This window comes from Paenibacillus cookii, from assembly GCF_018333375.1.
Lineage (GTDB): Bacteria > Bacillota > Bacilli > Paenibacillales > Paenibacillaceae > Paenibacillus_AQ > Paenibacillus_AQ cookii.
Genome location: NZ_BORW01000001.1, coordinates 516,304 through 573,974, shown reverse-complemented (window position 1 = coordinate 573,974; position 57,671 = coordinate 516,304). Strand labels below are relative to the sequence as shown.

The following is a 57,671-nucleotide window of genomic DNA, read 5'->3' as shown; positions in this document are numbered from 1 at the left end:
TCGTCAAAAGCGTCCCTAACGGACAGACGAGTTTTTATGTGCAGCTGGGGTAGGAGGGTAACGTAGACCATCGAAACAAAAGGGATTCCAAAGGGGTTCCCGCCGACAACCGTTTCGCCAAGATTTTATCAGAGAGGAAATATTTGAAACAATTCGAGCCTTATTACGTATATCCTTATATAGGCAGTTTGAACATATCTGGGGGATTTTGCAAAAATCCAATGTGAAAGCGAATTTTCCAAGCGGCAATATATGGATTGAAGGGGTATTCTTCCACGTATTGCGATCCGGAAGCGGACGGATTGACGAAATTTTGCAAAATCCCGGCATGGGAGGATGCGACCATGGAAACGCTTTTCTGGAGCTGTCTGGCTGGCGGAATCCTGTTTGCGGTGGTCAGCGTCGTTTTGGGGGATCTGGTCAGCCATGCCCTTGACGGGCTGCTCGACTTTTTGTCGGTCGATTTCCTGAAACCGATGGTCATCGCAAGCGCTGTGACCGTGTTTGGAGGTGCGGGCGTTTTGCTTGAGCGCTACACGGGATGGGGAGGTTTGGCGGTCGTGTTGTTGTCGATTGCCGCAGCGGTGATCATTTCGGCGCTGGTCTATTGGTTTTACGTCAGGCCGATGGACAACAGCGAAAACTCCACCGCTTATTCCATCCGCGAGTTGTCGGGCCGCATCGGCGAGGTCACCATACCGATCCCCGAATCGGGCTTCGGCGAGGTCATGATCAAGCTTGGCGCCGGGAACACGCTCCACATCGCTTCGAGTTTCGATCGCTGCCTGTTGGCCGCAGGCACCAGGGTGGTCGTCGTTGACGTGCTTGACGGGGTACTGCGCGTCGCCAAATTAGACGAGAGAAAAGGAGATGTTGTTTAATGGATTTGCCGGATTACCTGCTCATTCCCATCATTGTCGTCGGGGTTATTATCGTGCTGGGGCTGGCTTTCTGGGCCCGCTACAAGACGGTTGGGCCGGACGAAGCCATGATCGTGACGGGTTCCTTTTTGGGAAGCAAAAACATCGCTGAAGACGAATCGGGACGCAAGATCAAAATCGTCCGCGGGGGCGGCGCGTTTATTTTGCCCGTATTCCAGCAGTCGGAATTTATTTCGCTGCTTTCCCACAAGCTGGACGTATCAACGCCCGAGGTTTACACCGAGCAAGGGGTGCCGGTCATCGCCGACGGCGTCGCGATCATCAAGGTCGGCAGTTCGATCGAAGACGTCGCGACCGCGGCCGAGCAATTTATCGGCAAGCCGATCGACGCGCTGAAGGGCGAAGCCCAAGAGGTGCTGGAAGGTCATCTGCGGGCGATTTTGGGCTCCATGACCGTGGAGGAAGTATACCGGAACCGCGACAAATTCGCGCAGGAGGTCCAAGGCGTGGCGGCCCGCGATTTGAAGAAGATGGGGCTGCAGATCGTTTCCTTCACGATCAAGGACGTCCGCGACAAGCAGGGTTACCTCGACGCGCTGGGCAAGCCGCGGATTGCGGCGGTAAAGCGGGACGCCGAAATCGCGGAAGCCGAAGCGATGCGGGATGCGCGGATTCAGAAGGCGAACGCGGAAGAGCAGGGCCAGAAGGCCGAGCTGCTGCGCGACACCAACATCGCCGAAGCGACCAAGGAAAAAGAGCTGAAGGTTGCCTCCTTTAAGAAGGAGCAGGACACCGCCAAGGCGGAAGCCGATCAGGCGTACCACATTCAGGAAGCTCGCGCCAAGCAGACGATGGTCGAAGAACAGATGAAGGTCGAGCTGGTCCGCAAGGAACGCGAAATCGACCTGCAGGAAAAAGAAATCATGGTTCGGCAAAAGCAATACGACGCCGAAGTGAAGAAAAAGGCGGATGCCGACCGTTACGCCGTCGAGCAGGCGGCCGAAGCGGACAAAGCTCGCAAAATGCGCGAAGCGGACGCTTTGCAGTATTCCATTGAAACGCAGGCCAAAGCTTCCGCGGAGCAAAAACGGCTGGAAGGCCAGGCGATCGCCGATGCGGAGCGGGCCAAAGGTACCGCCGAAGCGGAAGTCATCCGCCTGCGCGGTTTGGCCGAAGCCGAAGCGAAGGAAAAGCTGGCGGAAGCGTTCCAGAAGTTCGGCGAAGCGGCGGTGCTCGACATCATCGTCAAAATGCTGCCTGAGCTGGCCGGCAAAATTGCGCAGCCGATCTCTTCGATCGACAAGCTTACCGTGGTGGATACGGGCAAAGGCGAAGGCGCGGCCCGCGTAAGCAACTACGTGACGGAGCTGATGTCCACCGCGCCGGAAATGCTGAAAAACGTGTCCGGCATCGACGTGGAGGGACTGATCAAAAACCTGACGGGCAAATCGAAACCCGCTCCGGTGGCGGCCCAGCATGCGCAGCAGGAACGCGAGCTGGTGAACCTGGAGGCGGGCGCGGCCAAGGAGGAGTAAATTCCCGCTGCTGTTGCCTCTTGCCGGTTGACTGAGCAAACGAGGGTTAAGAGGAGCGGCGGGCCTTCAATGACCCATTTGCCGAAGGCATGTTTCGGAGCTGGCGCAATGCCAGTCATATATCCATGAAAAAGGCGGTCCAAGCGAATAGGCTTGGGCCGCCTTTTTGATTTGTTTTCCCCGCTTCTAAGGCGTGTTTAACTGCAGGCGCAGTTCAGCACGGGCTTGCGCGCGGCCGTCGTTTCGTCCAAACGGGTGACCGGCGTGCCGTAAGGGGCGTTAAGCAGCAGTTCCGGCTGCTCTTCGGCTTCCTTGGCGATTTGGATCATCGTGTCGATAAAGGCGTCGAGCGTGTCTTTGCTTTCGGTTTCCGTCGGTTCGATCATCATGCATTCGTCCACGTTCAGCGGGAAGTAGATGGTCGGCGGATGATACCCGAAATCGAGCAGCCGCTTCGCCACGTCCAGGGTGCGGACGCCGTATTGCTTGAGCGGCGTGCCGGACATGACGAATTCATGCTTGCAGACGCCCGGATACGGAATGTCGTAATAGGGTTCGAGGCGTTTCATCATGTAATTGGCGTTCAGCACAGCGCATTCGGATACGCGGCGCAGACCTTCGGGACCGTAGCTGCGCATGTACGCATAGGCGCGTACGAGAATGCCGAAGTTGCCGTAATAAGCTTTCACGCGGCCGATCGACGATTCGCTGCCGCCTTCCAGCGTATACATCCCGTCTTCCTTTTTCGAGACGAGCGGCAGGGGCAGGAACGGCACGAGCAGGTTTTTGACGCCGACCGGACCGGCGCCGGGACCGCCGCCGCCATGCGGCGTGCTCATCGTTTTATGCAAATTCAGGTGCACCACGTCAAAGCCCATGTCGCCGGGGCGCGTAATGCCCATGATCGCGTTGGAATTGGCGCCGTCGTAATACAGAAGCCCGCCGGCTTCGTGAACGATCGCCGCAATTTCCTGGATCTGCTCCTCGAACAGGCCGAGCGTGTTCGGGTTGGTCAGCATCAGCGCCGCCGTGTCGCTGCCGACCGCCGCGCGCAGCGCCTCCAGGTCGACGAGTCCCTTGTCCGTGGACGGAATCGTAATCGTTTTGAGTCCGGCCACGGATGCGCTGGCCGGGTTGGTGCCGTGGGACGAATCCGGCACGATCACCTTGTCGCGGAATTCGCCGCGGCTTTCATGATACGCGCGGATCATCATGAGCCCGGTCCATTCGCCGTGCGCGCCTGCGGCAGGCTGCAGCGTGACGGCATCCATGCCGGTAAGCCCCGCCAAGTCCTGCTGCAGCTGATACATCAGCTCGAGCGCGCCTTGGATGCTTTCTTCGGGCTGGTAAGGATGGATTTTGGCGAAGCCCGGGTAACGCGCCACGTCTTCGTTAACCTTCGGATTGTATTTCATCGTGCAGGAGCCGAGCGGATAAAACCCGTTATCCACGCCGAAATTGCGGCGGGACAGCTCCGTGTAGTGGCGGATGACGTCGACCTCGTACACCTCCGGCAACGCCGCGGTTTCGCTGCGCAGCATGGCGGCCGGTATGAGGGATTCGGCCTCCAGTTCGGGCACGTCGAGCTCCGGAAGGGAGTAGGCGATGCGGCCGGGGTGGCTCAGCTCAAATATCAACGCTTTTTCCTGTATCATAAACAGCCCTCCAGCAATGAAACGAATTGGTCGATCTGTTCTTTCGTACGGCGTTCGGTGACGGCAACCAGCATATGTCCTTCAAGCTCCGGATAAGCGCGGCCGAGATCGTACCCGCCCAGGAAGCCTTGCTTCAGCAGTTTCGCGTTGACGTCCGCGACGGATGTGCCGGCAGGCAGCTTGATCACGAATTCGTTGAAAAAAGGAGAGGCGTGCGGCAGCGTCACGCCGGGCAATTTCGCAAGTTGTCCTGCGGCATAATGGCTTTTTTGCAGGTTCAGCCGGCCGACCTCGATCAATCCCTGCTTGCCCATGACGGACAAGTATACGGATGCGCAAAGCGCAAGCAGCGCCTGGTTCGAGCAGATGTTGGAGGTCGCCTTTTCCCGGCGGATATGCTGTTCGCGGGCCTGAAGCGTCAGGACGAAGCCGCGTTTCCCGTTCCGGTCGACCGTCTGGCCGACGATGCGGCCCGGGATTCGGCGCATATGCTCTTGGGACACGGCGAAAAATCCGCAGGTCGGACCTCCGAACGAAGCCGCGATGCCAAGCGGCTGGGCGTCTCCGACGACGATGTCGGCGCCGAGTCTGCCCGGCGCTTCCAGCAGCCCGAGCGACAGCGGGTTGGCGCTGACCACCATAAGCCCTTTGTGGTTATGGATCAAGCCGCCGATGGCCGCGAGATCTTCGACCGATCCGAAAAAGTTCGGGTTTTGCACGAGTACGGCCGCGGTATCGTCCGAAACGGCTTGGGCCAGCTCGGCCATGTCCGTCACGCCGTTGTGCGTGCCGACCTCGACGATGTCCAGACCCAATCCCCGGGCATACGTATGAAGCACTTGCCTCGATTCCGGGTGAACCGCCGCGGAGACGACAAGTTTGGTCCGCTTGGTGGCGGCGCTCGCCAGGGAACCGGCTTCCGCGAGGGCCGTCGCGCCGTCGTACATGCTGGCGTTGGCGACCGCCATGCCCGTCAGCTCGCAAATATAGGACTGGAACTCGAAGATCGCCTGCAGCTCGCCTTGGCTGATTTCAGGCTGGTACGGCGTGTAAGCCGTATAAAATTCGGATCTGGATACGACATGGTTGATGACGGAAGGAATATGATGATCATAAAGTCCGGCGCCAAGGAAGCTGGGGTATTGGTCGGTGTTCGCGTTTTTGGCGGCAAGCGCGGACAGATAGGTCGTGAGGGCGTACTCGTCCAGCCGCTTGGAGACCGGAAGCTCGCCTTTGAAACGGATTTCTTCGGGAATGTCCTTAAAAAGATCTTCAATCGAATTCGCTCCGACGGTTTTCAGCATTTCCTGCTGATCCTGCTCGGTCATCGGCAGATAACGGTGCTTCACTTGGAGTCAGCTCCTTTTCGGGCTCGTTTATAGAATGGAACGGGAACAACTTCGGCTTGCAGGCGTTTGCCCCGCACATCGACCTCGACCTGCGTGCCGACGGCGGCAAAACGGCTATCGAGGAGCGCCAGCCCCAAATTCCGTTTCAGCGTGGGGGATTGGGTGCCGGTCGTAATTTCTCCGATGCGCTCGCCGCCGGCATAAACCGCGTAATGCGAGCGGGGGATGCCGCGGTCGATCATTTCCACGCCGACCAATTTGCGCGGCACGCCGCTTTCCTTCTGCCGCTGCAGAGCGTCTTTGCCGATGAAATCGCCTTTGCCCAGCTTCACGAAAAAGCCGATGCCGCCTTCCAGCGGCGAGATGTCCTGGGACAGCTCCTGCCCGTAAAGCGGCAGCTTGGCTTCGAAGCGGAGCGTGTCGCGGGCGCCGAGGCCGGCCGGAATCAGGCCGAAGGCAACGCCGCGCTCAAGCAATCCGGTCCAGACGGCCGGCGCATCTTGGGCAGGCAGGTAAATTTCGAATCCGTCTTCGCCGGTATAGCCGGTGCGGGAGATGAGGACGGACGCGCCAAACAGCGATACGTTTTGCAGAAAGTGAAACGCGCCGAGCTGCGTCAAATCGCAATCGACAAGGGGGGCGAGAATGTCTTCCGCTTTGGGCCCCTGCAGCGCGAGCAGAGCCGTATCATCGGATTTGTCGGTCATTCGGACCCCGTCCGCAAGATGCCGGCTCAGCCATTCCCAGTCTTTGCGGACATTCGAAGCGTTGACGACAAGCATATAGGATGCCTCGGCCAGCTTGTAGACCAGCAGATCGTCGACGACGCCTCCGTCCGGATAACACATGGCGCTGTATTGCGCCTGCCCGGGGACGAGAACGGTTACATCATTGACGGTCATGCGCTGAAGGAAGCTTTCGGCCTGCGGGCCGCTGACGAAAAATTCGCCCATGTGGGACACGTCGAATAAACCTGCGGCTTCGCGGACGGCTTCATGCTCCTTATGGATGCCGCTGAACTGGACGGGAAGCTCCCAGCCGCCAAAATCGATGCAGCGCACGCCCGGAATGTCGGCATACAGCGGGTAAAGCGGGGTTCGTTTAAGCTCGGACACGTTTCCATCACCTTCTCTTTCCATTTTTCGAAAGCACAAAAAGGACAGGCAAAAGAACAAGCATGCCGATCATCGGCATACGGATCCTCTTGCTCTGTCCTTGGTACCTGAGAGTTACTTTGCTTGACGGCTCATCACGGGTGCAAGGCTGCGCGCCGCTGTCGTGCCGGTCAACAAATTTCCCCTTGGGTGATTCTTTTCGCTCAAGAATTCTCTCCAGAGATGCGTCCGATAATGGTCCTTTTGCCTGAGAGATTCACCCGTTTTCACGCGGGCTTACTCCTTCGGCGTCACCGGTAAACAGTAATCTCTCCCATTACCTTCATCCGCTATTGAATTGTCTACTACCATTAATACTCAAAGCCTTGCGGAATGTCAACAACATTATCCGGAGGAAAGGCCGAAGCTTGGCAGGGCGGACGCCCGGCGGCAAAAGCATCGGAAAACGTTGAATTTTAACATACTGTTTCCGCGTTCGCCGCGATACAATGATATTGGCATGACCCATTACGAGCTGTAATCCGGGGAGGATGAACACGTGGAAAAAATCGTCGGCGTGGATATCGGCTGCACGAAAATGTACATGTACGCGGAGCATGAAGGAAAAACGTTCGAAAATAAAGTGCCGACCGGGCTGGATTGCCCGCGGGAGCGGCTGAAGCAGGAGCTCGACGCGTTTATCGAGCGCCTTCCGTTCGAGCCGGAAGGGGTCGGCATGGCGGTGCCGGGCCTCGTGGAGGGGGATCACCGCGTTCAGTTGTCGGACGTCCGCTCCTTAAGCGGGATTATCGCTGATTATTTCGGCGCGGGAAGGTTTCCCGTCCGGTTTAACGTCAAATCGGCTGCGGTCGCCGAAACGGTCCACTACAAGGACAAAGACACGATCGCTGTCATTATGGCCGGTTCCGGCACGGCGCTCGGCGTCTATTCGAAGGGGCGGATGTTTACAGGGGCACACGGTTTTGCCGGGGAACTGGGATACTGCATCATCCAGACGGCAGAAGGTCCCCAAAGGCTGGACAGCGTCGCGGGGGGCATCGGCATTTTGCAGCAGGCCGGCTGCGGCATTGATGAATTCCTGGAGCGGATCAACCGAAACGAACCGGCCGCCATGCAGCTGATTGCCCGTGCGGGCGAATATTTCGGAATGGCGTTGACGAACGTGATCCATCTGTTTAATCCGGATGTGATCGTGGTCGGCGGCAGCACCGCCACCTATCCCGGGTATATGGAGCATGCGCTTGAAACGGCGCAAAAACATACCCTTCCGGACATGTTCGGCGCTTGCCTGATCGCCCCGGCCAAAGACAATAAACGCATCGTCGCCCTAGGCGCCATGGAATACATGCGCAGCGGCATGCGGATTTAGGCGGCCGGAAGGCGGAAGAACGACGGGAAAACCGCGGGAAACAAGAGGGTGTTCGCTGTTCGGGAAAATCAGGTTCCTGTTATATTGACAGCGCCGTTTGCTCTGCTTTATTCTTAAGGTGATTAGGATTGTAAATGGTTTCAATCATGAATGGACATTTATATACAAGCGGATGATGGCGAACGGGAGAGACTGCCTTTTTCATAAGGCGGCACCGAAGGAGCAAGCTGCGGGAGGGCACAAACCGGCGGCTAATCTCTCAGGTACAAGGAACCGTCGCCGGACGCGGCTCTGGAGAGAGCGTCAGCCACCCAAGGGGAACGCGGAAACGGCAGGTTTCCGTCCAAACTCTCAGGTACAAGGGACAGAGAAAAGGTGCTGCATACCTTTTTTGCTGTCCTCTTTTTTGTTGCCCTTGTTCGTGCGATGTTGAACACCGTGAAACTTCCTGACTTGAATGACCTAAAACAGGAGCGTGGAGTTAGTGAGATTCAAACATGTATTTTCCATCATCGGCCCGTCCATGGTGGGTCCTTCCAGTTCGCATACCGCGGGCGCCGTGCGCATCGGCAGGGTGGCGCGCCAACTGCTCGGATGTCAGCCGGAGAAGGTCGAAGCCACTTTGTACGGTTCTTTTGCGGAGACGTATTGGGGACATGGAACGGACCTTGCATTGACCGCGGGGCTGCTGAACTTCGACACGGACGATGAACGGATCCCGGAGGCGGACATCGAAGCCGAAAAAGCCGGGATGAGCATCGAATGGGTTCAGGGGAAAGGCAACGGTCCGCACCCGAATTCCGTCAAACTCAAGCTTTGGGCCGGGGAACGGAAGGCGGAGATGGTCGCGGCTTCCATCGGGGGAGGAACGATTGCCGTTTATGCCTTGAACGGATTCGACGTGCAGATGACCGGCGAATACCCGACGATCGCGGTGACGCATACCGACAGCCGCGGCGTGATTGCCGACCTGACGGGCCTGCTCAGCCGGGAAGGCGTCAACATCGGTTACATGGACGTGGACCGCAAGGGGCGCAGCGAAGCGGCCATGACGGTGTTCGAGCTGGATTCGGCGCCCGCCCCCTCCGTACTGGAGGAGATGGCCCGCCTTCCGCATATTTTGGAAGTGACGATGATCGATTTGACCCAAAGGAGCTAAATGCGATGAGATTCGAGACGCTGGAACAGCTGGCAGACATATGCCTGAAAGAAAACAAAACGATCGCCGAGGTGATGCTGGAGGATCAGGCCAAGGAAACGGGCGTTCCCGCCGAAGACGTATTCCGGCAGATGGCCGAATACTACCAGGTGATGAAGGAAGCCGTCCGCAAAGGGCTGACCGGCAACACGAAATCCCGCAGCGGCCTGACGGGGGGCGACGCCAAGAAGGTTGCGGATTACATGCGGCAGGGCGATACGTCGCTCGGCGAGCCCTCCGCCATGGCGATGGCTTACGCCCTCGCCGTCTCCGAAGTGAACGCCTCGATGGGGAGAATCATCGCCACGCCGACGGCGGGCTCCTGCGGCATCATTCCCGGCGTGTTCGTCAGCTCGCAGGAACGCTTCGGCTGGGAGGACGACAAGCTGGTGCGCGGCTTATTTACGGCCGGGGCGATCGGGTACGTCATTGCCAACAACGCGTCGATTTCCGGCGCGGAAGGCGGCTGCCAGGCCGAGGTCGGATCGGCGATCGGCATGGCGGCCGGGGCCATGGTCGAACTAAGGGGCGGCTCGCCGCGTCAGGCCGTCCATGCGGTCGGCTTGGCCATGAAAAACTGCCTCGGCCTCATTTGCGATCCCGTCGCCGGATTGGTGGAAATTCCGTGCATCGTCCGCAACGGCCTCGGCGCCGTCACCGCGCTGGCAGCCGCCGATATGGCCCTTGCCGGCGTCGGCAGCGTCATTCCCGCCGACGAGGTTATCGGCGTCATGCTGGAGGTCGGCAGCGCCATGCCGAGCAAACACCGGGAAACGGGCAAAGGCGGCCTTGCCGCCACGCCTACCGGCCGCAGGCTGACCCGAGAGCTGGTCGAGCAGCGCCGCCGCAAAGCCAAGGAAGCCAAAGAAACCAAGCAGCCGCCGTCAGACACCCCATAATGGCTCATTAGCAACCCTATTTCGAAGGATGACGACAAGAATCGAAGGAGAGTCGAAAAACGATGAGCAATGTGAAAGAAAACCGTTGGTACAGCAAGGATCACGAATGGGTCGAAAAGGTAAGCGGAAACGTCGTGCGCATCGGCATCAGCGATTTCGCCCAGCATCAGCTTGGCGACATCGTATTCGTGGAGCTTCCCGAAGAAGGCGCAAGCGTACAGGCTGAAGAAAGCATCGGCACGATCGAATCCGTCAAAACCGTGTCGGACCTGTTCAGCCCCGTCAGCGGCCAAATCGCCAAAATCAATCCGCGGCTCGGCGACGAGCCGGAGCTCGTCAACAACGAACCGTACGACGGCGGGTGGATGGCCGAAATCGAAGTCGAAGGCGATCTGGAGGAGCAGCTCTCGGCTTTGCTCAGTCCGCAGCAATACGCAGAGTTTCTCGAAGAGTAGCAATCCGAAAAAATGGATGGAAAAGGCGTCGGATCCGGCATGATCCGGCGCCTTTTTGCGCCTGAATCAACGCTGAAGCGCCTGAATAAGCGGGAGGGCCGAAGTCCGCCTTAAAGGGCCTTAAGCCGCGACGCCCCGCCTTAATGGCGGCGCAGCTGCGCCGTTGCCGCCTTCGGCAAGCCCGCAACCGCGATCCGCCTATTTTGACGGCGGCACGCTTCAAATTGGGCTCTTTTCGATGCATACGAACCTGTACATTTGGCAACAAAAGCACATAGGATAGGTTAGGCTTTTTGACGTCGGGATGATGCAAAATCCGATTCCGGCCGCTCCCGGAAACGGGATGCGGCCGAACCAAACTTTGTCGCTGTCTATTTCGGACTGAAAGTCGTTTTTGGGGATTATGCAGCATCCTTGCGTGCATCGAATGTCATAGCTTACGGTGGTGTAATCATGAGGGAAATCACGGAGTATTACGGCGGACGGGATTTGGGCTGCACGTATAGCAAAGCGGAAAGCGTTTTTAAGCTGTGGGCGCCCGGGGCCGCAAAAGTGACGCTCGCGCTTTATGAGGATGCGGGTTGTTATAACGCGGACGGCCAGGTCATCGATCATGCGGGCGGACTGGAAATCGGGATGAAAAAGTGGAAGGACGGCGTATGGTTTTTGCGATTTTCCGGCGATCTTGCCGGCCGGTATTATATGTACAAGATCGAGCACCCGGATGGAACCGTCCGCTATGCCGCCGATCCGTATTCGAAAGCCGTCAGCGCCAACGGCGCCAGGTCGGCGATCGTGGACATGGAAGCCTGGAACCCGCCCGGCTGGGAAGCGGACCGCAGGCCGCCCCTGGCAGGGTGCGAAGACGCCGTTTTGTACGAACTGCATGTGCGCGATTTTTCGGCCGACCCTGGCGCCGGTTTTCAACATAAAGGAAAATTTAAAGCGTTTACGGAAACGGGACTGCGCGATAAGGACGGCAATGCGATCGGCATCGACCATTTGGAGGAGCTTGGAGTCACGCATGTCCACCTGCTGCCGGTATTCGATTTCCAAACGGTGAACGAGCTGCAGGCGGACGATCCCGGCGCTTCCGGGCCGAAGTACAATTGGGGGTATGATCCGCAGCATTTTAACGTGCCGGAAGGCTCCTACGCGACCGATCCGACCGTGCCGGGTCTCCGGATCCGCGAATTCAAGGAAATGGTCATGGCGCTGCACGGCAAAGGGATCCGCGTCGTGATGGACGTCGTGTACAATCATACCTACAGCGTCGAGGACGGACCGTTCGAGGCGGTCGTGCCCGGGTACTTCTACCGCAGGGACGCCGAAGGCAGGCTGGCAAACGGTTCCGGCGTCGGCAACGAGCTGGCGACGGAGCGCCCGATGGTCCGGAAATTCATCCTCGATTCGGTTCGTTATTGGGCGGACGAATATCACATCGACGGATTCCGTTTGGACTTGATGGGACTGATCGATACCGATACCGTCAGGCTGATGGTCGAAGAGCTGCGCCGCGAGGCGGACCCGGCCATCATCGTCTACGGGGAGCCCTGGACGGGCGGGGAGTCTCCGCTTGGGCGGCAAACGTTGAAAGGCAGCCAAAGGAATCTCGGCTTTGCCGTATTCAACGACCATTTCCGCGGCGCGATCAAAGGGGATAGCGACGGCGAAGGGAAAGGTTTTGCCACGGGCGGAACGGGCACGGAAGCGGCGGTCCTTGAAGGGGTCAGGGGATCGATTGGCGATTTCGCGGATGTTCCGCTCGAATCGGTTAATTACGTGACCGTTCACGACAATTTGAATTTATGGGATAAAGTGCTGACGACGCAGGGGCTGCGGGACGAGGCCAAGTTTCCGGACATCCGAAACGGGGAACTCGTTCACGGAGGGAGCCTGCATGAGGCCGTGGAAAATTCCGAGCCGTACCGGAGCATAGACGGCGAGAACATCATGAAAAGCGAGACGGTAAAACGCGCCCTCCTGGCCAACGGCATCGTGCTGACCTCCCAAGGGATTCCGCTCATTCATGCCGGCGACGAGCTGCTCCGCACGAAATACGGGGATCATAACAGCTACCGCAGCGGCGATGCCGTCAATGCCATAAGGTGGGAAAACAAGCGGAGATTTAGGCCGGTTTTTGATTATTACCGGGGCCTGATCGATCTTCGGAGAAGCCACCCCGCCTTTCGCTTGACCTCCCGGGACCAGATTGACACCCATTTGGAAACGCTCCGCTGCGGGGAGCATGTCGTCGCTTTTATGCTGAAGGACTTTGCGGGCGGCGACGCTTGGAAAAACATCATCGTCGTCTATAACGCGAACAACCATGAGATTAAGCTGGACATTCCTTTCTCCAAAACCGGCTGGAAGGTCGCGGTAAACGAAGAGCGTGCCGGGAACGAGGCGCTTGATTGGATCCGGGACGAACAGGCGGTTGTTCCGGCTCTGTCCATGATGGTGTTGTTCGAGGATGCGGGCGGCATCAGCCAAGCCCATCGATTTCTGCTTACGCGTTGACTGCCGCCCCGCGTTTTCCGGTTTTCGGGTCCGGGGGCGCTTTTCGCCGGATGCTTCGGATGCGCGGGCTGAAAAAACAGGATGGAAGAGATTGCCACATACCGGATTTCATGTTATAGTAAATTTCAATTTCATAGCAAATCACTAGGGGTGCCTGACGGCTGAGACGGAAGTGCGATTTCCGGACCCTTTGAACCTGATCTGGAGCGATGCCAGCGGAGGGAAGTGGTAAGAACAACGTTTTATGCTTGCGCCTTATGCGTTTTTTTGGGGGCGCAAGGCTGTCGACGTGCGGAAAAGGCCACTTTCTTTCGGGAAAGCGGCCTTTAATTTTTTTTTTGCGGGAGTTGAGGTCCTTTGACAGGGAGGGAACTGCATGTCGTTTCGACGGGAAGGCAGCCGCTGGATGAGCTGGCGAGAATTGCCGGCCTCATCCATCCATACGTGGATGCGTTTCATCTAAGGGAACGGGCCAAAACGGCGCGCGAGCTGCTGGAGGGAATCGGAATGCTGCTGGCTGCGGGGGTTCCCGCAAACCGCATCGTGGTGAACGATCGGGCCGACGTCGCGGCGGCCGCCGGGGTGCGGGGCGCGCAGCTCGGGCATCACAGCCTGGATGCATCCGATGTGAAGAAGTGGTTTCCGCAGCTGCGGATCGGCCGGTCGGTCCATTCGCTGCACGAGGCCGTGGCGGCCGAGGAGGAAGGGGCCGACTATGTCATTTTCGGGCATGTCTATGCGACGGCATCCAAGCCCGGTTCTCCGGCCCGCGGACCCGGGGAACTGAGGCTGCTCGCGAGCCGCGTCCGCATTCCCGTTATCGCCATCGGCGGGGTGAAGCCGGCGAACGTGGCGGATACGCTTGAAGCCGGCGCGGCGGGCGTGGCCGTCATGAGCGGAATTTTGGAAGCGGCAGACCCGGTCAGCGCTGCTGCCGCTTACTATCAATGTTTACATAACGGGAGGGAAAACCATGGTTCATCAAGCTGACGTTGCTGACGTCGTCGTGGTCGGAGGCGGCGTCATCGGCGGTTCCATCGCGTACCATCTGGCAAAGAAGGGCAGGCGCGTATTGATTCTGGAGCGGGAGAAAATCGGCTCCGGCGCGTCGGGCGCGGCGGCCGGCATGCTCGGCGCCCAGTCGGAGACCCACCGGGCGGACGTGCTGTTCGACCTCGCGCGGCAGAGCCGGGCGATGTTTCCCCAGCTGGCGGAGGAGCTGAGGGAGCTTACCGGCATCGACATCGGGCTGGTGCAGAAAGGGCTTTTGAAGGTGGCATTGACGCCGGACCAGGCCGCCGATTGCCGGCGGATGATCGCCTTTCAACGCCAAGCCGGGGAAACGGCCGCGTGGCTTACGCCTGCCGAAGCTAATGAGTTGGAGCCTAACCTGACGGGCCGCATCGAAGGCGCGATGCGGATTCCCGGGGACGGGCAGGTGTCGGCGCCCGAATTGACGGCCGCCTATGTCCGGGCAGCCGTCATGCTCGGCGCCGAAGCCAAGGAAAATTGCGGCGTTCGTTCGCTGCGGCTGGAACGGGGGCGGGTTACCGGCATCGTTACGGATGAAGGGACGATAAGCTGCGGACAGGCGGTCATCGCTGCAGGCGTCCACGGCCAGCGGCTGCTGGCGCAAGCGGGAATCGAAACCGACGTGTACCCGGTGAAAGGCGAATGCTTTTCGGTCGTAACGGAGGTCCCTTTGGTAAGCCATACCTTATTCACCGACGGCTGTTATTTGGTGCCGAAGCGGGGAGGGAGACTCCTCGTCGGAGCTTCCATGGTCGAGCGCAACGATGAGCTGACGGTGTCCGTCGAAGGTTTGATGGGGCTGATGGCCAAAGCAGCCGCCCTCGTGCCGCGGATAACGGCTGCCCGATGGGAGAAGGCGTGGGCAGGGCTGCGGCCGCAAACCCGCGACGGCCTCCCTTATCTCGGAGCGGCTCCAGGCTGCGACGGTTTGTTCGTGGCCGCAGGGCACTATCGCAACGGCGTGCTGCTGAGCCCCATTACCGGGGCGCTGATCGCCGAACAGATGAACGGCGGGCAGCCCGCATTCGCAGGCTGGGAATTTTTTGCGCCCGAGCGGCATGGGACCGCCAGGCAGCCGGAAGGGAGGGGCGTTCATGCTGGATCTGATCGTTAACGGGGAAGCCGTGCAGGTGCCGGAATCGGTCGCGACGGTATCGCGGCTGTTGGAACATTTTGGCCTGGATCGGCAAGTCGTCGTCGTGGAAATCAACCGGGCCGTACTCGGTAAAAACGAACATGCGGACACGGCCGTCCGAAACGGAGACCGGATCGAGCTGGTGCATTTTGTGGGAGGAGGATAAGGAACATGTTAACAATCGGACCGCATCAATTTCAATCGAGATTGCTGCTGGGAACGGGGAAGTTCCCGGACTTTGAGGTGCAGAAGGCAGCCGTAAACGTATCCGGCGCCCAAATCTTGACGTTTGCCGTTCGGCGGATGAACATTTACGAACCGGACCAGCCGAATTTTTTGGAGATGATCGACATCGAACGGTTTACGCTGCTGCCCAATACGGCAGGCGCGCGGACGGCGGAGGAAGCGGTGCGCATCGCAAGGCTCGCCAAAGCCTCCGGATTATGCGACATGATCAAGGTCGAGGTGATCGGCGACATGAAGACGCTGCTCCCCGATCCGATCGAAACGCTGCGGGCTTCGGAAATGCTGCTGGAGGAAGGGTTCATCGTGCTGCCCTACACGTCGGACGACGTGCTGCTGGCGAAGCGGCTGCAGGAACTCGGCGTGCACGCGGTGATGCCGGGAGCCTCGCCGATCGGCTCCGGCCAAGGGATCGTGAACCCCTTGAACTTGAGCCTCATCATCGAGCAATCGACCGTGCCCGTCATCGTCGACGCCGGCATCGGCACGCCGTCGGATGCGGCCATTGCGATGGAGCTGGGCGCCGACGGCGTGCTGCTCAATTCGGCCGTTTCGGGAGCCAAAGACCCGGTAAAAATGGCCCTTGCCATGAAGCTCGCCATCGAAGCCGGGCGCCTCGGCTACGAAGCCGGCCGTATTCCGAAAAGGCGCTGCGGGGCCGCCAGCAGCCCGCTCGAAGGAATGAGCCTAACATGAGCGGGAACGGGACCCGGAACGGGCGGTATTCGCGGCAAGAACTGTTTCCCAAAATCGGACCGGACGGACAGCGGAAGCTGGGGGAGAGGCATGTCCTGATCGTCGGCGCGGGAGCGCTGGGGTCGGGAAGCGCCGAAACGCTCGTGCGTGCGGGCGTAGGCACCGTCACCATCGTGGATCGCGACTATGTGGAACCGAGCAATCTGCAGCGGCAGCAGCTGTACAGCGAGGAGGACGCCCTGCTGCGCCTGCCGAAAGCGGCGGCGGCCAAAGCCCGCCTGGAACGCATCAACCCGGACATCGACATCCGGGCCGTCGTAGCCGACGTCGCCATTCCGGAAATCGACGAGCTGGCGCAGGGCGTGAACGTGATCCTTGACGGGACGGACAATTTCGAGACGCGCCTGCTGATTAACGATATGTCGCAAAAGAAGGGCATTCCATGGATTTACGGGGCTTGCGTCGGCAGCTACGGACTGACCTTCACGGTCGTGCCCGGCCGCACGCCATGCCTGCATTGTTTGCTTGAAACGATGCCGCCCGGCGGCGCAACTTGCGATACGGCCGGCATCATCGGACCGGCGGCGCAGATGGTTGCGGCCTACCAAACCTCCGAGGCGCTGAAGCTGCTGGTGGACGATGGGGAGGCTTTGCACGGCAAACTCATTTCATTCGATTTATGGACGGGCGCCTATGCCGCAATCCGGGTCGAGCGCATGAAGAAGCCGAATTGTCCGTCGTGCGGACTACACCGCACCTATCCGTTTCTACAGCCGGCCAATCAGCCCCGGGCAGCCGTGCTGTGCGGCCGGGATACGGTGCAAATTCGTCCGCCCGCACCGGTTCAGCGCGATTTAAAGGGGCTGGCGCGAAGGTTGTCCCGGCAGGGCGGCGAGGTAAGGGAGAACCCGTATCTCGTGTCTTTTGCGGCCGAGGGATGCCGGTTGACGGTTTTTCAGGACGGGCGGGTGCTCGTGCATGGGACAAAAGACATCACGGAAGCAAAAAGCTTGTATCACCGCTATTTAGGGTAAGCCCGAAAGGCGGTGGGGAACTTCCGCGGCGATGATTTTCGGTTTGACAAGCCGCAAAATGGAAGATAAAGTATAGGGTGAAAATCTTCATACGAAATCCACTGGGGGAGCCGCAAGCGAGCGGCTGAGACAAGGATGCTTGGACCCTTTGAACCTGATCCGGATCATACCGGCGTAGGGAAGTGGAGACGGACTTCGCATGTTTTACGCCGGCCTTTCGTTAGGTCAGCGTTCGAAAGCGTTGGAAGCCGCTCCATTTCGGGGCGGCTTTTTAAGTTTTATCGGCCGCTTCCGGCTTCTTCCTGTTTGGATTTCATCCAAATCGATGCGGAGGTGCTGGCATGACCCGTTTTAGCGAAGAGCTCAGAAGAGAAGCAGACCCGATTTACCGGGCGATTTTTGATCATCCGTTCGTACGCGGCATTGCGGACGGAACTTTGCGGAAGGAACAGCTGATTCATTACGTGAAGCAGGATTTCGAATATTTGAACGCTTATATCCGGTTATATGGAATCGCGATTTCGAAGTGCGACAGCCGCGACACGATGGCCCTTTTTAACGAACAAATTTCGTTCATTCTGCACAGCGAAACGCATCCGCATAACAATTTTTGCAGCGTAGCCGGCGTTTCGTACGAGCAGCTGCAAGGTTATCCGCTTGCCCCGTCGGCGAACCACTATGTCCGCCACATGCTGAGCGTGGCCCACGCGGGAACGCTTGAGGACATTTTGGCGGCGATGTTGCCTTGCCCTTGGACGTATACGGAGATCGGCGCCAAATTGCTGGCGGAAGTGAAGCCGGACCGCTCCCATCCGTTTTACGACTGGATGCATTTTTACGGCAGCTTTGAAGGCGGCATTACGGAAAAAATGCGATTGCTGCTTGATGAGCGGGCAGAAAGTTTATCTCCGGACCGGAAAAAGCGGCTGACGGAACATTTTGTGGCCAGCTGCCGTCTGGAGTACATGTTTTGGGATATGGCATACACGCTGGAAGAATGGCCGGTTTCGGCGGCTCAAACGGAAGGGGCGGGACGATGATCGCGGATCTGCAGCATTTGCCCCGGCTGGTCAAGCGGCGCAGGCCGCTGGTGCACAATATAACCAACATGGTGGTCACGAATTTTACGGCCAACGGTTTGCTGGCCATCGGCGCTTCCCCCGTCATGGCCTATGCCCGTGAAGAGGTGGCTGATATGGCGAAAATAGCGGACGCCCTGGTGCTGAATTTGGGCACGCTCAGCGCGGAGCTGGTCGAAGCGGCGATCCTGGCAGGCAAATCGGCGAATTTGCACGGCGTGCCGGTGATCCTCGATCCCGTCGGCGCGGGCGCCACGCCGTTTCGGACGACCGCGGCACTGAATATTTTGAAGGAAGTCCGGGTCGCTTTGGTCCGCGGCAATGCGGCGGAAGTGGCGAACCTGATCGGCGAAACGGCCGTCATCAAAGGCGTGGATGCCGGAGAGGCCGAAGCCGAACCTTCGGTCGACCTGGCGGTCCGGGCCGCTTGCCGGATCGGAAGCGTCGTTACGATCACAGGCCGTGAGGACGTTATAACGGACGGCCTGAAAGGATACGTGGTCCGAGGAGGACATCCCATGCTGACCCGGGTGACGGGAACGGGCTGCCTGCTGACGTCGGTCATCGGGGCTTTTGCCGCCGTGGAACCGGATTTGCTGACGGCGGGCGCGGCCGCGCTTGCTTTTTACGGGGAAGCGGCTACGAGGGCATACGTGGCTGCCGGTAACCGCGGTCCGGGGAGCTTTCAAACCGCCTTTCTCGACGCCCTGTCAGAGATGGACCAATATCCGCTTCCGGAAGAGGTGCTCAGCGGGCACCGGGTTTCGGCCGGAAGGGGGTTCGTGCAGTGAGCGTCCCCAAAGCATTGACGATTGCCGGCTCCGACAGCGGCGGCGGCGCCGGAATACAAGCGGATATCAAAACGTTTCAGGAGCTGGGCGCCTTCGGGATGTCGGCTATCACGGCGGTGACGGTGCAAAACACGTTTGGCGTTTCAGGCGTCTACCCGCTGCCGGCCGCGGCCGTCGCCGAGCAAATCGAAGCGGTCGGGACGGATCTGGGCGCGGATGCGGTCAAGACGGGCATGTTGTTTAGCGCCGACATCATCGAGGCGGTTGCGGACAAAATCGAAGCCTTCGGTTGGCAACGGGTGGTCGTCGATCCGGTCATGATCGCGAAAGGCGGGGCGGAGCTGCTGCAGGATGATGCCGTCGATGCCCTGATGCGCAGGCTGCTCCCGCTGGCGCTCGTTGTCACGCCGAACATTCCGGAAGCGGAGGCGATGGCCGGCATGCGGATCGGCTCGATGGAACAACGCCGCCGGGCGGCGCTGAAAATCGCCGGGTTCGGCCCCCGGATGGTCGTCATTAAAGGCGGACACGATCCGGTTTCAAACGAAGCGGTCGATCTGCTGTATGACGGGGAGTCGTTTACGGAAATCGCCAAGCCCAGAATAACGACAAACCATACGCACGGAACGGGCTGCACGTTTTCCGCCGCCATCGCGGCCGGGTTGGCGAAAGGGGCGTCTCCGCACGAGGCTGTTTTGACCGCCCGCGAATATATCCAGACGGCGATCGAGGATGCGCCCGGCATCGGCGGAGGCCACGGCCCGACCAATCATTGGGCGTACCGCCGCAGAAAGGAGAGCGTCCGTTGAAACTGATCGAAGCAGCCGATTTGAAAGCATGGCTGAAGCTTTATCTCGTGATCGGCAGCGCCAACTGCAGGAAAGATGCGGCGGAGGTCGTGGAAGAAGCGATCCGCGGGGGTGTCACGATGGTGCAATTTCGCGAAAAAGGCCGGAATGCGCTTGAAGGAGCCGCAAAGCTGGAACTGGCCGGGCGCATTCTGGCCGTCTGCCGGAAGCACGGCGTTCCGCTGATCGTCAATGATGACGTCGACCTGGCGATCGCTTTGGATGCGGACGGCGTGCATATCGGACAAGAGGATGAGCCGGCGGAGCAGGTCAGGAAGCGAATCGGGAACCGTATTTTGGGCTTGTCCGTCCATACTCCTGAAGAAGCGAGTATTGGTGCGGAGCGGCATGCCGATTATTTCGGGGTCGGCCCGGTTTTTCCGACGGTTTCCAAGGAGGATGCCCGCCCGGTTCAAGGGACGGCAGCGCTGCGGAATATCCGAAGGATGCATGCGGCCATACCGATCGTCGGCATCGGCGGCATTACCGCCGAACGCGTGCACGAGGTAATCCATGCCGGAGCGGACGGCGTTGCGGTCATCTCGGCAATCACCCACACCTCCGATGCCTGCCGTGCCGCACGGGAGCTATACCAGGCACTTTAAATAAACCTAATTCCCTGAGCTTAAGTAACTTGCTTCCGGTCCCTAAGGGGTGATATGGAATCGTTGATGGAAGCCGATGTATAACGGACTTAATTTTTTTGAAATTCCAAAGCTGGATGGGCTTTCCTTGTCAGCTTTTTTGCCAGAAGCTGTTGAAGCCATGATGACGTACAGTACCGGCAACAGTTGAAACCGAAAATAAGTAGATACATCATTATCGCTGGTGTGTATTCTTTCACAAACAATCGATTTTTACATCTCTTGACCCTATTGCCCGTATTTCGCTCTAATCTTATGGGCTTTCGAAATTCAGAATTATTGCTATTGTACATCCCGGATGACCTACCCTAATTATTTTACTTGAGTGTAAGTTAGGATGAACCGATAGTGCTTCTCTTTGAATCATATATTTTCTGAACAGTGCAGAAAAGAAACAGTTTATTTCCTGACAATGAAATCAAAAAAATTCATTTTTCCGACGTAACCTTTTTCTTGCCGAATTGTTATTTAAAGTAACAGCAAGAATTTAATACATAAAGTTACTTGAAGAAAGGGGGCTTTAAACAACAAGAAACTAAGGAAAATTTTCAGAATAATTTGGAGGTGCAGACAATCAGAATTAAAATTCCGCAATTGAATCATTAATCAACAGGTAGGAGATACAAATTTCTTCTTAAATCTAAATCTCGTTCTTGGAAACCACCTTTAACCAACTGAATTCTTCCAAACATAGTCTTAGCATATGATAAGAACTGCAGTATAAATCACAATTTAATTTTAAGAGGGGAATAATAAAGATGAAATTTCGAAAAATATTCTTAATGTGTCTTTCTGTTTACGCGGCATTGGGAATTAGTTCAGTTTCTCCTAGTGTATTTGCGGAAGAAAACGAAACTGCTGAAAAGCCTCTAACAATTGAAACATCACCAAATATTGAGATTGATCAAGCAAAAGTTGATGCTTTCATCTCCAGAGCGAGAGATGTCATTCAAACAGAAAAGCATGAACAAATGAAATCCAGAACTCTCGCTAATACATCTGATGAAATTATCAATTATAATTTCGTTGATGATGATAACATCTCCTATTTTTATGAAAGTAACAAAGATGAAGATTATTTATTTGTAACGGAAGTTCCAATTGAAGATATCAGTCCAGACCAAGATATCAATCCAAACAAAGATTCAATTCTTGGTAATGAACAGCATGAATTTGCTCCAACAGCTGTTGGAAATTTGCCTGATGGAATTGGCGGGAAAGCGACTGTTGTAAGCAGTACTGGAGGAGTATTATCAACTTTAATAACAACTGCGACTGAAAGCCAAATGAATGTCCCTGCTAATATTACCGCCTATATTTATGCAGGTTTTACAGGTGGTAAGAGCACGTCCTCAACATCTGCTGTAGAAGCAGATCTTGGGTTACAATATTCTACTGCCTATGGGCGCGCTAAATGGAAACCTGCATACCTGTTCTACTTTAACGGGCATAATGATCCTATTAATTATCCAGCTGATAGCAAAATGGATTTTAATCAACTTTACAATCAAGTACAATATCAAAATGGGTTTGTCCCTGGAACAAACGTAACACAATGGGTTTATCGTAATTATTCTGATGCTAATGTAACAAATGCTGTAAGATTAAAGCAGTCAGGAACTGCTATCTGTGCTGATATGAATTGTTCTAAACCTACTCCTACCCAGATGATTAGCATTCTAGAGATTGCTAAAAGAAATGTTACCAGCATAAATAGTTTTAAACTACTTGCCACCTTGTGTGATTATAAAGTAAATGGTAGCCTTGTGACACCTGCTTCAGGAGCTATTTATGCAAAATTCTCTAGCATTAAGGTAGATGATGTAGCGGTAAATCCATCGACTACAACAGTTGAAGATCGGGCTAAAGTAACGATCTCTGGAAATTCGGCGACAATTGATGTCAACTCATCAAAATATTAAAAAGTAAAGAATCCTGCTGTATAACAGCAGGATTCTTATAAATAAATTAATTTACTTGTAAAGGAGTTCCAGATGAAGACTATCCCAAAATTTTGTAAACAATTATACTTGGCCTTGGGCATTTTGCTATTGCTATTTAATATCGGTTATTTAAACAAGGCAGACGCTGACCCTGTTTATACTGTATCTATTAATAATTCAAGCACGGTTAACAACACAGTTTTAATTGGAAATGTGAACTATATACCATTAAAAACTGGTTTTGAACAACTAGGCTATCATGTTGAATGGTCTCAAGCGGATCGGAGTTTATATATCATATCCCCAGATAAATCTATTGTTGTAAATAACGTTACTAAACAAATAAAAATGGATGGGAAACTTTATAGTGCATTAAAAAAAGAAATATTAAATAAAAATGGCACAACATATATTACTGCAAGATATCTTTCTCAGCTAACGGACTCTCAAATTAAAGTCAATGGGAAATTGGTGAATATATCAAATACAAATATTCCGATTTTTGGAGAAAATGCCGATGGATCATTTTGGCTTAAAAATAATGGTAATTTCTACTCACTGAAAAGTAAAACACCGAAATTGATTGGGAAAGTTGACTTACCATCGAATAATGCTAAATATTCGTCTATGTCAATCAATAGTATTAAGGAAAAAAAATCTTTTGTAATTACAATCAAAACCTTTTCAGGTGAACCATTGAAAAATGTTTCAACCATTAAAATTTTTATTAAAAATGATGAAGTAATCTATTCTATGATAAATGGAAGTGAGGAAAATCTAGAAACATCAAAAAATGGAGCAAATTGGGTTTTTAACAATGGGCATCTCGTGAATCTCATAAACGATAATGGTGATATTGTTAAAAATTATGATTTAACAAAGATTATAGAAGATGACTTTTTCTCAATCGATGGCTTCATCGGAGAGGAATTCATGTTAGTTCGTTCAGAAACAAAGAAGCAATTATGGGCCATTAACATGAAAACAAATAAGAGTGTTCGTCTCTACAACAAGTTACTGAGTAAAGAAGAACAAGCCTCTATCGAGGGCAATACTGATATTGGTGATATTCATTATGGTGATAACCTTCATTTTAAATCACGGAGTGGAGATACCTTAAATTTCAATTATTTTAGTTACTTGCAAGGCGCCAAAGATATGAATATTGAAGTTAAGCTCAGCGAATTCAGAAACTTCTTTTCGAATTAAAAGCAGGAAAAGCTGTATGCGTCTTCTCACGTCAAAACACAGGAAGTTACCGTGAATTGTCAGGACGCCTTGGTCGATGATTCTGTTTTATAAAAATCGTAATATGAGAAAAACGAGGGCAGTTCTCCCTGATTTGCTTTTGTATCTATAATGTGAACTGAATTACAGATGAATCATTTCAAACCGGTCATTCGAGGGGGCGCCCTCTGGCCTGCTGACTCTGAATGTAACCCCAAAATCGTAGATGAAAAGCTATGTGTCATTTTTAATGTCCTTCGTACAAATCTGCCTCGCCCGTTTTACAAAATCATTAAAATAGTACTCCAAGTGGATAAATGCACATATATTTTCGCTCATACGATTTCATTTAATACTATGATTTGTTTCATTATCGAAAGTCCAAAGGAATCCGCCGTTTACAATCCGCCGCCCCATTTGTTAAAGTAAAGGGCAGATTCCCTCACAGACGGGGTTCATTATTTACCCCATGATGTGCAATTCTGACACGGAAAGAAGGCAGAACATGACTGAAGCAATGTTATCCCCTTTGGTAAAAACCTTGGACCTGCAGCCCCATCCCGAGGGCGGTTGGTACAAGGAGCTTTGGAAGTCCTCATTCGAAATTCCGAAAGAAGTGCTTGACGCCAAATATTCGGGTTCGCGCCCTGCGGCGACATCCATCTATTTCCTGCTGCACCCGAACGAATTTTCGAAATGGCATCGCGTATACTCGGATGAATTGTGGCTGTGGCATGCCGGCAGCCCCCTGCAGCTCGTGCTCGGCGGCGATGGGGAAAATCCCGGAGAGCGGAAGGAAATCGTGCTTGGCATGGACATGGAAAAAGGACAAGTTCCCCAAGCTTTGGTACCGGCGAACGTATGGCAGGAAGCGCGTCCGCTTGGCAGCGAACCGGTTCTCGTTTCCTGCGTCGTATCACCCGGCTTTCATTTCGACGATTTTACGATGATTGATTAAAATAACCACTCTCCTGTTTATCGAAACCCTGCTTGCGCATGTTGCGGCAGGGTTTTTGCGCGTTTCGCCAAATATGGATTTTCCGCCCCGAATACCGCTTTAAAGGGGAACGGTTTTCAACAACTGTTGAACATCCCTGCGCCTTGCAGTATAGTACACATGTTATAATGTAACCGATTCCACAGATGAAAGGGAAGCAAACGGGGGACTTCTAACATGAAGAAATTGATGATGATCTATATTTTGCTTATCGCCGCTTTCGTCGGATATGTCGTGATGTACCGGCTTGAAGACCAGCGCCGCAGCAACGCCTGGCAGGACGGGGGCCTGCACGGCAGCATCGGCGAAAATTATGTCATGGTCACCTTTCAATCCGGGATGGAATATTGGAAAAACATTCTTAAAGGATTCGAAGACGGAGGCGATGCCCTTGGCGTCTCCGTCGATTATCGCGGCTCCACGCAATATGACGTAAAGGAGCAGATCACGGTGCTGGAGCAGGTCATCGCCAAAAAACCGGCAGGCATCGCGTTGTCCGCCATCGACTCCAGGGCGCTGACCTCGACGATCAACAAGGCGGTGGACGCCGGCATTCCCGTCGTTTTGTTCGACGCCGACGCTCCGGACAGCAAAGCTTATTCATTCCTCGCCACGAACAATTACGACGCGGGGGCCACGGCCGCCGACCAAATGGCCCTCATTTTGGGACGGGAAGGCGAGGTCGGCATCATTACGCAGCCCGGACAGCAGAACCATGACGACCGGATGTCCGGGTTCCGCGACACGATCGCGGCCAAATATCCGGCCATGTCGGTCGTGGACGTCAAGGAAGGGAAAGGCGATACGATGATTGCCAAAAACGCCGCATCGGAAATGCTAAAAAAACATCCGGCGTTAAAAGGCATTTTCGCCACGGAAGCGAGCGGCGGAGCCGGGGCGGCGGATGCGGTCATCGCCGCGAACAAAACCGGCAAGGTCAAAATCATCGGATTCGATACGAACAAGGCCACCTTGGACCGGATTTCCGACGGAACGATTTCGGCCACGATCGCCCAAGGCACTTGGAATATGGGGTATTGGTCGCTGCAGTATCTGTTTCATCTGCACCACGGTCTGACAGTCCCCGCCCCGACGCTCGGGAATGACGTTTCTCCCCTGCCGCCGCGGGTGGACACGGGGGTAACGATCGTAACCCGGGAGAATGTGAAGGATTATTATGCGAAATAAACGGAAGGGAACATGGAGGGACAAGTTGCTGCAGTGGGGCCGCTTCAGCGACTTGCCGCTCCGGTACAAGCTTAGCGTCCTGTTTCTGATGGTCGGCATCCTGCCGTCGATCGCGCTCGGCGTGCTGGTCAACTTCACGGTGAACCGGATCGTGGACCAGCAGGTGACGGCGAACACGATCCAATTGATCGGCAAGGTGAACCAAACGCTTGATAACGATATGGAGAACCTGCAAAACATCACGTACCTGATCGGGTTCGATCCGAAAATCAAACGGTTTCTGGACGGCCGGATGCCTTCGGCACGCGGCGGCACGGCGGCAGGCGGGCAAAAGCCGGTGCTTGACGATAAAAACGGCGAGTTGTACGCGGTTAAGCAGTATTTGCAAGGGTTCACGACGCTTTACCCCGAGATTGCGGCGATCCTGGTCGTAAACGGCAGCGGGGATTACGTCAGCAACGAAATGTATGCCCGGTCTCCGGAGAACCTGACGCGCGATGACTGGTACATGGAAGCGGCCAAACATGAAGGTTTGTTTACGGTGCTCGGCCATCCGCAGCAGCGCAACGTAACGACCCATGTCCATTATGCGAACGACGAGCTGGTTTCGGTCGTCCGCTCGTTTGTGGATCCCGATACCCGCAAGGTTACCGGGGCCGTGCTGATCGACCTGAAGCTGCGGGCGGTCGCGAAGGCGGTCCGCGACGTGACGCTCGGGAAAAACGGGTATCTTATGGTGACGGAAAAAAACGGCGCCCCGATCTATGCGCCGGACGATCCTCTCGTACCGGAGGTGCCTTCGGCCTGGTTTCCACAACAGGATAGCGGCGCGTTCGTAAAGGAGGCGGGGGGACGCCGCCTGCAATTCATCTACGGCACGTCCTCGTTTACGGGTTGGCGGACCATCGGCGTCTTCGAAACGAATGAAGCGGTATATGAGGTCCGGGAAATCCGTTTTTATCTCATTTGCTTTTTGTTCGTCGTTGGCCTGTTCGGCCTTACGGCTTCCTATACGCTGTCCCAGTCCATTTCCCGGCCGATCCGCCAGCTGATGTCTTTCATGCAAAAGGCCGAATCCGGCGATCTGACCGTCCGCTATCTTCGGCATCGGCGGGACGAGGTCGGGATGCTTGGACGCAGTTTTAACCGCATGCTGCTGGAAATACGCAAGCTCATCAAATTGAACGAGCTGCGCGAGCGGCAGAAGCGCGAAGCCGAGCTGCGAAGCCTGCAGGCGCATATCAAACCGCATTTTTTGTACAATACGCTCGATACGATCCATTGGATGGCCAAGAAAAAAGGGGCGGACGACGTGTCCGACATGGTCGAGTCGCTGTCCACGCTTTTCCGGATCGGACTCAGCAAGGGAAGCGACATCATCCCGATCCGGGACGAGTGGACGCATATATCGAGTTACCTGCAAATCCAGAAAACAAGGTACCGCGACAGGCTGCGATGCGATTTCCTGCTTCCCCGGGAAGCGGAAGGTTTGTTCGTGCTGAAGCTCCTGCTGCAGCCGATCGTCGAAAACGCGATCTATCACGGCATCAAAGCCCGCAGAGGCCCCGGCCATATCCGGATTGCGGCATCCGTGGACGAACACGCCCTGCTGCTGACCGTATCCGATGACGGAGCCGGCATTCCGCCCGACAAGCTCGGGGAGCTGCGCCGTCAGCTGCGCGATCCGCTGTCGGCGATGGAAGAAAACGCCGGCGGGGGCGGGCCGGCCGGGCGCAGCTACGGCATGCTGAACGTGCAGGCGCGGATTGTCCTCACCTTCGGGGAGGAATACGGCATTTCGATCGAAAGCACGGAGGGGAAAGGGACAAGCGTGACGATCCGTCACCCGCTGCTCCATGAAGCCCCTTCGCCAACCGAACACGATGGGGGAAACATGTGATGAACAATCTGTACCAAGTGCTGATAGCCGACGATGAACCGATCATTCGCGAAGGGATCATCGACGCCGTGGATTGGGAAAAACTCGGCATGGAGGTAGCCGCCGAAGCCGAGGACGGGGAAGAGGCGCTCGACATTGCCCAAGGGCGCCATATCGACATCGTTTTGGTCGACATGAACATGCCGATCATGGACGGCATCACGTTCATGAAAAAGCTGAAGGAGTCGCAGCCCGCATGCCGTTTCGTCATCATTACGGGCCACGACGAGTTCGCTTACGCGCAGGAAGCCATCCGGCTCGGGGTGAAGGACTATATCCTTAAACCGGTCAACGCCGGCCATTTAAGGGAAGTGCTGCAAAGCGTCAAGGAGGAGCTCGACGAGCTGCATGTCCAGGACCATTACCTGAAAAAAGCTTCCGAGCAGATCGAAAAAAACATTCCCGTGCTGCGGGAACGGTTTTGCCGGGAATGGATCCAAGGGCTCGTCGACGACACGGAGGCGGCGGAGCAGCTCGAATTTTTAGGCCTTCCTTCCAGGCTGCCCGTGCAGGTCGGCGTCGTCCGCTGGCCGGAAACATCGGTGAATCAGCCTTTGATGAAGGAAAGCGAAAGGCAGCTGTTCCTGTTCGCCATCGAAAACATCGTCGCGGAGTTCGTCCAGCAGGCGGACCATTTGCTTTTCCGCGAACATACGGGATTGATCGGCATCTGCCTGTGGGACGAGACGCCGGTGGAAATCGCGGCGGAAATCGAGCAGGCGGTGCAGAACTTTTTGAAAATGACGGTCCACGTCCATTTGGAAGCGGTGAAGGAAGGGCCCGGAGCGGTGGCGGAAGCTTACGACGCCTGCCGGGAAGCCGTCTTCCGCGAAGCGCAGCTGTCGCCGCTCGTCCGGAGGGCAAGGCAGCTTATCCATGAGCAATACGACCGGCCGGGACTGACGCTGGAGACTTTTGCATCCAGCCTGCAAGTGTCCCCGGTGTATTTGAGCCGGCTGCTCAAAAAAGAGCTGGGAACGTCTTTTGTAAACTTCCTGACGCAGACCCGGATCCGGAAAGCGATCCAGCTGCTGAATTCCACCAATATGACCATGTACGAGATCGCGGAACGGGTCGGTTACGAAAGCCAGCATTATTTCAGCACCGCCTTCAAGAAGGTGATGGGCGTTTCGCCCAACCGTTACCGCAAAGGAGAAGCGTTCCAAGACATGTAGCCGTTTTAGGCAATCATCCCGCGTATTCCTGAGAGTATCCCTTCCGGCCGATTGACGGTCGGCGGAGGGGTGCTCTTTTTTTTATCCGCAGCATGCCTCCCATGGAGACGTTTTTAAACATTTGCGGCTTGGAAGATCGACAAAGGTATGAAATTTATAAAAAATGGTCGATCCGGTGAAAAGACCCCGCCCGGCCTTCAAGTGTATTCTTTTTAATACAGAGAGGCCTTACGGCCAGGCAGGTGTAAGCGCTCTCGGATGCAGCATTCAGGAAAGGAGATTGAACCGATGAAGAAAGCATTAGCAGGACTTTTGATCGCATCGATGCTGATGGTCCTGACGGCCTGCAACCTGGCCGAATCGGGAGCCGGCGACAAAAATAAAGGTTATGTCGGACTGGCCATGCCGACCAAATCGTCGGAGCGCTGGGTTGCCGACGGACAAAACATGGAGCGGCTGTTCCAGGAAAAAGGATACAAGACGGATCTGCAGTTTGCGGAAGACGTGATCGAAAATCAAATCTCGCAGATCGAGAACATGATCACCAAAGGTGTCGATGTCATCGTCGTGGCTTCGATCGACGGAAACACGCTGACCGACGTCATCAAAAAAGCGCATGACCGGGGTATCAAGGTGATCGCGTACGACCGTCTCATCCGCAACACCGGATACCTGTCCTATTATGCCACCTTCGATAACTTCCAGGTCGGCGTGCTGCAGGCATCCTATATCGAGAAAAAGCTCGGACTGAAGGAGGGCAAGGGGCCGTTCAACATCGAGCTGTTCGGGGGATCGCCGGACGATAACAACGCCTATTTCTTTTACAACGGAGCCATGTCCGTCTTGAAGCCATACATCGATTCCGGGCAGCTGGTCGTCCGCAGCAAGCAAACGACGATGGCCCAGATCGCGACGCTGCGGTGGGACGGTTCGCTTGCGCAAGCGCGGATGGATAACCTGATCAGCGCGAACTACTCGGGCGCGCATCTGGATGCGGTCCTGTCCCCGTACGACGGCATCAGCATCGGCATTATATCGTCCCTCAAAGGCGTCGGATACGGAACCGCGAAAAAACCGATGCCGGTCATTACCGGACAGGACGGCGAGCTAGCCTCCATCAAGTCCATCGTCGCCGGGGAACAGACCCAAACGGTATTCAAAGATACGCGGAAGCTTGCGGAGCAGGCGGTCAAAATGGCGGAAAGCATCCTGAAAGGCGAAGAGGCGGAGGTCAACGACACGAAATCCTACGACAACGGCGTGAAGGTCGTTCCCGCGTATCTGCTTCCTCCGGTATCCGTCGATGCGTCCAACGTCGAAAAGGAGCTAGTCGAAAGCGGCTATTACACCAAGGAGGAAATCGGCCTGAAATAAGCCGTTCACATACTCGAAGGATCGGAAGGTGAAATCCATGTCGGAATACATTCTTGAAATGCGTAACATCACGAAAGCGTTTCCCGGCGTCAAAGCGCTCGATAACGTCAACCTGAAAATCCGGGAAGGCGAAATCCATTCGTTATGCGGGGAGAACGGGGCGGGCAAATCCACGCTGATGAAGGTGCTCAGCGGCGTGTACCCGCACGGCTCCTACGAAGGGGATATTTTGTTCAAAGGCAAAACCTGTGAATTCAAAAACATCAAGCAAAGCGAAGAGCTCGGCATCGTCATCATCCATCAGGAGCTGGCCCTCATTCCGTACCTGTCCATCGCGGAAAACATTTTTCTGGGCAACGAACGGTCCCGAAAAGGCTTGATGAACTGGAACGAGACGATCGCGGGTTCCCGCGAGCTGCTGGAGAAGGTAGGACTGAACGAACATCCGAACACGCCCGTAGGGAACCTCGGGGTCGGCAAGCAGCAGCTGGTGGAAATCGCCAAAGCGCTCTCGAAAAAAGTCAAGTTGCTCATTTTGGACGAACCGACGGCCGCGCTGAACGAAGACGACAGCGAAAACCTGCTTCAGCTGATGCTGGAGTTCAAGAAGCAGGGCATTTCCTGCATTCTCATTTCACATAAGCTTAACGAGGTGTCGAAGGTGTCGGATTCGATCACGATCCTGCGCGACGGCAAAACGATCGAAACGCTGGACATGAAAAGCGGCGAAGTGAACGAAGACCGCATCATCCGCGGCATGGTCGGGCGGGATTTGACGAACCGGTATCCGGAGCGGACGCCAAACATCGGCGACGTCATTTTGGAAATCAAGGATTGGACGGTGTACGACGAGGTTCGGGCCGACCGCAAAGTGCTCGATAACGTCAACTTGCACATTCGCCGCGGCGAAATCGTCGGGATTGCAGGACTGATGGGAGCGGGGCGGACGGAACTGGCGATGAGCGTCTTCGGCAAATCCTACGGCCGAAACGTCAGCGGCACCCTGTACAAAGACGGCAAGCCCATCGAAAACAACACCGTGACCCAGGCCATCAACAACGGCTTTGCCTACGTGACGGAAGACCGAAAACATTACGGGCTGATCCTGATCGACGATATCAAGCGCAACATTTCGCTTACCGGGCTTTCAAAGCTGGCGAAAAAAGGCGTCATCAACGACAAGCAGGAAATTCTCGTCGCGGAGGACATGCGGAAAAAGCTGAAGATCAAAGCGCCGAACATTTTGCAGAAAACTGGCAACCTCAGCGGCGGCAACCAGCAGAAGGTGGTTCTCAGCAAATGGATATTTTCCGAGCCGGATGTTCTGATCCTGGATGAGCCTACGCGCGGCATCGACGTCGGGGCCAAATACGAAATTTATACGATCATCAACCAGCTGGCCGACGAAGGAAAAGGCGTCCTGGTCATCTCCTCCGAGCTGCCGGAAATTCTGGGCATCTGCGACCGGATCTACGTGATGAACGCCGGGCGGATTACCGGGGAAGTCAGCCGGGAAGAGGCTTCGCAGGAAACGTTGATGAGATACATGACCAAGACAGGAGGTCCAAAGCATGGAAACGTTAGTTAAATTGTTCAAAAATAACATCCGCCAGTACGGAATGATTATCGCGCTTGTCGTCATCATAATCTTTTTCCAGTTGATCACGGGCGGCCTGCTGCTTGAGCCGATCAACATTACGAACCTGATTTTGCAAAACAGCTACATTCTCGTCCTCGCCATCGGCATGGTGCTGGTGATCATTACGGGACATATCGACCTTTCGGTCGGATCGGTGGCGGCTTTCGTCGGTGCCGTCGCCGGCATCATGATGGTGGATATGCATCTGCATCCGGTCGTCGCGGTCATCGCTTCCCTGATCGTCGGCGCGCTGATCGGCGCATGGCAGGGCTTTTGGGTCGCTTACGTCAAAATCCCGGCATTTATCGTCACGCTTGCGGGCATGCTGCTGTTCCGGGGATTGACCATGATCGTGCTGAAAGGCCAATCCATCTCGCCGTTCCCGGCAGGCTTTCAAAAGATCAGCTCCGGTTTCATCCCGGATTTGGGCAGCGGCAACGTGGTGGCGATTGCGGCCGGCGTCATTTGCACCGTCATTTTTGTCATCAATGAACTTCGCGACCGGCAGTCCAAGAAAAAATACAACTTCGACGTTTTGCCCGGCGGCTTGTTCATCCTCAAGCTCGTCATCATCGCGGCCGTCATCATGGCGTTTGCGTTTATGCTGGCCAGCTACGCGGGATTGCCGAACATTCTGATTCTGCTGCTTGCGCTCATCCTCATCTATTCCTTCATCATGAACAAAACGGTAATGGGTCGCCATATTTACGCGATCGGCGGCAATGAAAAGGCGGCGGGATTGTCCGGCGTCAAAACGAAAAAGGTGACGTTCTGGGTGTTTGTCAACATGGGCGTCATGGCCGCCATCTCCGGCCTCATCTTCGCGGCGCGCCTGAACGCGGCCACGCCGCGGGCCGGCACCAACTTCGAGCTTGATGCGATCGCCGCAAGCTTCATCGGCGGCGCTTCGGCGACAGGCGGCATCGGAACGGTGTTCGGGGCGATTATCGGCGGCCTGGTCATGGGCATCCTGAACAACGGCATGTCGCTCATCGGCCTCGGCATCGACTGGCAGCAGGGCATCAAAGGGCTTGTGCTTCTTGCGGCCGTCGCCTTCGACATTTATAACAAAAAGAAAAGCAGCGTATCGTAAATCGACGCCAGGCGGGGGCAGCAGCCTCCGTCTATTTTTTTGTTCGGGCCGCAAATTCATAGGGGCAATGTTTGATTTGGCTCCATTATGGGTAATACATAAGTATGCCGTTTCGATAGAAAAGGCGGCAGATTTGGCGATATCCAAGGAGGTAATGCTAGATGTCACAGACACTTACGGCTGAGCCGCGAAAAGATACCAAGCATTCGAGCTTGCGCAAGTTGAGGGAAAGCGGGCGCATTCCGGCCGTCGTGTACGGATCCCAAACGGAAAGCATTCCGCTCAGCGTCGATGTCAAGGAACTGATGAAGGTGGCCCGGACCGGACGCACCGAAATGTTTACGCTGAAGGTCGAAGGTTCCTCCGATTTTAACGTCATCATTAAGGATTTCCAGAAAAAAAGCGGGGCTGTGAGCCACGTCGATTTCTTGCAAATATCCGCGAATAAGCGGCTGAAGGTCCGCGTGCCGATCGAGTTCCTCGGAACCGCCGAAGGGACGAAAGCCGGCGGCGTGCTCCAGCATCAGGAAACGGAGCTTGAGGTCGAGGCGCTTCCGGCGAATTTGCCGGCCTCGATTCAGGTGGACATTTCGCATCTTAACATGGGCGACAAGCTGGTCGCAGGCGACATCAAGCTTCCTGAGGGCGTGACGCTGGTGGCGTCCCCGGAGGAACTGATCGCTTCCGTCACCGCTCCGCGTGCCGTGCTGCAAGCCGAAAACGAAGCGGAAGCCGAAGGCGAAGCAGCCGCGGATGCTGCGGGAGAAGCGGCCAAGGAATAAGGCCGCTTCAAGGCCGTTCATGGAATGGGCCGCAGGCTGATCCCCATATGAAACCAGCCCGTCTCTGGAATGAGACGGGCTGGTTTTTTATATAATGCTGCCTGCTAAAAACTGGCCGTTCGCGGGCTTCGTTTTATTCGGAATGAAGCAGCCATTCCTCGTACAGCCGGTGAAGATGTTCCTCCAGCCGTTCGCGTTGTTCGTGAAGCTCCGCCAGCCGGATCGCGTCGCAGGCGACCCCGTCGTCCATCATTTGCGAATCGAGGCGCCGCAGCTCCTGCTCGGCGGCTTGGATTTCCTCTTCCCGGTTTCGCCGCGGCGCATGCGGAGGGGATACGCGCTGCTTCCCGGGAGCCGGGGCAGGAGCGGCTTCGGTTTCGCGCGCGGTCCCCGGCTTTTCCGAAACCGCCTGCTGCCGGTATTCCTCCAGCCCCCCATGGATGACGCGCAGCCCGCTTTCCTCCAGGCTCCAAATCGTGTCGGCAAGCCGGTCGATAAAATAGCGGTCATGGGATACGGCAAGGATGGTTCCGGGAAATTCCTCCAGCGCTTCCTCGAGCACTTCCCTGGAATCGATATCCAGATGGTTGGTCGGTTCGTCAAGAATCAGCAGATTGGGCTTCAGCTCCATCAAAACGGCAAAACGCAGGCGCGTCCACTCGCCACCGGAGAGGTTCGACACGCTTTTGAACACGTCCGGCCCGTAGAACAGGAAAAGCGCCAGCTTGCCTCGGGCTTCGCCTTCTTCGACGCCCGCTTGTTCGCGGAAAAATTGGAGCACCGTCTGCCGGTTGTCGTCCGGATGCTCCTGTTGGGCGAGATAGCCGATGACGACGCGCGAACCTAAAGCGATCGAACCTTCCGTCACCTCTTCGCGTCCCATAAGCATGTGGAGCAGGGTGCTTTTGCCGCAGCCGTTCGCCCCGAGCAGCATGACCGTTTCGCCGTAGCGGAGCAGTCCGTTCGCATGCCGGAACAGGAAACGTTCCCCGAACGCCTTGCCGACCCGGTCAAAATATACGACCTGCTTGCCCGAGCGGTCCTCCTGGCGGAGCTCCAGCCCCATTTTTTTGCGCTCCAGCACGGGCCGTTTCAGCTTGACCATGCGATCCAGCGCTTTTTGCATGGAAGCGGCGCGGCGGTGAAAACCGGGATTCGGCGGATTGGACTGGTTGCCCCATTCGATCAGCTGCTTGATGCTTTCCTGCATTTTTTTGATCTTTTTCTGCTGTTCCTGGTATTGCGCGAATTGCAGCAGCAGACGTTCTTCCTTTTCCTTTTGGTAGCCCGAATAATTCGTATGGTAAATGAAGGCTTCGCCGTCCTCGATTTCGACGACCTTGGTGATCACGCGATCGAGGAAATAACGGTCATGGGAAATGACGAGCACCGTGCCGGCGTATTCCGCCAAAAACTGTTCCAGCCATTCCAGCGCCGCCATGTCCAGATGGTTCGTCGGTTCGTCCAGCAGCAGCAGATCCGGCCGTTCGAGCAGCAGCGAAGCGAGGCCGATTTTCGTTTTCTCCCCGCCGGAAAGGGAGGAGAAGGTTTGGGGCAGCTGGTCTGCTGGAATCCCCAGGCCGGCCGTGATTTTGGCGATGGAGGCTTCGATTTCGTAGCCGTTTGCGCGTTCGAACCGCTCCTGCAGCTTGCCGTATTCGTCAAGCCAGCCGGCCAGCGCCTTGGGATCGCCGCTTTGCGCCGGATCGGACATCAGCGCCTCGAGCGCCCGCATCCGGCCCTGCCATTCCAGGACATGGGCAAACGGCCGCAGGAGCACGTCGTGAACGGTTTCTTCCGCGGCCGCTTCCGGAATTTGGGCGAGCAGGCCGACTTTCGTTCCTTTCGAGATGGCGATTTGCCCCTGATCCGGGGTTTCGTTCCCGTTCAGAAGGCGGAGCAGGGTGGTTTTGCCGCTGCCGTTGCGGCCGATGAGCGCGACCTTTTCCCCGCGGGATATTTCGAAGCTGATATCGGAGAGCACCAGCTCAGCGCCATGGTATTTTTGCACGTTTTTGCATTGAATCATCATTTGTTTTTTTCCTCCATAGATGCCGGGACCTACAGAAAAAAAGCCGCAGGGAAATGTCCCTGCGGCTTAAGCGTTCAACGCAACATCATCCGTTGAAGTTAAGGTAGGAGCGGCATTTCGCAATTTTTTGAAGCAACCGGATATTTAAAAATGGACAGACTGATCCCGTGAAATGCCGCTGCATGAAAAATTCCGGACAACGTCATAGGTAATTGATTGATCCGGTCGTTCGAAAAATTGCGCACCACTGCTACCTCACCTCCTCCAAAATATAGATAAGCTTATTTTAGCGGTTTTGGACGTAAATGACAATAGGCTAAAGACGCCATATTCCCGATTGATGCCGACGGCATCGTCACAAGCCTTCCTTTGGGCTGTATAATGGAATAAAACACTGCAAGCAGATTCAGGGGGAAATGATGAACAAAATTATGTTTACCGGCGGGGGCTCCGCAGGTCATGTCACCGTAAATTTGGCGCTGATGCCGCTTTTTTTGGAAGAAGGCTGGACCGTAGATTACGCGGGTTCCGTGGCGGGCATCGAAAAAGACCTGGTAAGCGCCCTTCCGGACGTGAAATATTTTCCAATCTCGACAGGCAAATTAAGACGGTATTTCGACATCCAAAACGTAAAGGATCCGTTTAAGGTAGCCAAAGGCGTGTATGAGGCTTACCGGTTGATCCAAAAGCGCAAGCCGCAGGTCGTCTTTTCGAAAGGCGGGTTCGTGTCCGTCCCCGTGGTGATCGGGGCGTGGTTGAACAATGTGCCCGTCGTGATCCATGAATCGGATATTACGCCGGGCCTTGCGAACCGCATCTCGATTCCGATGGCGTCCGTCGTCTGCACGACGTTCCCGGAAACGGCCGAACAGATGAATACGGCTAAGAGCCGTTACGTGGGCGCGGTGGTGCGCCAGGAGCTTCACCAAGGCGATGCGGACCGGGGCAGGGATTTTTGCGGTTTCCAAGCGAACCAGTTCGTGCTGCTGGTCATGGGCGGAAGCCTGGGAGCCCGCAAAATCAACGAAGCGGTCAGATCGGCGCTGCCTACCCTGCTGAGATATTTCCAAGTCGTCCACATATGCGGCAAAGGCCAGGTCGACCCGAGCATGGACAGACCCGGTTATATTCAATACGAATATATCAACGAAGAGCTGCCGGACGTCATGGCTATGGCGGATCTGGTGGTTTCCCGCGCGGGATCGAATTCGATCTTCGAGTTTTTATCGCTGCGCAAGCCGATGCTTCTTATTCCGTTGTCCAGGCAGCAGAGCCGGGGGGATCAAATCCTGAACGCCAGCTCGTTCGAAAAGGCGGGGTACTGCAAAGTTCTGGAGGAGGAAGAACTGAACGGGGACACCTTGTTCTCGGGAGTGATGGACGTATTCAAAAGCCGGAAAGAAATCGTTGAGAACATGCGGAGCAACCCGAGTTCCGATGCGCTTTCCGAGGTGTTCCGCTTGATCAAAGAGACGGCGAACCGCCGGTAAGGAGAACAAGAGTTCTTGGTTTCGCGGGATATATGGTATATTGGTAAGACAAAAGACCAAATACGCTTCGGAAAGGATACATTCATGCTGGCATTTACCGCTGAACGAATCAGGACACTGTGCGGCGTCACGGGCTATAAACGCGGCGAGGCGATGGTGGAGCAGGGACAGGTCATGGTCGCGGAGCGCGACGACGAAGACCGCTGCAGCCGGGCCGTCGTGCAGGACCATGAAGTATATCACGTCCATATCGACATTGACGGGGCGGACTTCCATGCGGAATGCGAATGCGGCGCTTACGGCGGTTATTATCCGTACTGCAAGCACATTGCGGCCGTGCTGATTCTGATGCTGGACGAGGAGAAAAACGGAGCGCGGGAGAACCGGGGAAAAGGCGAAGTGGTGCCGCTCCCGACGCCCGGCGTGACTTCCCGCGACATCCGCTTGACCGGCGGTTTGATCGATTTGTTCGACAAAGCCGCGGGCCAGAGGCGCATCAAAGCGGGGCAAAGGCTTGCAAACGCCTTGAAGGAAACCCTTAGCGTCGAATTCATATGCAAAATCACCGACGAATACCTGCCCGAGCCCAAATTCAAAATCGAAATGAAGGTGGGACTGAAGCGGACGTATGTCGTCCAAAACATCCGGCAGCTGCTGCTGCATATCGAAGAAGGAAGGCCGCTGCCGTTTACGAGGCTGTTTACGTACGATCCCGCGGAGCATACGTTTCGGGACGAAGACTGGGCGGTCATCGAGCAGCTGCTGCGCATTGCCGCCAGCGAATTCGCATACGACGAGACGGGCCGGTATTATGCCGGATTCGCCTCATCGGGAAACCAGCGGCTGCTGACGGTTCCGCCTCTGGCATGGGAGACGCTGCTGCCGCGGCTGATCGCCGCCGGCGCGTTCCTTGAACGGGACTTCGGCGAGCCTGCGCGGATGGAGGCGGCGGAGGGGAATCTTCCCGTCTCGTTCGAAATCGGCGGCGGCACGGGCGAGGCCTACGGCCTTGAAATCCGGGGCCTCAAAAGGGTGACGGTAATGAACGCCTACCGCTGCGCCGTGTTGGAGGGGAAGGTGTACCTGCTGCCGGAACGGGAGCTTTATCTGCTGTCCGAGATGAAGTCGCTCCTATACCGTCACGATCATACGAAAATCCACGTATCCCCGCATCAAATGGATGCGTTGATGGAGAAGGTCGTCCCGGGATTGCGCAGCATCGGCCGGGTGTCCGTGGATCCGGCGATCCGTGACCGCATCGTCCAGCCCGCGTTGTCCGCCAAACTCTATCTCGACCGGGACGAGGCCGCGCTGCAGGCCAGAGCGGAATTCGTGTACGGCGGGATCGTGATCGACGCGCTCGCCGACGATTGGGAAACGCGGAAACATGCCGACCTGATCCTCGTCAGGGATTCGGAAAAGGAGAAAAAGCTGCTGGACGCGCTGAATGAAAGCGACTTTATCCGCCTGGACAAAGCGTGGCAGCTGGATTTGGCGGAGGAGGACAGCGTATACGACGTGTTGTTTCATCTGCTTCCGAAGCTGGATTCGTGGGTCGAGGTCTATGCGACGCACAGCGTCAAGCAGATGATCCATACCGGCCGCAAGGCGCCCAAAATCAAGGCGGATACCAACGAGACGACCAATTGGCTGGAGATCAGCTTCGAGCTGGACGGCATCAGCGAAAAGGAAATCCGCAACATATTGCTCAGCATCGTGGAAAAAAAGAAATTTTACCGGCTTGCCGAAGGTTCGTATTTGTCGCTTGAGGGAGAGGCTTTCCAATTGTTCGGCGAGCTGTACGACGAGCTGGGCATGAGGAAAGGGGACATCGCCGGAAGCCGCATGGAGCTTCCCCTGTTCAGGAGCCTTCAGCTGCGGGACCGGGAACACGGCAGCCTCAAGCTCGGAAAATCGCTGCGCGTCCTGCTTGACCATATGCTCCATCCGCAGCACGGGGAGTTTGAGGTTCCGGCCGAACTCGCCTCCGTCATGCGCGATTACCAAAAAGAAGGCTTTCAATGGCTGAAAACGCTCGGCTCCTACCGTTTCGGGGGCATTTTGGCCGACGACATGGGGCTGGGGAAAACGCTGCAGAGCATCGCCTACCTTTTGTCGGAGGCTCGCGGGCAGGCGGCTCGCAAACCCGCGCTGATCGTTGCGCCGGCGTCGCTCGTATACAACTGGGAGCAGGAATTCCGCCGCTTTGCCCCGTCGCTTAAGGTAGAGGTGGCCCTGGGCGCAAGGAAGGGACGAAGCGAAATGCTGCTGCGCATGGCGGATAGCGAAACGGACGTACAGGAGGGCGGCGAAGAAGCCGCCGGGGAATCCGATGCCGACGTCATCATCACCTCGTATCCGTCGCTGCGCAAGGATATCCGGATCTACAGGGAAATGGCGTTCAGCACCCTCATTCTGGACGAAGCGCAAGCGATCAAAAACGCCTCGACCCAAACCGCCCAGGCGGTCCGCGAAATAACGGCCGGATGCAGATTTGCGCTGACGGGCACGCCGATCGAAAATTCGGTGGACGAGCTGTGGTCGATTTTCGACGCCGTTTTTCCGGGGCTTTTTTCGGGCTTGAAAAATTTCCGCGGGTTGTCCCGGGACCGGATTGCCCGGATGGTGCGGCCCTTCATTTTGCGGCGCCTGCGCGCGGAGGTGCTCGAAGAGCTGCCCGAACGCATCGAAACGGTGCGGCATTCGGAGCTGTCCAGGGATCAGAAAAAGCTGTATGCCGCCTACCTGGAGGAGTTCAAGGAAGAAACGATCCGCGACCTTGAATTCGAAGGCTTTCAGCGCAGCCGGATGAAAATATTGGCCGGCATCACCCGGCTCCGCCAGCTGTGCTGCCACCCGGCGCTGTTCGTCGACGGCTACGAGGGGGAATCCGGGAAATTGCAGCAGCTGCTCGAGGTGGCGCAGGACTGCCTGGAAAGCGGCAGGCGCATCCTCATTTTCTCCCAGTTTACGAGCATGCTGCGCATCATCCGCAGCGAACTCGGAAAGCTTGGCATTCCCGCATTTTACCTGGACGGCCAAACGCCGGCCAAAGAGCGGGTGGACATCTGCAGCCGCTTTAACGCCGGCGAGCACGACGTGTTCCTGATCTCGCTGAAAGCCGGGGGCACCGGACTGAACCTGACCGGAGCGGACACCGTCATTTTGTACGATCTGTGGTGGAATCCCGCGGTCGAGGAGCAGGCGGCGGGCCGTGCCCACCGGATGGGCCAAAAAAACGTGGTGCAGGTCATCCGGCTCGTCACGAAAGGTACCGTCGAGGAGAAAATGGTGGAGCTGCAACAGCGCAAAAAAGACTTGATCAAAGAAGTGATGGAACCGGGGGAACAGAGCCGGACGGCGCTGACGGAGCAGGAAATCCGCGAGCTGCTGGCGCTGTAGCGAAAAACGCTCCCCTCACTACGACGCAACGCTTGGCGCGAGCCAAGCGTTTTTTTATGGGGCGTTGGTGCGAAGCCCTAAAAAAGGAGGTACTTTTAAAGGATTTATGAAGGAATTTCGGAGGATATGGCGAAATGTACCAGCATAGGGACTAGTATATTTGACCTATTAATCTGTGATTCATCATAGATTTTATATGAGGAGAACGACGATATGGGGTACAAACCAGACCTGATGACAGAACAACATCCTGAGCCAACGTTCATGGAGCCGTTTTTTCATCGCCAGAATTCAAGCGGACCGTGCCGCAGGCGCGAGGAGCTTTTGGACCGGCATGTTTGGCGTCAAAAAGGGCCGGACCGGGGCGATGCCGGCAAAGCCGCTTGGGAAGCGGAGCGGTACGCCGATCGGCTGGAGCTGATCCAATCCGTTCACCACGTTTGCGGCGAAGCGGTCGACTGGAGCCGGATCGCTTCATTGGCGCCTCCGTTCCGCCGAGGGGAAAAAGGTCCGCGCGAACAGGCGGCGGAAACGCGTTATGCCGAGTTTAAGCCGACGCGTCTGCAGAAGCTTCTGAAACAGGATGCCGCCGTCCGGCAGGAACTGGAGGAGCAGCTGGCGCAGGCCAAGGAGCAGGACCGGCGGGAATATGCCGCATGGAAACACGCGACCGATTTTGCCCGCGACATTATGGAAGGCCATCGCACCGCGTATCTGCGGGTGCTGGAGGAATTCGCCCCGCTGAATGACCTGCTGGTCCTTGGAAGCGGATTGGAATTCGTGGTGCTGGACCCGAAGACGGTCGAAGTCGAATTGGACGTCCATTCGGGGCAGATCATTCCGCATGAATCCAAACGGCTTACGGAAGAAGGGGAACTGGCGGCTGCCCCGCTCGATGCGGAGGCTCGAAACGCCTTGGAATACGAATACGTATGCGGCTGCGTCCTGCGGATCGCCCGGGAGCTGCTTATGATATTGCCCCTCGAAACGGTGCTTGTCCATGCCCGCGACACGAAAATGAACCGGGACTCGGGACAGGAGGAGTATGTGACCGTGTTGTCCATCCGGCTCGACCGGGACACGTTGTCCCGGCTGGACGTAGCCCCGGGGTCTTATCCGCGGGTGCTGGGGCATTTTACACACCGTGTCCGGTTCGATCCGGCGGGCGGTTTTGCTCCGGTGGAGCCGCTCGAAGCTTGGGCATAGGCATAGGGAAGGCTGTCCCCCGTTCCGCTTGATCCGGCTTGCGCCCAGGCGGCGGCCGTTTTTTCGCGCGCTCTTTTTCAATCCGAAGCCTTCGCCGTCCCAAGCAAGATTGGTACCTTTTCCTCTTGAAGAACCGCCCGGAGCATTTGTTAATATATAAAACAAACGCCTGGAAAATAGAAAAAACGGGCATTGGGGAAAAGAAACGATGGGAGTGAGCGGATGAAAAAATGGATGCTGGCGCTGGGGACTCTCCTTTTGGCCATCGTCACCGCGGGATGCGATAAGGATGCCTATTCCATGGATCGCGTCGATTCGAAAGCATATATTACGCCTGACGGGGACTTATATGTGGAAGAGCTGTTCACGTACACGTTTAAAGGCGATTACGAAGGTGTGACCCGGGCCGTTTCGCCGGGAGAGCACGACGGGATCGAATTTTTCGAGGCTTATGTTCCGCCGGAGGGCAAAAAGCTCGGGGAGTTTTCATATGAACATTTGGAACGCCTGAAGACCGAATGGAACGGCGAAAATGAAACTTACTACGTTTATGATGCCGCCAAAGACGAAACGAAGCGGGTTTATTACCGCTACCGGATCGACAAGGCCGCCGTTAGATACAGCGACGTGGGGCAGCTGGATTGGCGCTTTTTCAAAAACAACAAGCAGGAGCTGCATCACGTCACGCTCGATGTGTTTTTGCCTTCCGGTGACGGCAAGGCCGATGTCCATGCCTATTTGCTTGACCGCTCGGGCGGGACGGTCACGACCGGGGGCGAATCGGCGGTTCATTATGAAAACCCGGTGCTGTCCGAACGCGGGGATGCGCATTTGTCGATCTTTTTTCCGCAGGAACAGCTGTCGCAGATGACAGCGAGCGAAAAAAAGGTCTCTGCTTCCGAGCTGCTTCAAAAAGAGCAGAAGGCGGAAGCGCGGCTCAAGGCGCGCGATGCGAAGATGCGGCAAGCCGGCAACGTCCTTCGCGTCCTGACGGCGGTCGCCCTGCTGGGCGCCTTGATGTACAACGTGCTGTCCGTCAGAACCCTGTCGGCTTGGTTCGGGCATAGAAGCGTAACGAAGCGGGAGCTGGAAGAACTGGACCCCCTGATGAAAACCTATGTTCTTCGCAAAGGAAAGCTGAAATCCCAAGATTTCATCGCGGGGCTGCTGTCTTTGCGGAGCAGGGGGCACGTGACGGTCAAAGAGGTCCAAGCGTCCAAACGTTTTTTGGAGGAGCCGACCGCTCCCGACGCGACGCTGGAATTTACGCTTCAAGGAAAAGCGGAGCAGCTGAATGCCGCCGACCGGCAGCTGATTCACTGGCTTTTCGCCGAAAAAAGGGCATTCCGTTTGGATTCGGTCGCCTTTCCGACCTTTAAGGAAAAACAGGATCAGAAGCAGATTATGAAATACCGCCTTCTGGCGGCGAAACACGCCAAAAACTTTCAACAATGGTGCAGCATCCTGGCAAAGACGGAGCCGTACGCCCGCGAGGTCAGATTTAACGGGCTTCTTAAACTGCTTGCGCCGCTGACCGTGATCGTTCATTATGGTCTGCTTCTTTACCTATTTTACGCCGATGCCGCATCCGCCGCGGCCATCCTCACGGTCGCCGTGCTGATCGGGATTGCCGGCATCTTCGCCTGCGTCAAATACAAAAACAAATGGTGGCTGGTCGCCTATCTGACCGGCTGCTTCTTCGCCGGAGCCCAACTGACGCACGAGCAGGGGATGGATGCGTACCTGATCTTCGTGCTGAGCTCGCTTCTGTTCGCGGCGCTGATGCCGAGAACGATCCTGTCGACGGAGATGATGAAATACCGTTTCGCGCTTAAAAAATCAAAAAAAAGACTGGCCAAGGGCGGAGACGCTCCAACCGGAGACGCGGCCGCGGCGGAACGGGACGCGGAGGATGCGGTTCTGCTTGGGGTCGTGCCGAAATACCTGAAAAATATGGAGAAAAAAGATGCGGCCGGCACGGTTTTATCCGCCGCGGCGTTGCCGGTTCTGCTGCATGCCGAATTGCTGTCGTCGCTTGCGTATACGCAAAGCCATTTGAACTTCATCCCTCCCCGCCCTCCCTATAGTTCCGTCGACAGCGGGGGAGGTTACGACGGCGGCGGTGGCGGAGGCGGCGACGGCGGGGGGACGGGAGCGTTCTAGCCATGGAAATGATTGCATCCGGACCTGGATGCGGAAGCATCGTTTACGCTGTGCAGGGGCAGACGTCCCTGCATTTTTATGCCAAAAATTTGTGCTTTTCCTCACATCGAATGGCATGTATTCGCAATTCCGTTTATAATAGAGGTCAGAAATAGAAAAGACACTATATTGCTTGCTTTGGGAGGATTATATGAAACAAATTACGGTTGGTATTGTGGGATACGGAAATCTCGGGAAAGGCGTGGAGAAATCGATCCGGCAAAACCCGGACATCCGGCTTGAAGTGATTTTCACCCGCCGCGAGCCCAACGGCGTAGAGGCTAGCGTGCCGGTTGTACATATTTCGGAAGCGGAAAAATATATCGGCAAAATCGACGTGATGATTCTGTGCGGAGGATCTGCGACCGACTTGCCTGAACAGGGACCCCAATTCGCGAAATGGTTCAATACCGTCGACAGCTTCGACACGCATGCGCGCATTCCCGAATATTTTGCGGCCGTCGACGCCGAAGCGGCTGCGTCCGGCCATGTCAGCGTCATTTCCACGGGCTGGGATCCGGGCCTGTTCTCGCTGAACCGGATGCTGGCGGAAGCCATCCTGCCGGAAGGCAAGGAATACACGTTCTGGGGACGCGGCGTCAGCCAAGGCCACTCCGATGCGATCCGCCGCGTGGAGGGCGTTAAAAACGGCGTGCAGTACACCATTCCGGTCGAAGAAGCGGTAGCCAAAGTGCGCGCCGGGGAAAATCCGGAGCTGAGCACCCGCCAAAAGCATCTTCGCGAATGTTTTGTCGTTGCGGAGGAAGGCGCGGATTTGGCCCGCATCGAAAAAGAAATCAAAGAAATGCCGAACTACTTCGCCGATTATGACACGACCGTGAACTTTATCAGCGAAGAGGAGCTGAAGGCGAACCACTCGGCGATGCCTCACGGCGGTACCGTGCTTCGCAGCGGACGCACCGGCGAAAACAGCACCCAAATCATCGAGTTCGGCCTCAAGCTGGACAGCAACCCCGAATTTACCGCGAGCGTGCTGGTCGCTTATGCGCGTGCCGCAGCCAAGCTGTCCGCGCAAGGAGACAAAGGCGCCAAAACGGTGTTCGATATTCCGTTCGGCCTGCTGTCGCCAAAATCGGCCGAGCAGCTTCGCAAAGAACTGCTGTAATTTTCGGACAAGCCTATCGCAAGGGCATCATTCCTACCGGAATCTAAGGGTGGATGATGCCCTTTTTCACAAGGAACGGATCGGTGGAAAGGAGGACTGAGGGCCGAATGCTGGACCCGCGTTCGCTTTATTTGCGCAGCATGATGCTGAAAAGGGACGAGGTGCCGTCCTTCCGGACGTATCCATTTAACCTACCCGCGGTGCATGATTTGGCAAGCCTGTCGTTCCGGAAGCCGGTCACGTTTATCGTCGGCGAAAACGGCTCGGGCAAATCGACGCTGATCGAAGCGTTGGCCATCGCGTGGGGGTTCAATCCGGAGGGCGGGACGAAAAACTTCGCCTTTGAGACGATGGCTTCCCATTCGGAGCTGTACCGGTATTTGCGCCTCGTTCGCGGCGCGGTGCGGCCGAAGGACGGATTTTTTTTTCGGGCGGAAAGTTACTATAACGTGGCGACGACGATCGACAAGCTGGATTTGGAGGGGGGCGGCCGCCCCATCAAGGAATCCTACGGCGGCAAGTCGCTCCATGAGCAGTCCCACGGCGAAAGCTTTTTCGCAACCTTCATGCATCGCTTCGGGGGACGGGGGCTTTACTTGATGGACGAACCGGAGGCGGCGCTTTCGCCGCTGAAACAGATGTCGATGTTGTCCCGCATCCATCAGCTCGTCAAGCAAAACTCGCAGCTGGTCATCGCCACGCATTCGCCGATTTTGATGTCTTATCCCCATGCGGAGATTTGGCTGCTCGACGAATCGGGAATGCGCGAGGTGGAGCTGGAGGATACGGAACATTACATCATTACCCGCCAAATGATGAACGACCGCGAGAAGATGCTGGAGATTTTGCTGGAGGAAGAAGGAGACCGGTAGCCGGACGTTGTCCCGAAACGTCCCGACCCAACGGGAACCCAGGTAGTTTTCTCGCGGAAACGGCCGGCAAGGCATACAAAAACGGCTTGTTCGTCGTATTGAACGAACAAGCCGTTTTTTTGGACTTTCCTTACGCGTTGACGCCGAGAACCGCTTCGCGGCATTCATCCGAGCAGAAGGATTGATGTTTTTCCTCGCAATCCGGGCAGCATACATGCTGCTTGTTGCAAACCGGGTTCGCGCAGTTGATGTAACGGTCTTCCGTCGTGCCGCAGTGATGGCATTTTGCGATCACCACGTCTTCTTCCGTGCGGTTGATCGGAACCGAAATGCGCTCGTCGAACACGTAACATTTTCCGTCCCACAGATGTCCTTTGACTTCCGGATCTTTGCCGTAGGTCACGATGCCGCCTTCAAGCTGGTTGACATCCTTGAAGCCTTCGTGAATCAGGAATCCGGTGAGCTTTTCGCAGCGGATGCCGCCCGTGCAGTACGTAAGCACCTTCTTGTCCTTATATTCGCTGAGGTTGTTCCGGATCCATTCCGGAAACTCGCGGAAGGACTTAACGTCCGGACGAATCGCGCCCCGGAAATGGCCGATGTCGTATTCATAATCGTTCCGTCCGTCGATCACGACGACGTCGTCTCTTTGCAGCAGCTCATGCCATTCCTTCGGAGACAGTCTTTTGCCGCCGATCACGTTCGGGTCAAGCGGTTTTTCGTAACGGAACGTAACCAGTTCTTTTCTGTGGCGCACGAAAATCTTTTTGAATGCATGGCCGTCGGCTTCGTCGATCTTGAAGACGATGTCGGAGAACAGCGGGTTCGCCTTCAAATCGTTCATGTACTTCTCGGTTTGTTCCACCGTTCCGGACAACGTTCCGTTAATGCCTTCCGAGGCAATCAGAATGCGTCCTTTCACGCCCAGATCCTTGCAGTATTGAAGATGCTCAGCAGTAAACTGCTCCGGATCTGGAATCTGTACGAACTTATAATATAGCAGAATACGGTAATCTTTGGATGCTGTCATTCTTTCTTCACCTGTCTTGTAAATTTATCTTAAAAGAGGATGCTGCGAACTTCGCAGAGTCGCTTCCGCCGGACCGAAAACGGAGAGTCCCGTTGGTCGGTCGGCACCGGAAGCGGCTGGACGAACGCTGCAAAATCCTGTTAAAAAATCTTTCGTTTCCGCGAAGCCGGTCATCCTAAAACCGCAAAAACCACCTCAAAAGGCGGTCCGCTTTTGTGAAAATGCGCCTAAAACGCTTTTCTAATCTATTGTAGATGAACGTGACGCGGATAGTCAACTTAAAAAGGCAATGTTCCCATTATTGGCACAAACATTTGCGGCGATTCCGGGACGGGCGGTTTTTCAGAAGAGAATAATTTCGAGAAAATGTAGAAGATAATCGATAGAGCATCCCCTTGAAGACCGATATAGTAAGGTTATGCCGCTTCCAAAAAACGGTACGGTACAAATAGGGGGGCATGCCGATGTCGGAAAGAGCTTTCAAAGAGTCGTTCCGCTGGAATCCGCTGCGGTCGATCGGAACGAAAATCGCGCTGATGATGATTGCGGCCATCATGGTTTTTGTGGCGGTGACCGGCGCGGTATCTTATCGCATTTCCAAAAGGGCGCTGGAACGCGAAGTGACGGGGGCGTATTTGGAAACCGCGGTGCAAACGAGCCAAAAGCTCGACTTTTTGTTTCATTCCTTCGACAAGATTCTAATGCAGATGCTGGTGGATAAAGCGATGCAGGAGACGGTCCTGGATTTGCTTCAGCAAAAAAACGATCCGGCGGAATATACGCGGCTTGCCGACCGGCTGGATGAAATTTTGCAGTCGTATATGTTTTCGGATGCGTACATCACTTCGATCGAGGTGCTGGAAACCGACGGTACGGTCATTCCGACGCGTTCCGGCCTGCTGGCGAGCAAAAACTACGGCAACGAGGACTGGTTCAAGCAAATTGCCGAAAATGGCGGCCGCTCCGTCTGGATCCCCCACAATCTGGACGGGAACCGGAATACGAATCCGACCATTACGCTCGGCCGGGTCATTTCCGGCGAAGGGGCCTCGCGGGGTTACTGCGTCATCCTGATCGATATCGATTTGGCTGCGATCAAGGATCAGGTGGAGCATGTGGGGATGGGCGACGGCGGCAGCATCCAGGTCATCAGTCCCCAAAATCAGGTGATCTACAGCGAAAGTGCCTCGCAACTGGGACGTACGTCCGGTATTTCGCTGCCTCCCGAAGGGATGAGCAAGCCGAAATACGCATTCCTTGCGCCGGACCGGTCGAAGCAGGTGGTGATGGCCAAGTCGCCTGTTCATTTGGCCTTCGAACCGTTCGGCGCTCCGGCATGCGCCCATGCTTTTTCGCGATATTCCATCGGGGAGATGCCTTCGTGCTCGCGAAAGACGCGGTTGAACTGCTTCACGCTTTCGAAGCCGACCTGCGCCGCGATTTCGTACACTTTGCCGTGGCTATGCTCGAGCAGTTCCTTGGCTTTTTCGATGCGGATTTTTTTGACGTAGGGCACGAAGCTCATGCCGGTAAACTGCTTAAAGGTTTCGCTGAAATAGGAGTAATTCAGGGACACGTGGTTGGAGACGGTCGCCATGTTGAGCGGCTTGTCATAATGCTCCCGGATGTAGTCGACCGCCGCTTTCATTTCGGCATGCCCGACATGGGCCTCCTTGACGTCTTTTACGTAATCGTCCAGCCGCAGCAGCAGCGCTTCCGCGTCATGGATGTAACCGTACACGGTTTCGCTGTGATAGAGGTAGCCGATTTTTTTATAGATTTTCAAAATTTCCACCGAAGCTTCTCCGTAATCGGCGAACACCCGGTCGATCACCATCTCGTTCAGCATCCGGCTGAGACGCTCCAGATAGGCGATGTCGCGGCGTTTGATTTCGCCGAGGTCCATGATCTCGTGCCACAGTTCCTTGATGTCCTGTTTCCTTCCGGTCCCGAGCAGGTTGGCCAGCCTGCGGAAAAGCTCTTCCGGGATTGGATCCGGTTTCGGGAGACGGCGGACGTCCGCATAATAAAAGACGCCGCCGCCCGGTCGCGCATGCAAAAAGGCATATTTGAGCGCCTGTTTGGCCTCTTGGTAACCGCGTTTGAGCTGAGCGGCCCCCGCCGCCTTCAAGCTGACGCCGATGTCGGCCCGAAGGCCTTTGCCTTGAACATCCCGGGCAAAATCGGTCACGGCTGTCTCATCGCCGGCCAGGACGACGAGATTCCGGTCCTTATCCTCGAAGCAGATGGACTGCCTGCTCTTCCAATAAGCCTCGGCCAGCTGCGCCAAAGTCCCGCTCGGCTGATCTTCTTTGCGGACGACGGCGACGCAGTAAGGCGCAGCGGCGGGATCGAGGCCGGCTTTGGCGCAGCGGCGCTCGATTTCATCCTCCGGAATGTCCGGATGCAGCAAAATATAATTGAGCTGGTCCGCGGCCTGCTCCTCGCGGTATTTGCCGAGCGCTTCGAGCTCGCGCGCCACTTGCTCCTCCTGCCGCAATTCGGCGATCATCCGGTTCAACGCCCGGAACAATTCCTCGCGCACGATCGGTTTCAGCAAATATTCCCGCACCTTGTGCGCGATCGCTTCCTTCGCATACTGAAAATCGTCATACCCGCTTAAGATGATCACCGCCGGAGGAAAAGGAAGCTCGCCCAGCTTCCGGATCAGCTCCAGGCCGTCCATGCCCGGCATGCGGATGTCGGTGACGACGATGTCCGCTTTTTCGGCCCGGTGCATCTCCAGCGCCTCCTCGCCTCCGGCGGCCAGGCCGATGCTGAAACGGGAAGGGTATTCCCTTTCGATCATGGCTTTCAGCCCGATCCTTATATTTCGTTCATCATCGACGATCAAGAGTCTGTACATGTTCGGTTTCGCCTCCGATCAGGTTAAAGTAGGGGAGCTTGATCATGACCCGGGTGTACCGATGCTCCTCGCTTTCGACCCATAGGCCGTATTCGCTGCCGTAAAACAGCTGCAGCCGCTGATGGACGTTGCGGAGGCCGATGCCGTTCCCGCCGGCGGCCCGGCCGGACGTTCCGCCGGAATCCGCCGAGGTTTCCATGCTGCGGCCGTCGTCCGATGCGCGTATTTTTTCGTTCAGCCGCCGCGTTTTTTCCGGGGACATCCCCGCGCCGTTATCTTCGATCACGATCATTTGCGCCCGCTCGTCCGTATAGGTGGTCAAGGTGATGGTCAAATTGCCCTCACTTGCGGCATGACCGTTCAGGCCGTGTTTGACCGCGTTTTCGATGATCGGCTGCAGCGACATTTTCAGCACCTCCAGGTCGAGATCCCGTTCCGTCAGCTCGGCCCTGAGCACGATACGCTGGTCGAACCGCAGGTTCATCAAGGCGACATAATGCCGCGCATGGTTCAATTCCTCCCGCAGGCGCACGTATTCGCCGCTCCATCTCAGGTTGTAGCGCATCATGCTGCCGAGCGACGTCAAAGCATCCGATATGGGCCGCTGGTTTTCGACCTCGGCGAGCATTTTGATATTTTCGAGCGTGTTGTAAAGGAAATGGGAATCGATTTGGTTTTTCAGGGTTTTCAGCTCGGCTTCCTTCGTCGCCGCCTGCTTGTTGACCGCATCGGCGATCAGCTCGTTGATTTTGCCCATCATTTTGCGGAAGTGGAACGTCAACTCGCCGACTTCGCTGCCGCCTCCGACCGGAAGCTGGACGTTGAAGTCCCCTTGGCGGATCTTTTTCATGGATAACGTCAGCTGCCGCAATTTTTTCAAAATGAGCGAATTGAGAAAAAAAGTCGAGACCGACAGGATCGCGATCAAAACGACGTTCACGAGCAAAATCGTATTCCGGGCTTTGTTCAGGTCCGCCAGCCCCGCCTGCAGCGACGTCAGCTGCACCACGTACGCCCCGATGCTGTCGATGTAGGCGTACACCGCAAGGTAAGGCTCGCCGGACAGGCTTAAGTTGAAGTGGCGGTAGGCCCCGGCATGTTCCGTGGGGGAAAGCTTCTCCGCAAGCCTTGCGGCGGCAAGCTCGGAGGCGGGAAGCAGGGAACGGGACGGATCGTAATACAGCCCGCCGCTCGGGGTGACGACGAACATTTGCGACTGCCCGTTGCTATGCCCGGCGTAAGTGCTGGGGAAAAACCGGCTGAGCAGCATATCGACTTGAATGATGCCGACATGTTTGCCCTTCGGGTATTCGATTTCCCGCAGCAGCGACATTTTTTGCCGGAATTCCTTTTCGTCGCGGATATGGTTTTGGATCGGCTCCTTATCCCGTTCCGATATTTCCCACAGCGCCCCGCCGTTCAGCCGGAGCACCTCGTCGTACCACGGCTCGTTCGCCACCCGGCTTTCCTTCAAAAAGACGGGCCAAATTTCGCTGATCAGCAGGTTGTCCGAAAAAATGCGGATATGTTCAAGATCGGGATTGTTGAATTGAAGCCGCAAAAGATTGTTCATCGTATTGCTGCTGAATTCGATCAGCTCGGCCGGGTCCGGATCGGTGGAACGGTCGATGTAGTTCATGACCTCCCGGTCCGACAAGGCGATCTGGACGGCGCGTTCCATCGTTTCCATGTTGTTTTGGATGTTCGTTTTTTCGACCTCGATGGAGCTTTCGCTTTTGCGGATGACATCCTTCGTGTAACTTTCGTTCAGCTGCCGGAACATGATGAGCGAAAACACGATGCCGGGAATGAGAATGATGACGATATAGGAAAAAAACAACCGCTGCTGCAGGGAATAGCGCTCGAGCCTTCGAATAAACAGGTCGGCCCAAGGGCGCATGCGTTTTGGCACTGGCATCACATCCGGGTTCATTTTTGAGTCGGGATAGACGAAAATCCAAAAAGCCCGCGAAAAATTGGGGCTTTTTGGACGGAAAATCACATGCGATTATTTCAGGAACTCCTGAAGTTTTTTCACGTTTTCTTCGAACTTCGCTTGTTTGAACGCTTCCACTTTGGCAAAGCCGGCTTTGTCCCGCTTCTCCAAAAATTCGTTCCAAAGCTTGTCGAATTCTTCGTCGGACTTGCTCAGGAGAAGCTTCGGCAGCGTTTTGCCCCACGTTTGGGCGATTTTGTTGCTCGCGATGCCTTCCTCCGAGTTGCCGGTCGGGTTGATGTTGTCGTATTGCGAGAAACTTTTCGTTTTGCCTTTGGTCCAATCCTCCATTTGCTTGAACGGCTCGACGCTCGGCGGCTGCCACTGCAAAATCATGTTGGTATCCTGCATCATCCAGAAGGTGAGGGAGGCGCCGTATTGTTTGTCGAAAGCGGAGCGGTCCTTGTTCAAAAGCTCGAGCACTTCCGGTTTGAATTGATCCTTGCCGTCAATCGTGTCGTAAGTAACGCCTTTTTCCCCGAGGTACAGATCCTTTTGGCCTTCCTCGCTGATGAGATATTCCAGGAAGCGGATCGCTCTGGCTTTGTCTTTCACGTTTTTGGAAATCAGCGTGACCGTCCATCCCGAAATGCCCGGGCCGGCGAGCGTCGGCGGATCCAGCTTGGAGTTGGCCGGGCCGTCCACCGCGATGTAGACCGAATTCGGATCTTTGGCGTACAGCGCGTTTTCCTGCGCCGTCAGGTCGCTGCGCTGATAGATCATGGCGAAATAGCGGCCTTGGGCGATTTTTTCTTCCATTTGCGGACGTTTGTCGATAAAGACGTCTTTGGCAAGCAGCCCTTGCTCGTTGGCCTGGCGCAGCGTCTTCAGCCAGCGGACATATTCCGGATCGGTCTGGCGGTCGTACAGCTTGCCGTCTTTTTCGTACGGGATGGCGAGGAAATTTTGCAAATATCCTTCAAGGCTGCCGTTGCCGACATCGTTGAACTCGGTCAAGCCGAGCGGGATCATCGGCTGGCCGTCGACCTCCGGGAATTTCTCCTTCGCCATCTTCAGCGCGTTCAGGAAACCTTCCGGCGTGCGCATATCCGGTTTGCCCAAAGCTTCGTACATATCTTTCCGCACGAGGAACGTCTGGTTGGATACGTATTCCCGCGAATATTTTTCAAAATCCTTCGGCGAGGAAGACGAGTTCGGATACACGTACGTGTTGCCGTCTTCCTGCTGGTACCACGCCATTTTCGCAGGATCGGCGACCTTCATGAAATAAGGATCGTATTCTTCGGCAAGTTTGTTGAGCGGAAGCACCAGATCGCCTTCGATCATCGTTTTCACGGCGTCCTCCCACCAGCCGAGCGTGATGAAATCAGGAAGGCTGCCGGAGGCGATCATCGTGTTCAGCTTTTCGTTTTCGTTGCCGGCCGGCACGATGAAGTTGACGCTGACGCCGGTTTTTTTCGTGACGTATTGGGAGGTCGGGTCGACGCCCCATTTGTTGGCGAACCACGAAAAGTTCAAATACCAATCGAAGGTGATCGGCGACGTGTCGGCTTTCCAGCCGGGTTCGTCCGCGGATACCGTCTTGGTCTCGGGCGCCGGTTCGTTTTTGTTTTCAGGTTCGGCCGTTTTGGCGTCCTCGCCGGACGATCCGCCGCATGCGGCGAGCGAAAGCATCATGGCAAAGGCGAGGAGCAGCAGGCTGCTTTTGCGGAAAACATGTTTTTTCATACGTTTTACCCCACTTGATTTATTTTGGTGAAACCTGTGTTGCCGTCAAGGAAAAAACTTCCTGATGCGTTTATCCTTTGATGGATCCGATCATGAGGCCTTTCACGAAATACCTTTGCAGGAACGGGTAGGCCAGGACGATCGGCGCCGTCGTCACGACCATGGTGGCGAGTTTGATGGACTGGGAGGTGACGTTTTTGGATATGCCGCCGGGCATCGCCGCCGCCATCTGGTTCGAGCTGGACTGCGCGACGATCCGGTACAAATAGGTTTGAATCGGCTGCAGGTCCATGTTGTTGATGTAGATCATGCCGGTGAAGTAGTCGTTCCATTGGTATACGCCGTGGAAAAGCGCGATCGTCGCGATGACCGGCATCGAAACGGGGATGATGATCCGCACGAAAATGGAGAGGTCGTTGGCCCCGTCGATTTTGGCCGCTTCCTCCAGCCCGTCCGGAATTTCCCGGAAAAAGGTCATAAAAATGATCAGATCGAAAAAGCTGAACATCGCCGGAATGATGTAGACCAAAAAGCTGTCCAGCAGATGGAGGTCGCGGATGAGCAAATAATAGGGAATCAGGCCGCTGTTAAAAAACAGGGTGACGGTCCCGATCAGGATGTACAGCTTCTGACCCACAAGTTCCCGCCGGGAGAAGGCGTAGGCGACCATGGCCGTAAAAAACACGTGAACCGCCGTGCCGATAAGCGTTTTGGCGACCGTGACCCCCATCGCCGTCATGATGCCGCTGCTGCGGAACACGGCTTCGTAGCTTTCCAGGCTGAATATGCGCGGCCACCAGTAAATGCCTCCGCGCATGGCGTCCTGGCCTTCGTTGAAGGAATTGACAAGCACGTACCAGATCGGATAAAGCGTCACGAAGCAGACAGCAAGCATGACCAGCACGTTGGCGGCGTCAAACGCCGCATCCCCGGCGGTTGTTCGATTCCGTTTGAACATGGGGCATCAACCACCTTTTCATTAAAATAGGGACGTACCGTTGATTTTTTTGGATGCCGAATTGGCGATCAGAAGCAGTATCAAGGCAATCAGCGATTTGATCAGGCCGACGGCGGTCGAATACGAGAAACGGTTGTTGACGAGGCCCGTCTGGTAGACGTAGATGTCGATCACGTTGCTGGCGCTTTCGTTCAGCGAGTTGCGGAGCACCAAGATTTGATCGAAATTCGAGTTCAAAATGCCGCTGACCGCCAAAATGAGCAGAATGGTGATCGTGCTTCGGATCCCCGGCAGCGTCACATGCCACATCCGCTGAAACCGCCCGGCTCCGTCGATGGTTGCGGCCTCGTGAAGATCGGGCGACACGCCGGCGATCGCCGCCAGATAGATGATGGCCGACCATCCGAGCTCCTTCCAAAGGTCCGAGGCGACGACGATTCCCCAGAAATACTTCGGTTCGGCCAGGTAGCTGATCGGTTCGTCGATGATATGCAGCGCCATCAGGATATGGTTGATGACGCCGACATCCGACAGCCAGGTGGCCAAAATGCCCCCGAGGATGACCCAGGACAGAAAATGGGGCAGGTACGATATCGTCTGGACCGTCTTTTTCAGCCGGATCGAGCGCAGCTCGTTGAGGAACAAGGCGAACAAAATCGGCAGCGGAAAACCGACGACCAGCTTGATCAGGCTGATGCCGATCGTGTTCCAAATGACCCGCGGCAGGTCTTCGTCCTCGAAAAACGCTTTGAAATGCTCCAGCCCGACCCACGGGGCTTCCGAAATCGGACGCGTAATGACGTATTGCTTGAATGCGATGATGATGCCGTACATCGGTATGTAGTTGAAAATAATCATCCAGGCGACGCCGAGCAGCGCCATCACCTGCAAATATTTCTGGCTTAGAAGCTTCTTCAGCAGCAGGTTCCGTCTCCCCGCCGGGGCGGCGATTCCGGTCTGCGCCGTTTTTGCGCCGAGCTTGGCACGCATGGCATCCGACCTCCTGTAAGTGCTTTCATTGTTGCATCTCCTATTGTAGAAGGGGAGGAAGGAAAGAAACAGGTCCAAAATTTCGTTTTTAGGGGTGCGTTTTTCGGGTCTTGCCAAAAAATTCGGCCATGAACGTCCTTGTTGAAGGAACGTATGTTTGTTACGCTCTAGGAAAAGCCAAACGGCGGCAAGCAAAACCGAAGGAGTGAACACGGTCATGTTTCAGTACATCGAGCAAACCTATGCAAACAAGGATTTCAGCCAGGCGGATTTAAAAAGCGGGGAGCTGAAGGGCTGCGTTTTCACGCGCTGCCTTTTCCGCGGCACGGAAATGAACGAAATTTGGACCACCGGCTGCCGGTTCATCGAATGCGATTTTGGCGGGGCAGCGCTGAATGCTTCCTTGCATACGAGGTCGGCGTTTACGAATTGCCGGTTTGCGGGAGCGAATCTGTTTGTCTCGAAGTGGGAGGACTGCAAAATGACCGGCAGCGATTTCGCAGGCGCTTATTTGGACGGCATTACGATTCAGGGCGGGGAGTGGTTCTATACGAACCTGCGGCAGGCAAACTTGTCGAAGCAGGCGCTAAAGGGCATCCGTTTGATTGAAGCGGACCTTACCGAATGCAATCTGCAGAAGGCGGATTTGCGGAAAGCCGACCTTTCGGGCGCCAAGCTGTTCAAAGCGGCTTTGAAAGGAGCCGATTTGCGCGGGGCCAAAATGGACCGGATCGATTACCGGTCGTTTGATTTGACGGGCGTGCGCATCGATCTGGAGCAAGCGGTGCAGGTAGCCCGCTCCTACGGGGCCAAGGTGGAAGAATAACAGAAAAAGAGCATCCGTGCGCTTTAAGTTTGCGCGGATGCTTTTTTGTCGACCTGTTTCGCTATAATTCTACAAATTCTGGATACAATATACATATCGCTGGGCGCCATCTGCGGTACGGCTTGCCCGGCAGGGGCTACAAGAGGAGGCGGTTCATGGATGAACAGTGAAGAATGGGTCACCCACCTGACGGAGCTCCGAAAACGGCTGATCTGGGTGATGCTCTTTTTTATCGTAACGTTGGCAGCCGGCTTGTACGTGTCTCCCCGGGTGCTGATGTACATTAAAAACCGGCCGGCTGCCGCCGAGATCGAGTGGAATGTGTTTTCTTTGACGGACGGCATGTTCATTTATATGAAATGCGGTTTCCTGGTGGCGGTGTTTTTTACCGTTCCGCTGGCGCTGTACCATATATGGGCATTCGTGCGTCCGGGCTTGACCAACGATGAGGCCAAAAAAACCTTTTGGTTCGTCCCGCTGGCTTTCGTCCTGTTTATGATCGGAATCGCCTTCAGCTTTTACGTCGCGTTTCCGATGATGGTTTCCTTCCTCTCGAAAATGAACCAAACGGTCGGAGCCGTCGAAACGTACGGGATGGACCGGTATTTTTCCCTCATGTTCAGCCTCGTGTTTCCGCTTGCGCTTGCTTTTGAAATGCCGGCGGTCGTCCTGTTTCTGACCCGTTTGGGCATTCTGGGCCCTTCGCAGCTGAAAAAGGCGCGGAAATACGTGTATCTAGCCCTGGCGGTCATCGGATCGATGATTTCGCCGCCGGATTTTGTCTCGCATCTGTCCGTGACCATTCCGCTGATTTTGTTGTTCGAACTCAGCATTCTCGTCTCCAGGTGGTATTTGGACCGGAAGGAGACGGAGCATCCACTTCTAGATCCGAAAGGAGGAGCCAACCATGTTTAACAATATCGGACTGCCTGGGCTTTTGATCATTTTGATGATCGCCCTGGTCGTATTCGGTCCATCCAAGCTTCCCCAGCTCGGACGGGCCGTGGGGGATACGCTGCGGGAATTCCGTTCTTCCACCAAAGGCGTCGTCGAGGAAATTACGAGCGATCCAGCCGCAGAGCCGGAAAAGCTTGTCGAAAAAAATTAGCGTGTTGACGAAAAAACACCTCCTTTTCGCGCGTGCTTGCGCC

The 57,671-nt window shown here is 55.7% G+C and carries 47 protein-coding genes, 1 pseudogene and 5 riboswitches (1 of these 53 running past the window's edge); of the genes and pseudogenes, 37 read left to right on the top strand and 11 right to left on the bottom strand.

The window, feature by feature from the left end:
• The 3 genes from KI367_RS02775 to floT form a co-directional block, all read left to right on the top strand.
• A protein-coding gene (locus KI367_RS02775; RefSeq protein WP_212947464.1) for a sensor histidine kinase crosses the window boundary here: on the top strand, positions 1-53 show its 3' portion. It extends 1,432 nt beyond the left edge of the window; only the last 53 of its 1,485 coding nucleotides appear in the window; the start codon falls outside the window, past its left edge; the stop codon is at positions 51-53.
• Positions 54-344: 291 nt separating this feature from the next.
• A complete protein-coding gene (locus tag KI367_RS02770; protein WP_212947389.1) occupies positions 345-881 on the top strand; it encodes an NfeD family membrane protein in 537 nt (178 codons plus the stop codon).
• Entirely contained in the window at positions 881-2,416 is a 1,536-nt protein-coding gene (floT, locus tag KI367_RS02765; protein ID WP_197070054.1) for a flotillin lipid rafts scaffold protein FloT, read from the top strand. Before KI367_RS02770 ends, floT begins: the two co-directional genes overlap by 1 nt.
• A 197-nt stretch (positions 2,417-2,613) precedes the next feature.
• On the opposite strand, the gene gcvPB is transcribed toward floT, so the two are convergent.
• The 3 genes from gcvPB to gcvT are packed head-to-tail and all read right to left on the bottom strand — an operon-like array spanning position 2,614 to position 6,535.
• Positions 2,614-4,071, bottom strand: a complete 1,458-nt coding sequence (gene gcvPB, locus KI367_RS02760; protein WP_212947387.1) for an aminomethyl-transferring glycine dehydrogenase subunit GcvPB — start codon at positions 4,069-4,071, stop codon at positions 2,614-2,616.
• The gene (gene gcvPA, locus KI367_RS02755; RefSeq protein WP_212947385.1) at positions 4,068-5,420 is read right to left on the bottom strand and encodes an aminomethyl-transferring glycine dehydrogenase subunit GcvPA; all 1,353 of its coding nucleotides are present in this window, start codon (positions 5,418-5,420) and stop codon (positions 4,068-4,070) included. The genes gcvPB and gcvPA overlap by 4 nt, the downstream gene beginning before the upstream one ends.
• Positions 5,417-6,535, bottom strand: coding sequence for a glycine cleavage system aminomethyltransferase GcvT (gene gcvT / locus KI367_RS02750; RefSeq protein WP_212947383.1), 1,119 nt, complete (start codon positions 6,533-6,535; stop codon positions 5,417-5,419). Before gcvT ends, gcvPA begins: the two co-directional genes overlap by 4 nt.
• A 92-nt stretch (positions 6,536-6,627) precedes the next feature.
• Positions 6,628-6,757: riboswitch (glycine riboswitch) on the bottom strand.
• A 3-nt stretch (positions 6,758-6,760) separates the two neighbouring features.
• A riboswitch (glycine riboswitch) is annotated at positions 6,761-6,861 on the bottom strand.
• Positions 6,862-7,073: 212 nt separating this feature from the next.
• On the opposite strand from gcvT, the gene KI367_RS02745 reads away from it, so the two are divergent.
• The 24 genes from KI367_RS02745 (at position 7,074) to KI367_RS02630 (ending at position 33,835) form a co-directional block, all read left to right on the top strand.
• Complete coding sequence (locus KI367_RS02745; RefSeq protein ID WP_212947381.1) at positions 7,074-7,904, top strand: ROK family protein; 831 nt, start codon at positions 7,074-7,076, stop codon at positions 7,902-7,904.
• Positions 7,905-8,077: 173 nt separating this feature from the next.
• A riboswitch (glycine riboswitch) is annotated at positions 8,078-8,189 on the top strand.
• Positions 8,190-8,388: 199 nt separating this feature from the next.
• The gene (sdaAB, locus tag KI367_RS02740) at positions 8,389-9,063 is read left to right on the top strand and encodes an L-serine ammonia-lyase, iron-sulfur-dependent subunit beta (RefSeq protein WP_212947379.1); all 675 of its coding nucleotides are present in this window, start codon (positions 8,389-8,391) and stop codon (positions 9,061-9,063) included.
• Between the two features lie 5 nt (positions 9,064-9,068).
• Positions 9,069-10,001, top strand: a complete 933-nt coding sequence (gene sdaAA / locus KI367_RS02735; protein ID WP_212947378.1) for an L-serine ammonia-lyase, iron-sulfur-dependent, subunit alpha — start codon at positions 9,069-9,071, stop codon at positions 9,999-10,001.
• Between the two features lie 62 nt (positions 10,002-10,063).
• Positions 10,064-10,456 carry a glycine cleavage system protein GcvH gene (gene gcvH, locus KI367_RS02730; RefSeq protein ID WP_212947376.1) on the top strand — a complete coding sequence of 131 codons (393 nt, stop codon included), beginning with the start codon at positions 10,064-10,066 and terminating at the stop codon, positions 10,454-10,456.
• Positions 10,457-10,909: 453 nt separating this feature from the next.
• Positions 10,910-12,976 carry a type I pullulanase gene (gene pulA / locus KI367_RS02725; RefSeq protein ID WP_212947374.1) on the top strand — a complete coding sequence of 689 codons (2,067 nt, stop codon included), beginning with the start codon at positions 10,910-10,912 and terminating at the stop codon, positions 12,974-12,976.
• A gap of 136 nt (positions 12,977-13,112) precedes the next feature.
• Positions 13,113-13,217: riboswitch (TPP riboswitch) on the top strand.
• A 116-nt stretch (positions 13,218-13,333) separates the two neighbouring features.
• The gene (gene tenI / locus KI367_RS02720) at positions 13,334-13,966 is read left to right on the top strand and encodes a thiazole tautomerase TenI (RefSeq protein ID WP_212947372.1); all 633 of its coding nucleotides are present in this window, start codon (positions 13,334-13,336) and stop codon (positions 13,964-13,966) included.
• On the top strand, positions 13,950-15,122 hold the full coding sequence (gene thiO / locus KI367_RS02715) for a glycine oxidase ThiO (protein ID WP_212947370.1): 1,173 nt from the start codon (positions 13,950-13,952) through the stop codon (positions 15,120-15,122). Before tenI ends, thiO begins: the two co-directional genes overlap by 17 nt.
• Positions 15,103-15,309, top strand: a complete 207-nt coding sequence (gene thiS, locus KI367_RS02710) for a sulfur carrier protein ThiS (RefSeq protein ID WP_373316192.1) — start codon at positions 15,103-15,105, stop codon at positions 15,307-15,309. The genes thiO and thiS overlap by 20 nt, the downstream gene beginning before the upstream one ends.
• A 5-nt stretch (positions 15,310-15,314) precedes the next feature.
• The gene (locus KI367_RS02705) at positions 15,315-16,082 is read left to right on the top strand and encodes a thiazole synthase (protein ID WP_212947368.1); all 768 of its coding nucleotides are present in this window, start codon (positions 15,315-15,317) and stop codon (positions 16,080-16,082) included.
• Positions 16,079-17,116: a thiazole biosynthesis adenylyltransferase ThiF gene (locus KI367_RS02700; protein WP_212947366.1), complete on the top strand. Its 1,038-nt coding sequence runs from the start codon at positions 16,079-16,081 to the stop codon at positions 17,114-17,116. Before KI367_RS02705 ends, KI367_RS02700 begins: the two co-directional genes overlap by 4 nt.
• A 93-nt stretch (positions 17,117-17,209) precedes the next feature.
• Positions 17,210-17,314: riboswitch (TPP riboswitch) on the top strand.
• Positions 17,315-17,457: 143 nt separating this feature from the next.
• Positions 17,458-18,156 carry a thiaminase II gene (tenA, locus tag KI367_RS02695; RefSeq protein ID WP_036714682.1) on the top strand — a complete coding sequence of 233 codons (699 nt, stop codon included), beginning with the start codon at positions 17,458-17,460 and terminating at the stop codon, positions 18,154-18,156.
• Positions 18,153-18,986 carry a hydroxyethylthiazole kinase gene (gene thiM / locus KI367_RS02690; RefSeq protein WP_212947364.1) on the top strand — a complete coding sequence of 278 codons (834 nt, stop codon included), beginning with the start codon at positions 18,153-18,155 and terminating at the stop codon, positions 18,984-18,986. The genes tenA and thiM overlap by 4 nt, the downstream gene beginning before the upstream one ends.
• On the top strand, positions 18,983-19,795 hold the full coding sequence (gene thiD, locus KI367_RS02685; RefSeq protein WP_212947362.1) for a bifunctional hydroxymethylpyrimidine kinase/phosphomethylpyrimidine kinase: 813 nt from the start codon (positions 18,983-18,985) through the stop codon (positions 19,793-19,795). The genes thiM and thiD overlap by 4 nt, the downstream gene beginning before the upstream one ends.
• Entirely contained in the window at positions 19,792-20,439 is a 648-nt protein-coding gene (gene thiE, locus KI367_RS02680) for a thiamine phosphate synthase (protein ID WP_036714683.1), read from the top strand. The genes thiD and thiE overlap by 4 nt, the downstream gene beginning before the upstream one ends.
• Before the next feature lie 797 nt (positions 20,440-21,236).
• Complete coding sequence (locus tag KI367_RS02675) at positions 21,237-22,400, top strand: YrpD family protein (protein WP_212947360.1); 1,164 nt, start codon at positions 21,237-21,239, stop codon at positions 22,398-22,400.
• Positions 22,401-22,472: 72 nt separating this feature from the next.
• On the top strand, positions 22,473-23,630 hold the full coding sequence (locus KI367_RS02670) for a stalk domain-containing protein (protein ID WP_036712397.1): 1,158 nt from the start codon (positions 22,473-22,475) through the stop codon (positions 23,628-23,630).
• A gap of 523 nt (positions 23,631-24,153) precedes the next feature.
• Complete coding sequence (locus tag KI367_RS02665; protein ID WP_036712398.1) at positions 24,154-24,606, top strand: cupin domain-containing protein; 453 nt, start codon at positions 24,154-24,156, stop codon at positions 24,604-24,606.
• Between the two features lie 216 nt (positions 24,607-24,822).
• The gene (locus KI367_RS02660) at positions 24,823-25,833 is read left to right on the top strand and encodes a substrate-binding domain-containing protein (RefSeq protein ID WP_212947358.1); all 1,011 of its coding nucleotides are present in this window, start codon (positions 24,823-24,825) and stop codon (positions 25,831-25,833) included.
• Positions 25,823-27,733 (top strand): cache domain-containing sensor histidine kinase, encoded by a 1,911-nt coding sequence (locus KI367_RS02655; protein ID WP_212947356.1) that lies wholly within the window; start codon positions 25,823-25,825, stop codon positions 27,731-27,733. The genes KI367_RS02660 and KI367_RS02655 overlap by 11 nt, the downstream gene beginning before the upstream one ends.
• Positions 27,733-28,947 (top strand): response regulator transcription factor, encoded by a 1,215-nt coding sequence (locus KI367_RS02650; RefSeq protein WP_212947354.1) that lies wholly within the window; start codon positions 27,733-27,735, stop codon positions 28,945-28,947. Before KI367_RS02655 ends, KI367_RS02650 begins: the two co-directional genes overlap by 1 nt.
• 288 nt (positions 28,948-29,235) lie before the next feature.
• Positions 29,236-30,321 (top strand): multiple monosaccharide ABC transporter substrate-binding protein, encoded by a 1,086-nt coding sequence (chvE, locus tag KI367_RS02645; protein WP_036712406.1) that lies wholly within the window; start codon positions 29,236-29,238, stop codon positions 30,319-30,321.
• A 37-nt stretch (positions 30,322-30,358) separates the two neighbouring features.
• Positions 30,359-31,909 carry a multiple monosaccharide ABC transporter ATP-binding protein gene (mmsA, locus tag KI367_RS02640; protein ID WP_212947352.1) on the top strand — a complete coding sequence of 517 codons (1,551 nt, stop codon included), beginning with the start codon at positions 30,359-30,361 and terminating at the stop codon, positions 31,907-31,909.
• Positions 31,893-33,053, top strand: coding sequence for a multiple monosaccharide ABC transporter permease (gene mmsB, locus KI367_RS02635; RefSeq protein ID WP_212947348.1), 1,161 nt, complete (start codon positions 31,893-31,895; stop codon positions 33,051-33,053). The genes mmsA and mmsB overlap by 17 nt, the downstream gene beginning before the upstream one ends.
• A gap of 161 nt (positions 33,054-33,214) precedes the next feature.
• Positions 33,215-33,835 carry a 50S ribosomal protein L25 gene (locus tag KI367_RS02630; RefSeq protein WP_036712407.1) on the top strand — a complete coding sequence of 207 codons (621 nt, stop codon included), beginning with the start codon at positions 33,215-33,217 and terminating at the stop codon, positions 33,833-33,835.
• 133 nt (positions 33,836-33,968) lie between these two features.
• Here the strand turns inward: KI367_RS02630 and abc-f are convergent, their stop codons facing one another.
• Together abc-f and KI367_RS27425 are read right to left on the bottom strand one after the other, a co-directional pair.
• Positions 33,969-35,867, bottom strand: a complete 1,899-nt coding sequence (abc-f, locus tag KI367_RS02625) for a ribosomal protection-like ABC-F family protein (protein ID WP_212947347.1) — start codon at positions 35,865-35,867, stop codon at positions 33,969-33,971.
• A 98-nt stretch (positions 35,868-35,965) separates the two neighbouring features.
• Positions 35,966-36,112, bottom strand: coding sequence for an RAxF-45 family protein (locus KI367_RS27425; RefSeq protein ID WP_281422480.1), 147 nt, complete (start codon positions 36,110-36,112; stop codon positions 35,966-35,968).
• A gap of 171 nt (positions 36,113-36,283) precedes the next feature.
• Here KI367_RS27425 and murG point away from each other — a divergent pair, with 171 nt between their 5' ends.
• The 6 genes from murG (at position 36,284) to KI367_RS02595 (ending at position 46,165) form a co-directional block, all read left to right on the top strand.
• Entirely contained in the window at positions 36,284-37,357 is a 1,074-nt protein-coding gene (murG, locus tag KI367_RS02620; RefSeq protein WP_036712408.1) for an undecaprenyldiphospho-muramoylpentapeptide beta-N-acetylglucosaminyltransferase, read from the top strand.
• An 84-nt stretch (positions 37,358-37,441) separates the two neighbouring features.
• Positions 37,442-40,759: a DEAD/DEAH box helicase gene (locus tag KI367_RS02615; RefSeq protein ID WP_212947342.1), complete on the top strand. Its 3,318-nt coding sequence runs from the start codon at positions 37,442-37,444 to the stop codon at positions 40,757-40,759.
• Between the two features lie 213 nt (positions 40,760-40,972).
• Positions 40,973-41,965, top strand: coding sequence for a hypothetical protein (locus KI367_RS02610; protein WP_212947340.1), 993 nt, complete (start codon positions 40,973-40,975; stop codon positions 41,963-41,965).
• Positions 41,966-42,187: 222 nt separating this feature from the next.
• Complete coding sequence (locus KI367_RS02605) at positions 42,188-44,128, top strand: DUF2207 domain-containing protein (RefSeq protein WP_212947338.1); 1,941 nt, start codon at positions 42,188-42,190, stop codon at positions 44,126-44,128.
• A gap of 190 nt (positions 44,129-44,318) precedes the next feature.
• Positions 44,319-45,293, top strand: coding sequence for a diaminopimelate dehydrogenase (locus KI367_RS02600; protein WP_212947337.1), 975 nt, complete (start codon positions 44,319-44,321; stop codon positions 45,291-45,293).
• Positions 45,294-45,400: 107 nt separating this feature from the next.
• Positions 45,401-46,165: an AAA family ATPase gene (locus KI367_RS02595; RefSeq protein ID WP_212947336.1), complete on the top strand. Its 765-nt coding sequence runs from the start codon at positions 45,401-45,403 to the stop codon at positions 46,163-46,165.
• A 130-nt stretch (positions 46,166-46,295) separates the two neighbouring features.
• On the opposite strand, the gene trhO is transcribed toward KI367_RS02595, so the two are convergent.
• Complete coding sequence (trhO, locus tag KI367_RS02590; protein WP_036712432.1) at positions 46,296-47,195, bottom strand: oxygen-dependent tRNA uridine(34) hydroxylase TrhO; 900 nt, start codon at positions 47,193-47,195, stop codon at positions 46,296-46,298.
• Positions 47,196-47,653: 458 nt separating this feature from the next.
• Here trhO and KI367_RS27055 point away from each other — a divergent pair.
• Positions 47,654-48,418: pseudogene (locus tag KI367_RS27055) on the top strand (cache domain-containing protein); the annotation flags it as partial.
• Between the two features lie 80 nt (positions 48,419-48,498).
• On the opposite strand, the gene KI367_RS02585 reads toward KI367_RS27055, so the two are convergent.
• The 5 genes from KI367_RS02585 to KI367_RS02565 form a co-directional block, all read right to left on the bottom strand.
• Positions 48,499-50,061 carry a response regulator gene (locus KI367_RS02585; RefSeq protein ID WP_212947335.1) on the bottom strand — a complete coding sequence of 521 codons (1,563 nt, stop codon included), beginning with the start codon at positions 50,059-50,061 and terminating at the stop codon, positions 48,499-48,501.
• Positions 50,036-51,973: a cache domain-containing sensor histidine kinase gene (locus tag KI367_RS02580; RefSeq protein WP_212947334.1), complete on the bottom strand. Its 1,938-nt coding sequence runs from the start codon at positions 51,971-51,973 to the stop codon at positions 50,036-50,038. The genes KI367_RS02585 and KI367_RS02580 overlap by 26 nt, the downstream gene beginning before the upstream one ends.
• A 96-nt stretch (positions 51,974-52,069) precedes the next feature.
• Complete coding sequence (locus KI367_RS02575) at positions 52,070-53,746, bottom strand: type 2 periplasmic-binding domain-containing protein (protein ID WP_212947333.1); 1,677 nt, start codon at positions 53,744-53,746, stop codon at positions 52,070-52,072.
• Positions 53,747-53,816: 70 nt separating this feature from the next.
• Positions 53,817-54,704: a carbohydrate ABC transporter permease gene (locus KI367_RS02570; RefSeq protein ID WP_212947332.1), complete on the bottom strand. Its 888-nt coding sequence runs from the start codon at positions 54,702-54,704 to the stop codon at positions 53,817-53,819.
• 21 nt (positions 54,705-54,725) lie between these two features.
• Positions 54,726-55,694: an ABC transporter permease gene (locus KI367_RS02565; RefSeq protein ID WP_212947330.1), complete on the bottom strand. Its 969-nt coding sequence runs from the start codon at positions 55,692-55,694 to the stop codon at positions 54,726-54,728.
• Between the two features lie 217 nt (positions 55,695-55,911).
• Here KI367_RS02565 and KI367_RS02560 point away from each other — a divergent pair, with 217 nt between their 5' ends.
• The 3 genes from KI367_RS02560 to KI367_RS02550 all read left to right on the top strand — a co-directional run bounded on the left by KI367_RS02560 (position 55,912) and on the right by KI367_RS02550 (position 57,628).
• Complete coding sequence (locus tag KI367_RS02560) at positions 55,912-56,520, top strand: pentapeptide repeat-containing protein (RefSeq protein ID WP_036712462.1); 609 nt, start codon at positions 55,912-55,914, stop codon at positions 56,518-56,520.
• A 159-nt stretch (positions 56,521-56,679) separates the two neighbouring features.
• The gene (gene tatC / locus KI367_RS02555; RefSeq protein ID WP_212947321.1) at positions 56,680-57,435 is read left to right on the top strand and encodes a twin-arginine translocase subunit TatC; all 756 of its coding nucleotides are present in this window, start codon (positions 56,680-56,682) and stop codon (positions 57,433-57,435) included.
• On the top strand, positions 57,428-57,628 hold the full coding sequence (locus KI367_RS02550) for a twin-arginine translocase TatA/TatE family subunit (RefSeq protein WP_036712465.1): 201 nt from the start codon (positions 57,428-57,430) through the stop codon (positions 57,626-57,628). The genes tatC and KI367_RS02550 overlap by 8 nt, the downstream gene beginning before the upstream one ends.
• Positions 57,629-57,671: the final 43 nt, after the last annotated feature.

Excerpts from the sequence above, each read along its gene's own strand:
- KI367_RS02770 (WP_212947389.1), top strand. The coding sequence starts at position 345 with ATGGAAACGCTTTTCTGGAGCTGTCTGGCTGGCGGAATCCTGTTTGCG.
- floT (WP_197070054.1), top strand. The coding sequence starts at position 881 with ATGGATTTGCCGGATTACCTGCTCATTCCCATCATTGTCGTCGGGGTT.
- gcvPB (WP_212947387.1), bottom strand. The coding sequence starts at position 4,071 with ATGATACAGGAAAAAGCGTTGATATTTGAGCTGAGCCACCCCGGCCGC.
- sdaAA (WP_212947378.1), top strand. The coding sequence starts at position 9,069 with ATGAGATTCGAGACGCTGGAACAGCTGGCAGACATATGCCTGAAAGAA.
- gcvH (WP_212947376.1), top strand. The coding sequence starts at position 10,064 with ATGAGCAATGTGAAAGAAAACCGTTGGTACAGCAAGGATCACGAATGG.
- pulA (WP_212947374.1), top strand. The coding sequence starts at position 10,910 with ATGAGGGAAATCACGGAGTATTACGGCGGACGGGATTTGGGCTGCACG.
- thiO (WP_212947370.1), top strand. The coding sequence starts at position 13,950 with ATGGTTCATCAAGCTGACGTTGCTGACGTCGTCGTGGTCGGAGGCGGC.
- thiS (WP_373316192.1), top strand. The coding sequence starts at position 15,103 with ATGCTGGATCTGATCGTTAACGGGGAAGCCGTGCAGGTGCCGGAATCG.
- KI367_RS02705 (WP_212947368.1), top strand. The coding sequence starts at position 15,315 with ATGTTAACAATCGGACCGCATCAATTTCAATCGAGATTGCTGCTGGGA.
- KI367_RS02700 (WP_212947366.1), top strand. The coding sequence starts at position 16,079 with ATGAGCGGGAACGGGACCCGGAACGGGCGGTATTCGCGGCAAGAACTG.
- tenA (WP_036714682.1), top strand. The coding sequence starts at position 17,458 with ATGACCCGTTTTAGCGAAGAGCTCAGAAGAGAAGCAGACCCGATTTAC.
- thiM (WP_212947364.1), top strand. The coding sequence starts at position 18,153 with ATGATCGCGGATCTGCAGCATTTGCCCCGGCTGGTCAAGCGGCGCAGG.
- KI367_RS02675 (WP_212947360.1), top strand. The coding sequence starts at position 21,237 with ATGAAATTTCGAAAAATATTCTTAATGTGTCTTTCTGTTTACGCGGCA.
- KI367_RS02670 (WP_036712397.1), top strand. The coding sequence starts at position 22,473 with ATGAAGACTATCCCAAAATTTTGTAAACAATTATACTTGGCCTTGGGC.
- KI367_RS02665 (WP_036712398.1), top strand. The coding sequence starts at position 24,154 with ATGACTGAAGCAATGTTATCCCCTTTGGTAAAAACCTTGGACCTGCAG.
- KI367_RS02660 (WP_212947358.1), top strand. The coding sequence starts at position 24,823 with ATGAAGAAATTGATGATGATCTATATTTTGCTTATCGCCGCTTTCGTC.
- KI367_RS02655 (WP_212947356.1), top strand. The coding sequence starts at position 25,823 with ATGCGAAATAAACGGAAGGGAACATGGAGGGACAAGTTGCTGCAGTGG.
- KI367_RS02650 (WP_212947354.1), top strand. The coding sequence starts at position 27,733 with ATGAACAATCTGTACCAAGTGCTGATAGCCGACGATGAACCGATCATT.
- chvE (WP_036712406.1), top strand. The coding sequence starts at position 29,236 with ATGAAGAAAGCATTAGCAGGACTTTTGATCGCATCGATGCTGATGGTC.
- mmsA (WP_212947352.1), top strand. The coding sequence starts at position 30,359 with ATGTCGGAATACATTCTTGAAATGCGTAACATCACGAAAGCGTTTCCC.
- mmsB (WP_212947348.1), top strand. The coding sequence starts at position 31,893 with ATGGAAACGTTAGTTAAATTGTTCAAAAATAACATCCGCCAGTACGGA.
- KI367_RS02630 (WP_036712407.1), top strand. The coding sequence starts at position 33,215 with ATGTCACAGACACTTACGGCTGAGCCGCGAAAAGATACCAAGCATTCG.
- abc-f (WP_212947347.1), bottom strand. The coding sequence starts at position 35,867 with ATGATGATTCAATGCAAAAACGTGCAAAAATACCATGGCGCTGAGCTG.
- murG (WP_036712408.1), top strand. The coding sequence starts at position 36,284 with ATGATGAACAAAATTATGTTTACCGGCGGGGGCTCCGCAGGTCATGTC.
- KI367_RS02615 (WP_212947342.1), top strand. The coding sequence starts at position 37,442 with ATGCTGGCATTTACCGCTGAACGAATCAGGACACTGTGCGGCGTCACG.
- KI367_RS02610 (WP_212947340.1), top strand. The coding sequence starts at position 40,973 with ATGGGGTACAAACCAGACCTGATGACAGAACAACATCCTGAGCCAACG.
- KI367_RS02605 (WP_212947338.1), top strand. The coding sequence starts at position 42,188 with ATGAAAAAATGGATGCTGGCGCTGGGGACTCTCCTTTTGGCCATCGTC.
- KI367_RS02600 (WP_212947337.1), top strand. The coding sequence starts at position 44,319 with ATGAAACAAATTACGGTTGGTATTGTGGGATACGGAAATCTCGGGAAA.
- KI367_RS02595 (WP_212947336.1), top strand. The coding sequence starts at position 45,401 with ATGCTGGACCCGCGTTCGCTTTATTTGCGCAGCATGATGCTGAAAAGG.
- trhO (WP_036712432.1), bottom strand. The coding sequence starts at position 47,195 with ATGACAGCATCCAAAGATTACCGTATTCTGCTATATTATAAGTTCGTA.
- KI367_RS02585 (WP_212947335.1), bottom strand. The coding sequence starts at position 50,061 with ATGTACAGACTCTTGATCGTCGATGATGAACGAAATATAAGGATCGGG.
- KI367_RS02575 (WP_212947333.1), bottom strand. The coding sequence starts at position 53,746 with ATGAAAAAACATGTTTTCCGCAAAAGCAGCCTGCTGCTCCTCGCCTTT.
- KI367_RS02570 (WP_212947332.1), bottom strand. The coding sequence starts at position 54,704 with ATGTTCAAACGGAATCGAACAACCGCCGGGGATGCGGCGTTTGACGCC.
- KI367_RS02565 (WP_212947330.1), bottom strand. The coding sequence starts at position 55,694 with ATGCGTGCCAAGCTCGGCGCAAAAACGGCGCAGACCGGAATCGCCGCC.
- KI367_RS02560 (WP_036712462.1), top strand. The coding sequence starts at position 55,912 with ATGTTTCAGTACATCGAGCAAACCTATGCAAACAAGGATTTCAGCCAG.
- tatC (WP_212947321.1), top strand. The coding sequence starts at position 56,680 with ATGAACAGTGAAGAATGGGTCACCCACCTGACGGAGCTCCGAAAACGG.
- KI367_RS02550 (WP_036712465.1), top strand. The coding sequence starts at position 57,428 with ATGTTTAACAATATCGGACTGCCTGGGCTTTTGATCATTTTGATGATC.